The organism is Algoriphagus sp. AGSA1, assembly GCF_021390545.1.
Taxonomy (GTDB): Bacteria; Bacteroidota; Bacteroidia; order Cytophagales; family Cyclobacteriaceae; genus Algoriphagus.
The window spans coordinates 57,672-102,095 of record NZ_JAJUWR010000024.1; the positions used below are offsets into that span (position 1 = coordinate 57,672).

The window sequence follows — 44,424 nt, forward strand, 5'->3', positions numbered from 1 at the left end:
CCTGGCCAACCAGCATGGAGGCCTTCCAACGCAAACGGCAAGTTCACCTATGAAAAAATGACCATTAGGCATGCAATGGCCGAATCAGTCAACTCCATCACCGCTTATATGATGAAGAAGCTTAGTCCCAGGATAGTAGTGGAAACTGCCAGAAGACTGGGAATCACAAGCGATCTGCAAGAGGTTCCCGCATTGGCTTTGGGCGTTAATGATGTTTCAATTTTTGAAATGGTTGGGGCCTTTGGGACTTTTGTCAACAAGGGTGAACATACCACGCCATTCTATATTGACAGAATTGAGGATAAAAACGGAAATGTAATCGAACAGTTCACTGCGAAGAAGAGACCTGCAATGAGTGAAGAGCATGCTTATTTAATGACTTATATGTTGAGAGGGGGGTTTGAGGAGCGTGGCGGCACCAGCCAGGGAGTCAATTGGGAATTAAGAAATGGCATGGAGCTAGGTGGAAAGACAGGAACAACCCAAAATGCATCTGATGGCTGGTATATGGGGATCAGCAAGGATTTAGTGAGTGGTGTATGGGTAGGAGGAGATGACCGGGCTATCCACTTTAGAAGCTGGACAGCTGGACAAGGAGGTAGGACGGCAAGGCCTATCTGGCAAAATTATATGATGAAAGTATATGCAGACGAAAGCCTAGGATATACAAAAGGACCCTTCCCAAGACCTGAACGACCGCTAAGCATAGAAATAGACTGTGATACCTATGAAAGGGAAAGCCAGCGCTACAGTGATTTTGATTATGATGCCACCAAAAACGATTTCTAGAAAAAGATTATATCCCCTTTCAAAAACAGCCTTACTACTAGGCTGTTTTTTTTAATTTTAGGACATGCAATCATCCTCTTTCTCTCCAAATGATCACGCCACCCTACCCGATCATCCAGGTGTATATAAATATTTCAATGAGGACGGTGAGCTCATCTATGTAGGCAAGGCCAAAAGCCTGAAAAAAAGAGTCGGAAGTTATTTCAACAAAAGCGTAGGATTCAATCTTAAAACCAGAAAGATGGTAAAAGAGATCCGGAGAATTGAAATCACCCTCGTGAATAGTGAGTTTGACGCATTGCTTCTGGAGAATAATCTGATAAAAAAGTCCCAGCCCAAGTACAATATCCTGCTGCGGGACGACAAGACTTATCCATACCTGCTCTTAACAAAAGAACATTTCCCCCGGATATTCCCAACCCGAAATCTAATTGCCAAAAAAGGCACCTATTTTGGCCCCTTTGCAAGTGTGAAGGCCATGAACAATGTGCTAGATCTGATCCGCGAACTCTTTACGATCAGGACCTGCAACCTGGATCTCTCCCCCTACAAAATAGCTGAGGACAAATACAAAGTCTGTCTGGAATATCATATCGGAAATTGCCAGGGACCCTGCGTAGGCCTTCAAAATGAAGGGGATTACCTGAAAGATCTTGAACATGCAAAACATATTCTGAAAGGGAATCTGGGCTTAGCAAAGTCTTATTTCAAACAAGAGATGCAAACACTTGCTGAAAATCTGGAATTTGAAAAAGCGCAAAAGCTGAAAGAAAAGCTTGACTTGCTTGAAAAATATCAAGCCAAATCACTGGTGGCAAGTCCATCTATTAATAACCTCGATGTATGCACTATAGTCTCGGATGAGAAAAACGCCTACGTGAACTATATGCGGGTGAAGAATGGCTCTCTCATCACCTCAAAAAACGTAGAGCTCAAAAAGAAACTGGACGAATCAGATGAGCAATTACTGCTCACGGCGCTTATACAGCTTCAAGATCAATTCCAAAGCGATGCGGAAGAAGTGCTGCTGAACATAGAACTCACAGAAGCTATTGAAGGTCTAAATGTGTTCATGCCCAAAATCGGCGACAAGAAGAAACTAATAGAACTTTCACTCAAGAATGCTCTCTACTATAAAAAGGAAAAAGCGCTTCTGCTGGGCCTTAACCAAGATAAAAAAGACCGGGTTATCCGCCAACTGCAGCAAGACCTGACTCTTCCTGAAATACCCGACCATATTGAATGTTTTGACAACTCAAATATCCAAGGGACCAATCCGGTGGCCAGCATGGTTTGTTTTCTAAACGGCAAACCTGCAGTCAAAGAATACAGACACTATCACATCAAAACGGTAACTGGCCCGGATGATTTTGCCAGTATGAAAGAAGTGGTGGGAAGAAGATACAAGCGTCTTTTAGAGGAAGGAAAGCCAATGCCCAAACTCGTGGTAATCGATGGAGGAAAAGGCCAGTTATCTTCTGCAGTAGAGGCATTGAAGGAGCTGGGAGTGTATGGACAAATGCCTATTATAGGAATCGCAAAACGCCTGGAAGAAATCTATTTCCCGGGAGATTCCTATCCTATACATATTGACAAAAAATCTGAGAGTCTGCGTCTATTGCAACGAATCAGGGACGAGGCACATAGGTTCGCAATCACATTTCATAGAAACGTAAGAAGCAAAAATGCTTTTGGCACCCAACTTACTGCGATCCCTGGGATTGGAAAGAATACTGCCGTCGCACTATTAAGCCATTTCAAATCCGTCAAAAAGATCAGCTTAGCCAGCGAGGAAGAAATAGCAAATGTGATTGGCGCTAGCAGGGCCAAAGCCCTTGTAGAATGGAGAGATAAAAATAAAGGGGCTTAAAAAGCCCCTGCATTATTTACCACTCCCAAAGGGAGTTCTCATATTCCAACAATTTGTACTCGAATTCCAGGGCGTTTATGTATGCCTGCATCTCCGGATTGGGATGATCTACTTTCACCAAATCAGCTATCAAAGCATCCTCAGAGTTAGTAAACTTTCTCACCACAGACCTGAAAAGCCTGGTTTCAAAAGCCTCATCATAGGTCAGACTTTTTGAAAGGTTCTGGAAGTTAATCCATCTTGCTTCAGGATGGTCTTTGAAGTAATTGTAGAAGTCCTTGTATCGGATGAATGCAATGGTTTTTTGCCCAGCATTGGAGTTTGTCTCAGAAGGCATGACCAATTCCAGATATTTGATATCAAACACCATGTCAGAGTGGTGCTTATCAAATACAAAATCCTCTCTAAAATCCAGGTAGTAGAGCTGCTTGGAGAAGATACTGTCTCCTGTAGCGTTTATCCAGAAATTATCCTGGAACTCCGCAATGGATAATGGCTGCGTAAAATCCTCGTCTCCAAAAACCTCCAACGCATTTTCTTCTACAACAGCCTTATAAATCTGATTTACAATTCCATTCGATTTAGTGTCCCCTGCCCCATATAGTGGCTTATTGTACTTCTCACGAAGGTCTATCCTTCTCCATACACCGACCTGATACATTTTATCATCCTCACGGATTCTCTTTGCAGAGTAAATGGTATCCATATCAAACTGACGGTCTCCATAGCCCGAAGGGGACACACTTGTAGCAGGGATCTGTGCCACACTTGACAGCGGAGCAAATCCCGCTGCTATCAGCAGGGACAAGATTAATTTTGGAAGAAACTTTTTCATAATCGTTCGTTTATCTTAATCCCCAATTACGCCTTACTTAACGCGAATAGGAACAACTTGTCTTAGTTCTGAAGGAATTTTATTTCCTCTGAAGTTCGTTCTGGTCACTTGTCTGATTTCAAAGACGACAACATCACCGGCTCTCGCACTTTCCAATAACGAACGCATGGCGAGATTATTACCGCTAGAGATCTGGACTGTCTGTCGAGGCACTTCATTTCTAAGCAACCTCATCTCTCCACCAGTGACCTCAAAGTTGGCATCCTTAGCCATAGTTCTGGCAAAGGTAGGCTCAGCTTTGGCAAGAAGCTTAAGCCCCATCAAGGAACTGATAGCTTGGGCCTGGCTCAAATCGAGTTCAGTACCATTTGCCGTTGCCGGTACTAAGGATGGAGTTGGGACTGGTCTGATATCATAATCAACCGTCCCGATTTTATTCCCACCACTACTTACACCTATATTTACTTTTCCTGATGCACCGGGAATCACCGTTAGCTGGCCAGGTTTATTTCCCTTGATAGACTGGCCATTGGTGACAGCAAACTCAGGAGAGTAGGTGTTCCCCAATGCAGGTACCTCGATCAGCAATTCATTCGCACAATCAGCATAGAGTTGTTGAACTACTTCAGAAGATACTTTAATCACCGGCTGAGCCACGAAGTAATCATAGGCTACTGGAAGAACTTTGTCCTCACCTCCAATATTTGTAATGATCTCCCCGTTTATAGTTCTTTTCGCCAATCCCCGCTCATCGTATTGTCCTGCGGGAGTTACGGTAAATTCAATCTTACCAAAACCACTGGCATCCACAGGAACCGAACGGCCATCAATCGTCATAGTAGGCACTGCAGACGTGGAACTGGAAGCGATAAACATATCCGCTTCAAATTTGGTCCCGGCGGCAACCACATTGGATAGGGCTGCTATTCTAGCTTCGGTCACATCCGCTTTGAAAAAGAAAGATCCAATTGTATTCTGCACAGCGGTCAATGATTCACTTTCAATATTCAGTACCTCATTTTGGTACTGAGAAATCAATGCGATCACCGCACCAACTGGAGACTTTATGAAATTCAAGGCAACAAAGTCTTTATTCCTTGCTTCTCTATCATTGGCAAACAACTCTATTTCAGACGCATCCTTTGCGATATCCCCAAATTTCAGATCGGAAAGCCCTACAGAAGTAAGTATTTCAGAAATTCTGGCCGGATATGCGTTTAGGGTTTGTTTCATCTCTTCGCCCTTACCTTTATTGGCGAAAATATTACCTGTAATCTCGGTGTTTTTAAGCTGTGCATTAACAAAGTTTCCTTCGTCATTCTTCGCATTGGATTCGATAATCAAATCCTGCTTAAGCTGCTCTAAATAATCAAAGGTTTCTTTAGTAGCCTCCCTGATTTGATTGGCAGCGGTTACCTTTGGCACATCTACTTCTTTATTTCCCTGTTGATCTACAGTATAGGCGATAGATTCAACTGTCTTTTGATTTTTGTTGATAAAGTTTCGGGAGGTTCTTTCCATCCCATCGTTAATCAACACAAATTTCTGGAGGATTTGGTTGCTTACCTGGAGGGCCAAAAGGGCCGTTAATACCAGATACATCATACCAATCATCCGCTGCCTAGGTGTCTCTTTAGCTCCTGCCATTTTTAAGTTTTAATGGATTTTAAATGAATTGAAGAGAAATTAACCTTTCATAGCGGATAGCATTCCACCATAGATTTTATTCAAAGAACTGACGTTCTGGTTCAATTTTGACAATTCTGTTTTAAATGCCTGGGTTTCTTTGCCTGCTTCAGTAAGACCTTCCATCGCAGCGGTCATATTCGCATAGAATTTATTGAGTGTCTTCACATGGCTGTTTGCGTCCTGAAGTTCCATCTCATAAACAGAATTCAGCGCGGATAGATTTTTAGTCACATTCACTACCTGGGTATGGTAGGCTTTTGCGTCCTGCGAAGCTGAAGACATTTCAGTCAGTGCAGCCGCGGTCTTGCTGTAAGAAGCGTTCATATCCACCAAAGTTTTGGCAGCGGTTTTTACATTGGTCGCATATTCATTTGTTGCTACCGCAGCATCAGATAAGTTGCCCATTTTCTCGGCAGAGGTTGCAAGGTTTTGCATTCCTTTCCCTAGGCTTTCGATCAATTCAGGCCCTACTTTGGCATTGGCCAACATTTCGTCAAGCTTTTGGGAAACCTGATCTCCTCCTCCGGCAACAACTCTTTGTGCTCTTGGGGCAGCCGGTGCATCACCAGCCAGCTCAGGATAAACTTTAGACCAATCCACTTCTTCATTTCGTGGCTCGAATGCAGAAAGAAAAAATATAAATGCCTCAGTACTTAGTCCGATACCAATCATCCAATTAGCCCCTGCCCAATCCAGGATCTTGAACATCGCACCGAGAATAACGACAGCAGCACCAATACCATAAATCTTCGGCATTATGCTGGAATAAAATTTTGCTGAGAACGAGTTGCTGTTGCTAGCCATTTGAGAAATTGAAATTAAAGATTTAAGGTATTTTTTATTTGTGGGAGTGTTTTCGTTTTTTTATCGTCTTCTTCTTGTAGAACTGTTCACGTCCATTGATCCAGAGCGGCCAATGAATGTCATTTTTGTTCTGAAACCTATGTGCGCCTGGGCCACATCTTCGTACTCATAAGTCCTGGTACTGGTTTCCAAAAAGTGGGCTATATCTTTCCAACTTCCGCCTCTTACGACTTTCCTAGGTTCATTAGGATCATCATAGACGGGGTTCAAATCCCAAGTAATGGAACTCGAAGTAGTGGAATAAGCATCCAGTACCCATTCAGCCACATTACCGGACATATTGTACAATCCATACCCATTAGGAGCGAAAACATCAACAGGTGCAGTATAAGCAAAACCATCATCAATATAATTACCTCTGCCGGGCTTGAAGTTTGCCATCAAACACCCTCTCTTATTTTTCAGATATGGGCCGCCCCATGGATATTTCGCGACTTCCTTGCCTCCTTTGGCGGCATACTCCCACTCAGCTTCTGAAGGAAGTTCAAATGCAGGGCCATCAAAATCGCTATCATCGTTTGCTCTCTGGTGGTAGGTTCTCCACTCACAATATTTTTTTGCCTGATCCCATGAAACCCCCACAACCGGATAATTATCAAAAGCGGGATGATCAAAGTAAAACTCCATCAATGGATCTCCATAGTGATACGCGAAACTTGTTGACCAAACGGTAGTATCAGGTCTAAGCTCATCATAATTCAGCTGGGGAGGATCTTTGAGTGTAGTCGGGGTGCCTGTTTCATAAGTCCCGCTTTTCACGGCTTCCAAAAATTGTCGGTACTTGTTGTTGGACACTTCGTATTTGTCCATAAAAAATTCAGATATCGTGATCTGCTTGTTCAATGAGGACTGGGTAAACGCGATATCCTCATCAGCCTGTCCCATCCAAAACGTCCCTGCTTTCACCGGAACCATATCGTAAGGCAGGTTCTGCTGCCAGCTAGATCGTTTCGGAACACCCGTCACCTCTCCTCTTCTATTCATCTTTTCGCTAGCTGAACCCTTCTTATTGAAAAGACCACAACTCGGCAAAAGCGTCACTAATGCCAAACCTAGGGTAATGGGCACAAAGCGAACATTCATTTTTTTATACATAAATGACGTTTTTTCGTTCATCAATTAATTGCGGTGTGTAAAGTATTTTCAAGATTCGAAATTTAGCTGAATTTGGCACAATAATGCAAATAACCTGCCAAATAATAGTTTAATATAACGCTGGGGTAAACTGCCGTCAACGATTCTTAAAGGAAAATCAGATCTTTTCAAAACCTAAATCTCGGTGTTCTTTGAATCACTCGCTGAACTTCCCTAGTAGCTGTGGTCAATCTATACCTAAGCATCAACTCATGACTTGTAGGTGATTTAGCTTCCACACCACTGAATACTAAATCAAAGGCATAGCCCAAATTCAGTGAGTTATTCGCCAATAAGCTATATCCAAGGATTAAAGAAACTGCTTCCTCACCTCTAAAGCCAATCCCTCCACTTATCTTATTCTGATGCGTAGCAATAACGCTCACTTCATAAGAAAAATTATTAAAAGACACTGATTTTAAAAGCAAACTGGGTTCTATCGCCAACTGCCCCACCGGTCTAAGCCTATAACCAAGCAAAAGGTAGGAATGGTTTTTCAGTTGATTTTCATACGATCCATCTCCAAAATCAAAATTAGGTTCGTTCAGATGCCTACTACTTAGCCCAATATAATAGTTACGTGTATCATATAGCAACCCCGCCCCTACATTAAAGTTTAACTGGCTTTCCCTGCCCGAACTAGGCAGGTTGGGCTCTGGATTCACTACAATCAGCTCCCCATAATCCAAAGAACTAGAATACATACCTATATACGCACCCAAACTCAAAGTAGATCTATTGAGTTTTTTATGATAGGCGCCTTGAAGATTAATTTCCAAGTTCCCGGTGGCACCTATTTGATCATTGACTACAGTAAGGCCATAACCGATATCTTTCCCTTCAAGCCTGCCCTGAGCAGTCAACAACTGAGTGACCGGCGCACCACCTTGTCCCGAATTCGTTGTGTAATTCAGCCATTGGGATCTATGCAAAGCCGAGAATCTAAACCCTCCATCTTTACCCGCAAAGGCAGGGTTATAGTACATACCATTGTACATGTACTGGGTGAATTGGGGATCCTGCTGGGCCATGACCAACGAAATCCCAAAAAAGAAGAATAGAAGAAGTGAATACCTTAAAAAGTATATTCCATGGCCTTTTCGGATCATTTTAAAGTGGTTTCGTCAAACATAGTAGCTAGTGTAAGAATTTATACTGAAAAACCACAGTTTTAGGTTTTATGTTTTACAAATTATTCGCCTTTTTAATATAAAGTTCCAATGCTCCCGTCATACTAGGAGCATTCGGCATAGGCGCTTCAATATCCAAAATCAGATCCAAATCCCTTACCGCCTGCGCCGTAGTCGGGCCAAAAGCGGCTATCCTGGTATTTCCCTGTTCAAAATCCGGGAAATTGATTTTCAATGATTTGATCCCTGAAGGGCTAAAAAACGCCAACACATCGTATTTCACATCCGCCAGATCAGATAAATCCGCCTCTAAGGTATGATAAATGATCGCTTCTGTAAACGCAATTCCGTTTTTTTCCATATAATCAGGAATATCATCTTTACGGATATCAGAACAAGGGAATAAATACTTTTCGGATTTATGTTTCTTGAAGTAATCAAATAAATCCTGGGCAGTCTTCTGGCCTACAAACAATTTGCGCTTACGGATTACTATGTACTTCTGCAGGTAATGGGCCGTCTGATCAGAAATACAGAAATACTTCATGTCAGCGGGCATTTCGATCTTGAAATCCTTACAGATCGCAAAGAAATGGTCAATTGCGTTGCGGCTGGTAAAAATCACCGCGGTATGCTTCAGAATATCGATCTTCTGCTTACGAAATTCCTTGGGCACAACGGGCTCGACTTTAATGAATTGCCGGAAATCAATCTTCAGGTTATATTTCTCTGCCAACTGCACATAGGGAGAATTAGCTCCTGCCGGGGCTGGTTGAGATACTAGGATACTTTTTACTGGTCTAAACCTGTCTTTGGTAACTGCGCTCATGCTTCTTTATTCCTTTTGGTGATTTACAAAATCAATATCCCAAATCGAGAACCAATTTGGCCAAGATTAAAAAGGGCACTAATTCTGCGATGCAAAGGTAAGTAAATAAATGATATTTCTTAAAGCCCAGCCTATTCACCATTATTACAAACAGTCCCACTATTCCCAGAATATAAATCCAGAAAAAGCCTGCGAAAGAAAGTTCCAACGCCGTTTTGAGTAATGAAAACCCGTTCAGCAAATAAAAGGCGCTGATGAAAATAAGACCCATGGTAGTTATGACTACCAGCCTTAATAAGTAAAAAAAGTGGGCAAACTCCAACTTCCCCAAATCAAACAAATAAGACAAAACACGTATTGCCGTAAACTTCAAAACCGTAAGGATCAGAAGTAAAAAAGCACCCACAGCCCAGATCAACATCATGCTGGTAAAAGCCAGTTCTATCCTAGCCTCCAGCCATTCCTGACGAAAAACCACCAGACCGGTCACCATCTCCAAGGACAATAGCAGATTCACGATAAACAGATAAAAAAGAATATCTGCGGAAAAGAACTTCTGAAGACTCCCCGATTCCGAAAAATCCTCCGCATTGAGCAATGAAACAGGCTTGATCATCATCTCAAAAATAAAAGGGTAAGCCAGCTTGTACAGAGCAATAAACAACAAGCAAATCAAGAGGGCCACTACAAAAAAATCACGCATATCCTGACGGTCAAAGTCTCTTGCCACGATTGATACCCCATCATTGCCCACACGCTCTGGAGTAGATGCTGGGCTCAAAACTTTTTTCGCAGTGGCATCCCCTAAGGAAATGCCGTTTTTGAAAACAGTGAGATGTGGCTGATCTCCGGAAAATTCTTTTTTAAAGTCCTCTACTTTCATTTTGAAAGCCGTATCCTGATCTGTAAAAAACCACAGCTTATCTCCCACAAATACCACCGAATGATCAGGGAAATCGAAAGACAAATATGCCAAAGGAAAAGTCTGTAGATCCAATTCAAGTAACAAACGGTCATTGGAACTGAACCAAGTCTCTCGCTCTCCTTCTTCCCACTTTAGGCTGTAATCCTCTAAAACCTGAGTGAAAGCCTGACCCATCAGTGCAAAGAGCAAAACGAATAGCAGAAAAATCTTAGTGATTGGTGTTTTCATACTCAAAATCTGGCCAGGTAGCCAAAATGTATCCTAGAATAGGAGAATTGTAAAGGTTGTTCATTCGATTTTCCGACTCCATATATAAACCGAAAAATACCGGATCCAGTATCTAGATTGATCCCTGCTCCAAATGAAACAGGTCTGTCAATTGAAGGTGCAAAGTACGGGTTTTCTAGAATCCCCAAGTCAGCAAAAATCAAGAGAAATGAGTTTTCTCCAAAAAAAAGCCGCTGTTCCATGTTTAGGTACCCATAAGTGCGGGCAAAGAAGAAGTTTTCATTGAACCCTCTTATGCTCTTCAGCCCACCAAGACGGAAAAGGTCATTCATAAGCAGATTTTGATTTTGAGTGAATCCTCCACTCCCTCTCCACCACATACCCCAGCCCCTTTTGATGAAAACATGTTGCTCCATTTCCCCCTTTACCACGTATTGCGGGCTATTCATATCAAGCCCTTCATACACCTCGGGTGGAAAACCGGTATTCTCCAATATCTTTTTATTCCCGACTGCGAATTCCCCATTTACCAAAAACCCTCTCCTAGGGAAAAACGGACTATCCAACCTGTTCCACACCCCGCCAAGGCCATATTGGTTCCAGCGATAATCAGCTATTTCCGGAAGCTCGGTGATATTCCCATACCTCTCCGTATCCAGAATATCACTTGCTTGTCTGCGGGTGAAAAAGCGTAGGTAGCTATCCTGCCCCAGATGATAGCCAAATTCCACACTTAAATACCGGGTTAGAAAGGTGGAATCCTGTTTGAGCAGATTGAACCCCACCCGCAAATCTAATGGCGAGTTGAACAAAAACGACTCTTTTGCAGAAATATCCAAGGACTGCGTCCCAACATTCAGACGCTGCCAGTGAAGGGCCACATCTCTTCCTCTACCTCCCAGATGATACAGTTCCAGATCCAACTGGCCTGTTAAAAGCATTTTGCCTGGCTCATTTTCATTGGGAAGCAATCCTACTATCCCATCCAACATATTGGTGTTCCTATCTTGAAGTGTAAAAGTAGGCTGTGCTTTTTTTAGCTTAAAATCGACGATTGGAGGCTGCAGCAGCCTGAAATAGGAAGATCTATTAAGGGACCGCCCTGCTTCGTCCAGCTGCTTTTGGGAAAAAGGCATCCCCGGGCGTATTCCTGTGATATTCTCTACAAACCCCTTTTGCGTCTTAGTATCACCATTCACTAGAAGGCTATCCCACAAAATCAGCGGCCCTGGATCAAAATCAACTACGGCTGTCAGTTTATTTCCTTTTCGATGGATACTGTCAAGTTTAATTTGAGCAAAGGGATATCCCTTGTTCTCTGCTTCCCGGATTACCCCTTGCATCCATCGTAACCCAGAGATGTAATCTGAACCTACGGGATCCACCTTCTGCGAGAACTCCCCAGGCACATTTCCTACAGCAATAGATTCCCAGAAATACTGCTCTCCAAGAAACACAGTGACTTCTAACGAATCCGCTGAAATTTCCCGCCGCTGTATCACTGCGCCGAGGTATCCCTCATCATGGAGTGATCGCTGGATGGAATCCAGGTACCCCTCCCCTGCCTGGGAGGTCAAAAAAGCTTCCCAATCATACGATCTCTGGGGGGAATCACTTGACCACTTTACCCAAAACCCATGTTGTGCGTGACAGAAGCCTCCCGCAATAAAAAAAAGGGTGAACGCCAAAATGAAGATCTTCAAAGGACTAGCTGGGATTGGTTATATTCGCAAATTAAAAGAATTCAAGTTGGCGGGCATATACATACACATTCCTTTTTGCAGGCAAGCCTGCCATTATTGCGATTTTCATTTCAGCACCAATCTTGACAGCATGAGCCGTATGGCAGAGATGATTTGTCGTGAGCTTGAACTACGCAAAGGTTATCTTCGGGGCCAAGACATCAAAACTGTCTATTTTGGAGGGGGCACTCCCTCACTTTTACCTGTTGCGCTCATTGAAATGATCCTTGGGCAAATTGCCAAAACCTATAACGCCGGATGGGAGGAAGTAACACTGGAGGCCAATCCGGATGATCTCAGCTCAGAAAAGCTGGCTACCTGGAAATATCTGGGAGTAGATCGGTTAAGTTTGGGGATTCAAAGCTTTGATGAAGAAGTACTGAAGTTTTACAACAGAGCACATACTGCCGAAGAATCCAAATCGGCTATAGAAAAAGCAAGGAAAGTAGGCTTTGAAAAATTCAGTCTAGACCTGATCTATGGATTTCCTCAGCCCAATCATGACCTATGGAAACGTGACCTGGCTACCGCAATAGCCCAGAATCCCGGTCATATTTCAAGCTATGCGCTTACTGTAGAAGAGAAAACCGCGCTTGGAATGTGGAGCAAAAGGGGGAGATTTACCCCGGCCGATGAGGATTTTGTGGCGGAGCAGTTTGAAATCCTTCAAGAGCAAAGCTCCAAATCCGGCTATATCCAATACGAAGTCTCTAATTTTGGCAAGCCCGGCCAATTTGCTTTGCATAACAGGAACTATTGGCAAGGTGTTCCTTATCTGGGAGTAGGCCCCAGCGCCCATTCATTTGATGGGAAAAACAGAGGTGCCAATTCCGCTAGCAATGCCCGATATCTGAAAGTTCTAGGACAGGAAAACACCCCGTTCACAGAGGACAATCTATCTGAAGATGAACGATTAAACGAATATATACTTACCGGACTGAGAACATTGTGGGGGATTGATTTTGATGTGATCCATAGTGATTTTGGAGTGGATCTTTTAAGTTCCCGGCAGGCGGTTATAAGGCAAATGGAAGCAGAAGGGTGGCTTATTTGGAAAGATAAAAACCTATCTTTGAGCAAAAAAGGAAAACTATTGGCGGATAGTATTGCCGCTGCTCTTTTCATTTGATCATCCTTAACCTTTCAATGGTCTTATTTCCATTGACTTCGGAGAAGGACAATCGCCCTCGGCACATCATCATCCAAAGGTGTTTTGCTCATGCCTGCAAGGACGAGCCTACCTATTGTAGCCTGGTTTTATATTATTATTTCTAAAAAGTTATGAGTAAGGACGGATATTTCAGCAGAAAGAAGGAAGTGGCTCCCCTGGAGTCGGCCTTCAATGACCTACTGAAGGCCTACAGACTGGAGGGCAAGTACAGAGAGAAGTCCCTGGTACACGATTGGCCGGACCTGGTGGGCAAAACCATTGCAGATAGAACCTCATCAGTTTTTATCCGGGACAAAAAACTAATCGTGAAATTAAGTTCCGGCCCGATTAAGAAGGAATTGCTAATGAACAAAAGTAAAGTACTCAATCTGATAGAGCAGAGATATGGTCTTGGGGTCATTGACGATTTGGTGTGTTTATAGCTCCCCTAAAACAGCTTCATTGATCTCAATTTACTCTTTTTAACATGAAGGTAATTCTCATTCCCTTACCTGTTCACAATTTTCCAATACGAATGAGTATTATTGTGGTCGCACATCCATGATCAAACTACCACAGATCCATATCGGAAAACTAAGCCTTTTACTTGCCATACTGGTCTGGCTTGCGCTGCTTTTTGTGAATTTGGTAAGACTTGTCGGGATTCTCAATCAGATGGATTCCGGTATAGCAGTGGAGTTCATCTGGATTTTGCAGACCCTCTTTTTCATTACAGTCTATAGTTTCTACAAATATTCCATTACCAAAAGCACCCAAAGTGACTTCCTGAATCTGATCTGGCGGGGAGCATCCACAGGAATATTCGCTGTTGGGGTTTACCTGATTATAGAATTGTTTTATAGCTCCTTAGGAGAAAGCAAACTGGCCACTGAACCTTTCCTGAGAACGTTTTTCTATCATGTGAGATTTGGATTGGTGACAGTTTTTCTGATTTCCACATCTCTTCTTTGGCAGCATCTCATTCTTTACCAGAAAACCAAACGCGTGGTAAAACAATGGCAAGCATATGAGATAGCGATGCTCGTTGCCATGTTTTTGGTCTTTTTTGACAGAGGGGCAAACGAATACAGCTTCTTTTTTGGACTGGTGCTGTTAGGAATATTGGCCGTGATCATTTCCACAAACCTCAAATGGATCCCATACCTGACCTTTAAGGAAAAATGGAAGTCTCTACTTTTTATGGCAATCATAATTCTAACGATCGGATATTTTTTATGGTACACCTTCTCAGGGGAGAGAGACTACGAATACCCGGTAAATCTCACCTGGAACCTATTTCTGATTTCATTGTTTTGGTTTGTGCTGGTATATGCTGTCCTCAGCTTTCTGGTCACCTTATTCAATCTCCCTACATCGTCGGTGTTTGAACAAAAGCTCACAGAAGCTATCAATTTCCAACGTCTAAGCCAATCTATTCAGCCTGGAGAAAATGAGGAGCAAGTGCTGGATATACTGTTGGATTCGTGTATGAGTGCCGCGTATGCCGACGCTGCCTGGCTTGAAATGTCCAGTTCTGATTCTTCAAATGGATGTTTTAAAGAGAGATTTATAGACCAAAAAACCCGGGAAGAAATCACGGAACTGGTGCAGAAGCAGAAGGCTGCGCAGGAATGGATAAGTGAAAAACGTCCTGATACACTCAGTCCTATTCAAATAAGGATAGATCACCCTAAATATGAGTCAGTTCTTCTGGTCGCATTGGTTATAAATAAAGCTGTAATAGGCAAAATGGTGCTGTGCAAGGAAGTACGTGATGGTTTCAACAAAGAGATGCTGAATATCATCAGCACATTTGGGAGGCAGGCATGTATAGCCGTAGAAAATCACCGCTTACTCAACCAGGCCATCCTTAATGAACGTTACCAAGAGGAACTCAAAATAGCCCAGCGAGTCCAAAAATCCTTACTCCCTACCCAGTTAGATCATAATCAAGCTTTTGATATCTGTGCATTTTCCAATGCGGCAGATGAAGTGGGGGGTGATTACTATGATACCTTCCAGCTGGACGAGGATAGGTTTGTGTTGATTATAGGAGACGTATCCGGAAAGGGGACATCGGCGGCATTTCACATGTCCCAGATGAAGGGGGTTTTCCAAAGTCTCATTCAGCTGAACCTCAGCCCCTCTGATTTTATGGTCAAGGCCAATGCGGCACTCAGCAAATGTCTGGAACGCAATCACTTCATCACTGCCTCCATATTTATTATCGACACCGCAAAACAAAGTATCTGTCATTCACGTGCAGGCCATGTACCCACTCTTTTCCATGAAAAAAAACTGGGGACATCTGCCTATTTGGAAATTGACGGACTGGGTTTAGGGATTTTAAGAAACATGCAGTATCAAAAACACGTTGTGGAAAAGACCTTCACCTATCAGGCAGGGGATGTATTAGTCTTGTTCACAGATGGCATAGTGGAAGCAAAGAATGAAAAATCCGATCAGTTCGGATATGAACGAATGAGAACCTTATTGGAAGTCTATCACGACCTCCCGCCCAAGGATATCCAGGCAAAAGTCATCGATTCTCTCCATGAATTCGTAGGCAGAGACCGACTGATTGACGATGACTATTCTATGATGGTCGTGAAATTCACTTAACAAGATAAAGAAGCCAAACAAATGCTAACTATAGATACCCAGAAAGAAAACGGCCATGACATATTGCTATTGAGCGGGGAAGTAGATGCCAGCAACTCAGTCATTTTGGATGAAGCTATCACAAAACTAGTCACTGATGGGAGCAAAGCAATTCTGGTAGATGCCTCAGGCCTGGATTATATTTCATCTGCAGGGCTGGGAGTGTTCATGTCTTACTTGGAGGATTTTCAGGAAAAAGGCATCAAGTTGAAAATTCACTCCCTTTCAGAACGGGTCTTTGAGGTTTTTAAGATCTTAGGCTTAGACCAGTTGATGCATATTTATCCTGACAAAAAATCAGCCCTCCTTAGCTGAAATGAAACATCAGATGAAAATATCGTGTCAAACGACAGCGTTGTCTGATTTACGGGGCTTTTTGAAAGAAAGCCTGAAAGACTTCCGCCTGTCTGAAATAGACCAGCTTCAGATCACCCTGGCCGTGGAAGAGGTATGTGCCAATCTGATAATCCATTCGCACAAGTGCAACGCACTGGATTACATTATCCTGAATATCAAACGAAATCCCGGGAAATTGATCTTTGAAATAACCGATGAAGGCAAAGCATTCAATATGCTTGACTATGAAGTTCCAGATTTAAATAAAGTAAAGGGGGAAAAGCGAAAAGGAGGTTTAGGCATAATTTTGGTCAAGAAGATTATGGATGAAATCGAGTTTGAATCAAGTGAAGGCAAGAACACCTGTCGCCTCATCAAATGGTTTCATTCCTAATTCATGTTAAAACCTGAGTATTCGGGACTTTTGGCTTGAAATCCTAATAAATTTGTAAAATTGCATTCCAATTCTGCCATTTCACACATGATAAACCGAACGATTTCGGCATATATATTCTTAATCCTCTTGGCATTCGAGTCTTCACTGGCCGCAAAGACCATTCAGGCGCAGCAGCAGCAAGATCCTTTATTGACCATTGGAGGCAAGGCCGTGGACAAAGATGAGCTAATATACCTGCTTTCCAAAGGAAAAAAATCCGAACCCGGAACCCCCGGCATGTCAAGAGAGGAATTTGACGAGAATCTTGACCTTTTCGTGAATTATAAGCTTAAAGTGAGAGAAGCCGAAGAAATTGGGCTTGCCGAGACGGAGGATTTCATCCGGGAGTTTGAGTCATTCCGTGAAACACTGAAGACTCCTTTTCTAATCCGCAATTCCCTAGAGGAAGGCGAACTTAGAAAAGCCTATTCCAGGATGCAGGAAATTATACGCGCCAGCCATATCCTTCTCCAATTCCCTCCCAATGCATCCCAGGAAGACAGTCTTATTGTTCTCCGCATGGCGTTGAAAATAGAAGATGAAATCAAAAACGGGGGGGATATTAACGAACTAGCGCTTGAATATTCGGATGACCCATCCGCCCAGGTAAACAAAGGGGATTTGGGCTATTTCACTGCTTTACAGATGGTACAGCCCTTCGAAGATGCGGCTTATTCACTCCAGCCGGGACAGGTTTCTTCTCCAGTGTTGACCGATTTTGGATATCATATCATCAAGGTGAAAGATCGACAAACCAACCCTGGCCAGGTGAAAGTATCACATATTCTTGTCAGAATAGATGAACAAGCCCCTGATTCAGACGACCTGGCAAAGCGGAAAGTGGCAGATATCTATAAAGAAATCCAGAAAGAAAACACCATATGGGAGGACATTGTAAAAACCTACTCTGAAGATCCCGCCAACAGCAAAAAAGGTGGGACTTTACCTTGGTTTAGCATAGGGTCTATGATCCCTGAGTTTGAAATGGCCGCATTTTCTTTATCAGAAATCGGGGAAGTTTCCCCACCGGTCAAGACACGATATGGCTATCATATACTTAGGCTGGAGGATAAAAAGCCTGTGGACAGCTTTGAAGCTATGGAAGACAACATTCGCTCCAGGATTCTGAGAGACTCCCGCTCCACTATGATCCAGTCGCAAGTGATGGCTATTCAGAAGTCCCGCTATGCCTTTAAAGAAAATGAGGCGAACATTACCAAGGTACGTTCGGAAGTAAAAGCAACAACCAAAAGTGCCTGGATACAGGAAGCTATCGAAAAAGACCTGGAAAGCGACCAGCTTTTCTCCCTTCAGGGTAAAAGCTACGCCATGAAAGACCTCCTTGGTTTTATGAAGGAGGAGGAGATTGCCCTTACAAACAACGGGGATGTTTTCGAAACCTGGTATGAACGGTTCGTCGCAGAGGAGCTCAATCATACCGAAGAGGCTGATTTGCGGGCAAACAATAAGGAATACCGTATGCTTTTGAAAGAGTATAGAGATGGCATTTTACTATTCTCCCTCATGAATGAACAAGTCTGGCAAAAAGGGCTGCTTGACTCTGTGGCACAAAGAGCTTTTTATGAGCAAAACATTCAAAACTACCAATGGAAAAGTAGAGTGAATGCCTACATCGTCAAGGTGCTTGACATGACCCAATTGGAAACAGCAAGGAAGCAACTTCAATCCGGCCCATTTTCCCAGGAATTGATGGAAACATTTGAAAATAGTTATGAAAACACGAAACCTTTAGCTTTCCAAACCGAATCAGGGAATATAGAATACGAAGAACATCCTGTCCTATCAAAAGCAGATCTTAATGCCAAATACCAGGAACTGGAAGTGAACGGACATTTGCACCTTCTAGTCCTAGGGGACAGGAGTGGGCCAGGTCCCAAGGAGTTTAACGAAACACGCGGCGTGGTGATCAGGGACTACCAAGAATCCCTGGACAAAACCCTAGTCGAATACTTACGGAAAAAATACCCCATCAAGATAAATCCTAAAACGAAGGAGGAAGCCTTTGTAGCCTTGAATCAATAGTTACCTGTTAAAATGAATACCGTCCCTTTACTTCTCGGCGGATAAACACCCATGAAATTGCTAAAACGACTTACATTAATTCTAATTGCCAGTCTGCTGATCACAGCATCACTCGCCCAAGAAGGCACTCCCACGGGCCAGGTTCTTGATAAAATCGTGGCTAAGGTGGATAACCATATCTTGCTGGAGTCGGATGTGCAGAAAGCATACCTGGAGGCTATCTCCCAAAATTACCAAGGCCAGGAGGCCCCGACCCGATGCCAGGTTTTTGAGTCTCTGATGATCAATAAGCTCATGGTAGCCAAAGCTGAGGTCGATTCAGTAATAGTCACCGACGCAGAAGTCATGCTCCAGACAGAGCAGCGTTTTAGTATGGTGATGCAGCAGTTCGGTGGAGATGAGAATACACTTGTAGAGGCCTATGGAAAGACCTCGGATCAACTTAAGGCAGAAATTGAAGATGTGATCCGGGAACAATTGATCGTACAGCGAATGCGGAGTCAGATCACTGCCGGATTAACGGTCTCCCCCAATGATGTGAGACAGTTTTTCAAAAGTATCCCTACGGATTCCCTGCCACTCTTTACATCGGAAGCCACTGTGGGACAGATAGTACTTAAGCCTAAAGTGAACCCACAAACCAAGCAAGATGTCTATGAACAAATGGTCCAGTTCAAAAAAGACATTGGTGAAGGCAAAGCTGATTTTGCAGAACTGGCAAAGAGGTATTCAGAAGATCCAGGCTCTGCATCTAACGGAGGGAATCTAGGTTTTTCCTCAAAAGGGCAAATGGTCCCTGAATATGAAGGTGCTGCAATGGCATTGAGGCAAGGTGAAATCTCCGATCCGGTAGAGTCAGATTACGGCTTTCACCTCATTCAACTATTAGAAAAGAAAGGCACCACTTATAATACTAGACACATCCTTATTTCCCCTAAGGCCACGGAGGCGGATATAAAAAGCTCCGAGCGCTTGCTGGATAGTCTAAGAACCGAAATTCTGGCGGGAAGAATGGAGTTTGCCAAAGCCGCTAAAGACTTCTCCGATGACAGAAGCACTTCAGACAATGGCGGCTACTTTACCGATCCTGCCACTAATTCCAACAGGCTTTCCCTGCGGACATTGGAAGACCCTCTCCTCTTCTTTATGATAGACACCATGCAGGTAGGGGATATCACCAAGCCTATGCAATTTGATGATCCCAGGGAAGGGAAAAAAGTACGCATTCTGTACTATAAGGCTAAATATCCTGCCCACAGGGCAAATATGGAAGATGACTACGAAAAGTTAAAGGCGGCCACACTTCGAAAAAAAGAAGAAGATATTCTGAGCAGCTGGTTTATCACGGCCAAAGAGGATATTTTCATAGATTTAGACCCTGCCTATGATCGATGTAATGTATTGACAGCTGAAAAATAACACCACGGCCCGGGGATTTCCCGGGCTGTGATGTTATATGCTAATGGAGGTCATTTCTACTCCTGTCCACCCTCATGTGGTTGCTCAATATGACGATTAGGAGTTATGAGCCACCTCTTGTAAGAATAGCGATCACCCCGGGTGTGCCATTGGCCTTGCCGGACTGTACTGTCGGCAAGGCTGCTTGTAATCAATTTCATACTGTAGGGCAATCCCACTTGACTGAGACTGTTATTTTTTCGAAAAAAGCGTCTTGAATGCCAGACCGATCTGTTTCAACCCCTCTTTGAATAAACCCTTCGACTCTTCTAGTTTAGGCTTCAGATCTTCTGACCGTTCCCTAAGCTCCCGTTCTAGCAATTCTTTGCCCTTTTTAAACTCCGCTTCCAGTGTAGTTTTATTGTCCCTTAGTTCCTGGATTTTCTTCTCTATATCCTCCTTGGCATCCATACCAGCATCAGCGCCTTTCTTGACCAGCTCTTCGATTTTTTCACCGATTTCCCTGAGTACCTGCTCTATGTCCTGTGTTGTTGATTTTTTTTCTTCCATGACTAAAAATAGTTAGACCTACCGATATCCTTCAAGATAGATATTTTTCATTTCAATGCTTATAATTTAACACAAAAACGAATCAAAAAGCCTAATTATCAACAGATTCACTAGTAGTCTGTTTCTCATAAAGCTCAGCATATACTCCCTTCTGCTCCATCAGCGAGCGGTGGTCTCCACGCTCCACTACCCTTCCGTCATCCAGAACAATAATCTGATCGGCAAGCTTGGCAGAGGAGACGCGGTGGGAGATGATAATGGACGTACGGTTTTGCATTATGCTCTTAAGCGCAGTCAGGATCACATTTTCTGTTTTGGTATCCACAGCAGAGAGACAATCATCCAGTATAAGGATTTTTGGTTCCTTGGCTATCGCGCGCGCTATGGACACTCGTTGCTTTTGACCTCCCGAAAGTGTAATGCCCCGCTCCCCTAACATAGTTTCAAATCCCTTCGGAAACTCCACAATATTCTGGTAAACATCAGCATCTTTGGCTGCTTTTTCTATGATAGCCGAATCCGGCTTCTCTATCCCAAAAGCAATGTTATTGCCGATGGTGTCAGAAAACAAAAAGACATCCTGGGGCACATACCCTATCTGCCTTCTAAGGTCAGCTATGGCAAGGGATGTTATCGATTTACCGTCAACTTTAATCTCCCCAGCACTAGGATCATACATGCGCATCAGTAGATTGGCGATGGTAGATTTACCCGAACCCGTCGTTCCTATAATTCCAAGCGTTTGGCCTTCTTCAATCTTGAAACTAACATCTTGCAATGCCATAATTCCAGAATCAGGATAAACGAAGGATACATTTTCCATCTGTACAGTACCTTGGATTTCAGCTTTTATTTCCCCAGTACTTTGAATATCATTTTTCTCATCCAAAAACTCATTGATCCTGGTCTGAGAAGCAGCCGCACGCTGCACAATACTTGTCACCCAACCCAAAGATGTCACCGGCCATGTAAGAATATTTACGTAAAGTATAAATTCAGCAATGACCCCATAGCCGATTTCCCCGCTGATGACCTGAAGACCGCCTGCATATACGGTAATGATTGTAGAGATGCCCACAAGTGCCATGATGATCGGAAAAAACAAAGCATTCACTTTGGTCAGACGGATAGATTTTACCTTATAGTCCTCACTTGCAATAGCAAAATCATTGGCGCTGTCCTTTTCTCTGACGAAAGCCTTCAACACCCGGATTCCTGAAAATGCCTCTTGTACAAACGTGCTAAGCCCACTCAGGCTACGCTGAATCTTCTCAGACCGTTCGTTGATCATATTATTCACATAATAGATGCTCAAAGAAAGCACTGGAAGAGGCAGGAGCGTGTAAAGCGTCAACATAGGGTTGACCGTGATCATGTAAGTGATCACCAGGGGAAAAAGGATCAGCAGATTCAAACCATACATAATAGCCGGGCCAAGGTACATTCTCACTCGGCTTACATCCTCGGTAATCCTCGCCATCAAGTCTCCCGTACTGTTTTTCCTGTAAAAACTCAAAGGAAGTTTCTGGTAGTGATCGTAGATATCATTCTTCATATCATACTCCACTTTTCTGGACATAATTATGATTGTCTGTCGGATAAAGAAAAGAAAAATCCCTCTCAGCAACGCCATTACTAAGATCAAAACACCAAAGACAACAACGAACTTTAAAAAAACATCCTGCGCCTGACCACCCATTCCGCTCCTTGCCAATGGCTGATAAATAGAAAAACTCTCTACCACATAATCTATTGCCAGTCTGACCAACTGAGCAGGTATAATTACGAATATATTCGATATAACCGTAAAAACTATCCCTAAAAGGATCAATCCCTTGTACCTGTATAGATACTTATTGAGTCGCCAAAGTGGTTTCACCAAATAAAAATTTTAAAAACGTGGAATAAGTTTAATAAAACTGTATATATTAATTCCTTGAACGCCAATAAAAGTATTTAATTTTGTATTGGCGAATTTCATAAAGGAATACCCAAATATAACACATTCTAAAAAGCTAAGTTCACATGTTAGAGATTAAAGCTACCGAAACAGTAAGTGAAGGTTCAATCTTTGGCCAAATCACAACGATGGATCATGAACAACTCGTGATCTGTAATGATGAAGCTACCGGTCTAAAAGCATTGATCGGAATTCACAATACTACACTGGGGCCTGCGTTGGGCGGCACCCGTATGTGGCCTTATGCTTCTGAAGAGGAGGCTATCACAGATGTTTTACGTCTTTCCAGAGGCATGACCTTTAAAAACGCGCTTGCCGGACTGAATCTAGGCGGTGGCAAAGCGGTGATCCTAGGTGACCCTAAGTTAAAAAGCGAAGCGTTCCTTAGACGTTTTGGGAGGTTCGTGCAGAGCCTGGGCGGCAGATATGTGACTGCCGAAGATGTGAACATGAACACCTCCGACATGGAGTACATTGGAATGGAAACCCGTCATGTCACCGGCCTTCCTGAGATCAAAGGCGGTGGGGGGGATCCATCACCGGTGACTGCCTATGGGGTCTATATGGGAATGAAGGCAGCTGCCAAAAAAGCATTTGGATCAGAATCGCTGGCTGGTAAAAGAATAGCTGTACAGGGTGTGGGACAGGTAGGCAAATACCTGATTGAGCATTTGGTCAAAGAAGGGGCAAATGTACTGATCACCGATATCTTCGAAGACAAGCTACTTGCAGTGGCAAAAGCCACGGGTGCCCAAGTAGTGGATCCGGCGGTAATTTATGACCTGGAGATGGACATCTACTCCCCTTGTGCGCTTGGTGCCACCATTAACGACCGAACCATTGACCGTTTGAAATGCGCGGTAATCGCTGGTGGCGCAAACAACCAATTGCAGGATGAAGCCAAACATGGACGTATATTGATAGAAAGGGGAATCGTCTATGCACCGGATTTCCTGATCAACGCCGGAGGAGTGATCAATGTAGGAGCGGAATACTTCGGAGGACACAACAGAGACACCGTATATAAACAAACAGAAAAAATATACGATACCTGCCTGGCCATTTTGCATAAATCCGAAAAAGAAAACATCCCTGCTCAACAAGCAGCCATAGAGACTGCCAAAGCAAGGATCGATGCCATAGGCAAGGTAAAGCTATCATACTAACAAAAGCACCTATCGAATTCAAAAACCACCGGGAATCACATCCGGTGTTTTTTTTGTCCCTTTTGACTAGGTGATAGCCACCTCAAATTGCCTATATTTGCAACTCACTCCTAAGACATGCTAAACAGAAGAATATTAAGAGTAAAGGCATTTCAAAACCTCTATGCTTACGAGCAGTGCAAAGGTTCCAATCTTAACCTGGCCAAAGATTTTATCAGAACCTCATTTTTGCCTGATCTGAACAGCATGGAAGTTCAAGATAAAACAGCACTCAACAAGGAAGCTGAGGAAGCGATTACCCTTTTTGAACAAAATCTCTCAACTACCGGCCTCATCAAATCAAACGAAGCAAGCCGTAAGGTTAAGCAGGTGGTTTTAGATGCAATGAAAAAATACCATGACGCAAATGCGAAAGACCGTGATTTTCTGCTTAAAAACATGGTGGTGTCGGCAGAACGCATCCCACAACTATATCTACTGGCAATAGAATTGTTGCAGGCTTTTGCCAACCATGTGGAAAAGGAGATCGAAAAGAAAAAGAAATTCACCGGTAACAACAGCCCTATGGTATTCGGGAATGAGCTCAATTTCCCCAATAATAAGGTCCTGGCGACGCTCCGAGAATCAGATTCCTATCGGGCCGCAGTAGCTAGATACAATGCCAATTTGGACGATATAGAACTTGAAATCAGAGAATGGTTCAGGGATTATATTAAGCCATCTGAGCAATATCAGGATTACCTGCTATTGGACTCGCCAACGTTGGAAGAAGACTTTGAACTAGTGGACAGTTTGCTAAAGAAGGTCCTTTTCAAAAATGAGGTGGTATTGAATTTCTTCGCCGAAAAAGACCTCAACTGGACTGAAGACAAATCCGTGGTCAGGAGTCTCGCTTCCAAAGTCTTGAAAAATGCGGCCAACCTCCAGGAGGAAAATGAAAGTGAAATGCCCGAGATTGCGATGAACTGGGATGAGGATAAGGAGTTTTTTCAAAATATCTTTAACTTCACCATTGAAAATGACGCAGCCAGTAAGGCACTTATCACTCAAAAAACCAAAAACTGGGATATAGAAAGACTCGCTTTCACAGATAAGGTAATTATTTCGATGGCGATAGCAGAGATGAAAAACTTCCCTAGTATCCCTGTCAAAGTGAGTATAAACGAGTATATCGATATCTCAAAAACATACAGTACACCTAAAAGCAAACAATTTGTCAATGGGCTGCTGGATGTGATGTCGAAAGAGTTAACCGAAAGCGGGGAAATCCGTAAGAGCGGTAGAGGACTTTTGGATAATAAATAATATAACTATGAGCAAGAGCAGTAATTCACTCATCGCATTTCTAATCGGTGCAGGCGCGGGAGCGGCACTTGGAGTACTTTTTGCCCCTGATACGGGCACAAATACCCGTGACCGTCTTTCATTCCAACTTTCAAAATACAAGAAAGAGCTGGAAGGGCTGATAGATGAATTGGTGGACGGCAAAGAAATTCACCTTAACGAGGCAAAAACCGAAGGCAAGCGAGTAATCTCAGAAGCGAAAAACAAAGCAGAGAATCTGCTGAGCGATGTCAACAAATTAATAGATCAAATCAATCAGGAAAAAAATCAATAAGTATGAAATCGAGCATGACGAGAAGGTCATACGAAGGAATGATTATCTGTGATGCGAGATTCCATATGGCCATCAAGAAAAAATTATAATTATATGAAATCGAACATAATGAATGTGGCGGTTTTCTCCGTCATCCTCGCAGTGGGAGTTTCTTGCGATCAAAAAAGTGATCAGGATGCGAAGATCAAAGCACTGGAGGATAAAATAGCCCAGCTAGAGACCAGCAACACATCTGTCACCCCGGTGAATGCCCAGACCAGCTCTGTGGCAGATCCTTCTACTTTAGGAGCATTTCAATTCCCGGAAATGGAACATGACTTTGGCACCATCAATGAAGGTAAGGTAGTAGAACATATCTTCAAATTCACCAATAACGGCCAGGCTCCCCTAGTAATCTCCAATATCACCGCTTCATGTGGATGCACCAGTCCTGATTGGACTAAAGCACCGGTAAAACCAGGCGAAGAGGGCTTTGTTAAAGTAGTTTTTGACTCAAACAACAAATCAGGCGCTCAGGCCCCTACGGTAAGCATACAGGCAAACACCAATCCTAATGTGACCCGATTGAGATTGAAAGGAACAGTAACACCAAAAAACGCAGGTACGACGGCTCCCGTAGGGCCGGTTAAACGATAATTATGATCTCTACAATATTAGCACAAGCTGCGGCAGGTGGCAGTGGGATTTTAGGGCAGGTTTTCCTGTTCGGTTCTATTATTCTGATTATGTACTTCTTCATGATCAGACCACAGCAGAAGAAACAGAAGGAAAGCAAAAAGTTTATTGAAGAAATCAAAAAAGGGGATGAAGTGGTGACGATAGGTGGACTCCATGGCAAGGTAAATGCAGTAGAAGGGGACACGGTAATCCTGGAGCTAGACAGAGGGTTGAAAGTAAAAGTGGAAAAATCCGCTATTTCCCTGGATTTCTCCAGAAAACCAGAACAAAAAAAATAAATTGAATTTTGCCGGAAACTAATAAATCCTCCAAAAGGATCAGTCCCCGAAAAGTATCGAATCTAAAAGTGGTAGTCCTCTGCATAGCAGCAGCTACCACTTTTTGGATTTTAAACGCCCTGAATAAGGACGATTATACTACTGTGGTCGATTTTCCGGTGGAAATATCCTTTGATCAAGACCAGTACATAGCCGTATCAGCTCTCCCAAAAACATTGGAGATTGAAATTTCCGGGGACGGCTGGGATTTGCTCAGAAAATACTTCAATTTCAACAGCGATGCCTTCCCGATAGAGCTCAATAATCCCGCAGCTAAAAATTTTATTCTCACCTCTGACCTAAAGCGGTCCTTGGGAGAATTCCTCTCTCCTACCCAACTGGTTTCAGTACTGGATGATTCTCTTAAATTCCAAGTGGACAGAATCAAAACACTGAAAGTAAAACCGGTTCTTGATTCCGCAGGTTTTACCATGGCCAAGAACTTCAGGATAATGGGGCAAATCGCTTTCAGCCCCGAAACCATCACCCTCAAAGGTCCCGGATCCATGCTTGATAGCCTGAGCAGGACTTTTCCGATAACACTCAACGAAAACAGACTCAACAAGTCAGTCGATAAATTAATCGAGCTGGAAGTACCGGACTCGATGGGTGAACTGGTGCAGATAGATGAAGAGCAAATCAATGTCAAGTTTGAGGTAGTGGAATTTCTTGAAGGCAACAAACGACTTAAAATCAATAAAACCCACTTCCCCCCAAATGTGGCACTGGCAGATGAAGATGTGGTGATTATGATTTCCTATCTGGTGGATGAGCGAAAAGTGGGAGCGCTGAAAGACATAGAATTCGAAGCGGTAGTGGATTATTATAAGCGCAATAAAGAAGACAGCACCATCAGCGTTCAGGTAAGACCACAGCCAGATTATTTAGATCAAATCGTCATTTCTCCTGCCATTTTAAGACTCAAATATGAATAAGAATTCGCCCACATTGGTCGGAATTACCGGGGGGATAGGCTCAGGAAAAACCACTGTAACCAGGATTTTTTCTATTCTTGGCATTCCCGTTTATTCCGCAGATGACCGGGCTAAGTGGCTTATGCAAAATGATGCACAGTTACAAACCAAAATCAAAGATGCATTTGGAGATGAGTCGTATTTACCCAATGGTAGTCTGAATCGGGATTTTTTGGCAAAAACAGTATTTGCTGATCCTGAAAAAGTAAAAAGAATAAATTCCTTGGTACATCCGGCAGTGGGAAGTGATTTTTCTGACTGGGCATCAAACCACACCTCCCCGTACGTGTTAAAAGAAGCGGCACTGATCTTTGAGACAGGTAGTAATGGTTCCCTGGACTTTGTGATCAATGTAAGCTCCCCCCTTAAAGTCCGTCTGGCGAGAACCTTGATGAGAGATCCATTTCGCTCGGAAGAACAAGTACATCAAATCATCAACCAGCAGCTTCCCGATGAACAGAAAAACGAAATGGCCGACTTCGTAATAAAAAACACAGACAATAAACTGTTAATTCCCCAGGTCTTAAAGATTCATGAGAAGCTTATTTCATTGAATTAAAAGTATATCATCTGCGGGAAAAGCAGGTCAACTCTTATTTCCCTTCTCGCTACACCATCCTACTTTTCAAAACTTTATGAAAGGATACAATCCCAAAGACTGGTTTAAAACTTTGTTTTTAGTCCAAAAATCAGACACCCTTGTCAAGCTTAGCCCCTTCATGGCCCTCATTTTCCTTTACTCGATAGGAATAGCGTGGCTGGAGATGGACTACTTCAAGATTGGTAAAAACAGCTGGGTTCAGAATATCCCCATCATGCATAGCCTATTGAGCTTTGTCATTTCCCTGCTGCTTGTTTTCAGGACAAATACAGCTTACGATAGATGGTGGGAAGGCAGGAAGCTTTGGGGCCAGTTGGTAAACAACAGCAGAAATTTGACCCTGAAGCTGGCGGGAATATTGGAAATCTCCGATGAAGATTCGAGACGGTTTTTCAGAAGAACAATCCCAATGTATGCTTATTCCCTTAGAGAGCACCTACAGAACAAAGTCACGATGTATATGCTGGATGACAAAAAGGGCGAAGAAATCACTTCTGCCATCGACCCGGATAAACATGTCCCAAATCAAGTGGCTAAATTGATGTTCGGCAAAGTAAATGACCTTTATAAAGCAAGAAAAATCACCGGAGATCAATTGATCATTCTGAACCAGGAGCTCATGTGCTTTACGGATATCTGCGGAGCCTGTGAACGTATTAAAAACACACCCATACCCTATTCCTACAGTTCATTTATCAAGAAATTTATACTGGCCTATGTGCTTACGTTACCATTGGGATATGTTTTTTCCCTAGGATACTATGCGGCACCTATTGTCACATTTATATTTTATGTTCTGGCTAGTCTGGAGTTAGTCGCGGAAGAAATCGAAGAACCTTTTGGGACAGATCCCAATGATCTGCCCATGGCCAAACTAGCATCAAACATCCAAAAGCATGTAGAAGAGCTGATCTAAAACAGTTTTCTTAACTTTAAGCCCGGACTATGCATTAGGATTCGTAGCAACCTGTCCCGATCTTTTTCGGGAAGGGTTCAAAACTGTAAGAGAATCAGTCACTTTGGAGATCGAGCCGTAGCATCGCTACGTTGAGAGCGAAAAGTGAAGCGTAGCGACTGATTTTGTCCGCCGCGGCAGATGAAGGCGCAATAGACGTACCAATGCATAATGCGGGTTAAACAATCAGATCCGCTTTATTAGCCTTATATGAATGACAAGTTGCTACTCAGAACAGTAAATGTAACCCGGTATATCCTGCCCTTAAGAGAGGGTGGCTCACTTCCTGCCCTGGCGGATGCCGATGACGGATTCAAGTATGTGTTGAAATTCCGGGGAGCCGGACAGCGGGAAAAAGCACTGATAGCGGAGCTGTTGGGAGGTGAAATCGCAAGAGAATTAGGCTTAAAAGTCCCTGAATTGGTATTTGCAAACCTCGCTCCGTCCTTTGGCAGATCTGAGGGGGACGAAGAAATACAAGATTTGCTAAAGGGAAGCCAAGGGTTGAACCTCGCTCTGCATTTCCTTTCCGGAGCTATTAATTACGATCCTATTGCCATGCCTATTGATCCCATATTGGCATCCAAGATTGTGTGGCTGGACTTGTTTATCACTAATGTGGACCGCACCTTCAGAAACTCCAATATGCTGATGTGGAACAGAGAACTTTGGCTGATAGACCATGGCGCATCTTTTCTGTTTCAACATGCCTGGATCAATTGGGAGAAGAATGCCACAGGGTCATTTCCAACCATCAGTAACCATGTACTGCTTCCTTCAGCCTCAGAACTGGAGCAAGTAAACGAAGAATTCCAAAATATCCTGTCAACTGAAAAACTACAAAAAATAGTCGATCTGCTTCCGGAAGAATGGTTACTCGCAGGAGGAGATGCCGAAGACCCCACAGAGATCCGAAACGTTTATCGTGACTTTCTTTCCCTACGACTATCCTATTCAGACCAATTTACTAAAGAAGCCCAAGATGCAAGAAGAGCACTTATATGAATATGCGATCATCCGAGTAGTACCACGGGTTGAGCGGGAGGAATTCATCAATGTAGGAGTAGTAATCTGTCATTGGAAGAGAGGTTTTCTGGGTTGCAGAATCCAGCTGGATTCAAAGAAACTTCTGGCTCTAGACCCTTTGGCTGATACAGAAATGATCCAGAAGAATCTGGAATCCTTTGAGAAAATATGTGCCGGGACTATCAATGGAGGTAATATTGCCGCTATGGACATAGCTTCGAGATTTCGATGGCTCACAGCTGTACGAAGTTCAATCATCCAGACTTCCAGACCCCACTCCGGCTATGCTGAAGACCTGGAGCAGACGCTGCAAAGGCTCTTCGAGGAGAATGTGGCATAAAAAAAGGAACTCCAACATGAAGTTCCTTTTCTGTTAACAATAAACCCAAAATATCTTTTATCGATCAATCGATCCCAAGACCTTTTTCATAAAGGTATTTCCGGCGTCTCTTTCAGCCATACCGCTGGCTACCAGTTCATGCACTTCCAAAGCTCCACAGAGATTGGAGATCAGCTCTCCGATCACGTCTATCTCAGGTTCCTTCAGCGAGGGTGCCTCTGAGATATTTTCCAGTACTTCCAGAGCTGTTTCGATCTGTTCGGGAGTACATGTTCTTTGGATAGTTTTAATTACTGGCAACTTCATGGATCAGTGCTTTTAATTGATCTTCTTTATTTGTCTGGATTTGATTTACCAACTGACCTCCTTTGAAAGAAGCGAAAGTCGGCAAATTGTTCACCTGTGCCAATTTCCTGGAATTTGGGAATTTCTCTGCATCCACAATCACAAAAACCTTGTCCTCATTTTCGCCCGCAAGTCTTCTGAACTTAGGTTTCATGATGCGGCAATTACCACACCAGCTGGCAGAGAATTGCACGATCACCTGATCATTGTCTGCCACCAGCTCCTGCAAAGTATCTTCAGTCAGTTCAATCATGATTAATTATTTGATAGATAGTTAGCAACTCCCTCGTTGGTTGCCTGCATTGCCTGTTTTCCTTCTTCCCAGTTGGCAGGACATACCTCACCGAATTTCTCCACATGGATCTGTGCATCCAGAAGTCTCAAGTACTCATCAATGTTTCTTCCCAATGGTAGGTCATTGATAGATTCGTGACGCACCACACCTTCTTTGTCAATCAAGAATGTACCTCTGTATGCTACGGGAGCTCCAGCGAAAGACCACAACCTGGTCTCAGCGTCGAAAGAATACTCTCCAGCCAATACACCATAATTCAAGGCAACAGTCTTAGAAGCATCTGCCACGATAGGGTAGGTCACACCTTCGATTCCTCCCTCAGCTTTAGGAGTCATCAACCATGCCAGGTGAGTCTCTTCAGTATCCGTTGAGCATCCTATCACTACAGTGTCTCTTTTCTCAAACTCAGCCAACTTAGATTGAAAAGCATGAAGTTCAGTTGGACATACAAAAGTAAAATCCTTTGGATAGAAGAAAAGAACAACATTTTTCTTACCTAGATATTGATCCAAGCTGAAATTCTCTATTATCTCTTCTCCGTTTATTACCGCTCCTACTGAAAACGCTGGAGCCTTTTTTCCTACTAATGCCATATTAATGTTGTTTTGTTGAAAATCTGTTAACACAAAGCTACTCGAGTAATCAATATTATAAAAAAAATAGACAAACGTTAAGCATAACGCAAAACCTCTTATGCCAAATAAAATTTCTATAAATCGATTTTTCCCGAATCATTACTAAACAACTCTCTTTCTTTATAACTGAAAAAACAACCCGCTACCGATTGCGCACAAAATCAAAAAATCACGATTGAAATAACCTATCGTCAATAGGAAAAGCTTATGGCCACTAACTAAAAGGATAAGCAGCTATTCTCTACTGAAATCAAGACCTGCCAGGGTTTGAAACCAGGCAGGTCATTGGTATATAATTCGGAAATCAGATCTTATCAAATCCCAAATAGGGCTGTAATACTTTAGGCATATAGATGCCATCAGGCTTCTGGTTGTTTTCCAAAATAGAAGCTACGATTCTTGGCAAAGCCAAAGCACTACCATTTAAGGAATGTGCCAGCTGCGTCTTTTTGTCCTCTCCTTTGAAGCGCAGTTTCAGCCGGTTAGTCTGATAAGTATCAAAATTGGAAACAGAACTCACTTCCAACCACCGCTCCTGCGCAGCAGAGAATACCTCCATATCATACGTCAGGGCAGAAGTAAAGCCCATATCCCCTCCACAAAGTCTCAAGACTCTATAAGGTAGCTCCAGTTTTTTCAAAAGTCCCTGGACATAAGAGCTCATCTCTTCCAGCGTTTCGTAGGACTTATCCGGATGGGTGATCTGCACGATCTCCACTTTATCAAATTGATGTAATCTATTCAATCCTCTTACGTGTGCTCCCCAGCTACCGGCTTCTCTCCGGAAACACGGGGAATGCCCCACATTTTTTATAGGCAGGTCACTTTCTGACAGAATCACATCCCGGTAAATATTAGTGATGGGGACCTCTCCTGTCGGGATCAGGTACAGGTTATCCGCATCCGCATAGTACATCTGTCCTTCTTTGTCAGGCAACTGGCCTGTACCATAGCCCGAGTCTTCATTTACCAATATCGGAGGTTGAATCTCATCGTATCCTGCAGCCAACGCCTCATCCAAAAAGAAATTGATCAGGGCTCGCTGGAGTCTCGCTCCTTTTCCTTTATATACAGGAAATCCGGCTCCGGTGATTTTTGACCCCAGATCAAAATCTATGATATCATGTATTTTGATCAGTTCCCAGTGCGGCTGTTTACCCTCGTAGAGCTCAGGGATTGCGCCGTTTTCCAGTACCACCTCATTGTCCTCAGCTGTTTTGCCTGCCGGTACAGAAGAATGGGGAACATTAGGAATCGTATATAACAAGGCCTTAAGCTCCTCTTCAGCTTTGGAATTTTGCTCTTCTAGATCCTTGATCTGAATCTTCAGTTCCGCGGTTTTATCTTTGATTTTAACTGCCTCTTCAGCCTTACCCTCCCGCATCAAGGATCCTATCCGCTTCGAAATGGCATTGGACTCGCCCTGTAACTGATCACGCTCTGCCTGAGTGGATTTTCTTAACTCATCCAACTCAACTGCCTGGTTCAGTACAGCTTCCGCATTTGGGAAATTTCTTTTTTGAAGTCCGGCCAGCACGCCGGCATAGTTTTCTCGAATCTGATTGACTAAAAGCATCTTAAAATCTTTGAAATTGAAGCCCCAAAGATAAGCATGTTAGCGAACAATGATCGATTTACTCACACTTGAAAATGGCCCATCCAGCTCTTTTCCACCAGAGTGGAGCAATCTTACTTTGACTGTATAGTTGCCTTCCGGCAGATTCTCCACTCTTACCGGAGCCATGTGGTCGATCTCGTACTTCATCTCATTTAGTTCAATAGACACTTTGAGACCATCCAACTTCATGTCGCCCCCTACAACCAAAAAATCTATGATCACTTCGCTACCAGCCTCATAAACCTGATCAGACCTGGGATAATTCACCGCTAAATAAGGCTCTCCAGAATAGGGAAAAGGTCTGGAATTACCGACCTGAAAATCCCTATCTACATAATTGCCAAAGTTTTTCAACGCCAGACCTTCCTCATCAACCAAATATGCGACAACCCGGTAACTGCCTTCAGTCAGGTCTCTCTGGAATATGGGAGAATAAAACCCCACAGGATCTCCACCATTCAGAATATTGAATAGCTTAAACTCCCTGGTCTCGTTCAGGTCAAAAGGGAAATTCTTTACATTAAACTCGAAAGGGATCTTGCCTGCCTTGAAGGATTGGTTCCCCAGAGGGGTATATAACTCAAGAATAGCATCAGGGTAGGCCGCTTGGTCTTCATACTGAAAAAATTTCACTTGAGGAGAGACAGGCTCCACAGCCACCTCTGGGGGTGGAGCAGTTACCACTTCCTCATTAATGCGTTCTTTTTCTGAGGAACATGCCGACAAAAGCCAAATCAATGTGAGGAATGTCAGGTTTTTATTCATACAGCGTGTAAATTGAAATTAAAGATATCTAATTTTAAACATAAATTAGACCTTGAACTATTATACGTAATCATATGGAAATCCTATTTGATGAGATCCCAAGTTTAGATTTAGCCGACTTCACTTCCGGCAATCCTGAAAAAAAAGCGGCATTTGTACAGAAGTTAGGAGAAGCGTACCAGAATATTGGTTTTGTTGCCATTAAAAACCATGGTTTATCCCAAGACCTACAAGATAGGTTATACGGGTCAATAAAAGACTTTTTCAGACTACCGGATGAGATCAAGGCCAAATACGAGAAGCCTGAAATAGGATTTCAAAGAGGCTACACGGGTAAAGGTAAAGAACATGCCAAAGGCCGTAATACCGGTGATTTAAAGGAATTTTATCACGTAGGGCAAGAGCTCAGCAGAATCCCGGACACAGACCCCATCAAAGCGGAGTACCCACCAAACATCTGGCCTTCAGAGCTTCCTGAGTTCCAAAAGGATGCCAATGAAGCATATAGAACCCTTGAAAACGCCGGGAAAGCAATGCTCCAGGCGATCGCGCTCTCTCTGGACTTGGAGGAAAATTATTTTGAGGAAAAGGTTGCCCATGGAAATTCAATTTTAAGGCAAATCCATTATTTCCCTATAGAAAAACCTGATGAGGTGCCGGCAGATGCAGTGAGAGCTGCGGAGCATGGGGATATCAACCTGATCACGCTACTAATGGGAGCAAGTGCAGACGGACTTCAGGTGCTAAGAAGAGACGGCAAATGGATCCCTATAACGGCACTCCCTGATCAGTTGGTGGTCAATGTGGGTGACATGCTGGAGCGACTCACAAATAAAAAACTGAAATCCACCATTCATAGAGTAGTGAATCCGCCCCGGGACAAGATGAACACCAGCAGGTATTCCATTCCTTTCTTTATGCATCCTCGATCAGAAATGGACCTCACCTGTCTGGACAGTTGTGTGGACTCAGAACATCCCAAGCAATTTGAGGATGCCACTGCCGGTGAGTTTTTGGAAGAGCGTCTCCGAGAGCTGGGGCTAAGAAAATAAGGCATGTCGGTTAAGCAAGTCCGATACTACCTGTTTCTGAAAGATACCATTATGCTTTCTATAACCGCTTTTGGCGGCCCACAGGCATTTCTTGCAATGCTACTTGACCGTATGGTGAAAATGAAAGCCTATATCTTGGAAGAGGAGCTTTGGGAACTTAACGCACTCTGCAATATGCTCCCAGGCCCCTCCTCCACACAGCTGATCTGTGCTATTGCTTTCCGGGTGGGCGGTCCCAATCTGGCTTATTTAGCATTGCTTGCCTGGATTCTACCTGCCACATTGCTTATGATCCTAGCGGCAATGCTGATCAATTTCCTTCAGGAAAGCACACCCGGGGCACTGGATTTCGCCCGTTTTATCCAGCCCATGGCGATTGGGTTTATCATCTTTGCCGCTCAAAAAATAATCGGGAAAACAATAAAGACCACTGAAGCAATGGTGTTGGTGTTGATTTCTGCCTTTATATCCTTTTTCTACAATTCTCCCTATATCTTCCCTGTATTACTGGTGATAGGTGGGTTAATCACCTCCTTCAAATACAAGCAGCAACCCAAGCTCGAAAAAGACACCCCTCTTAAAATCGAATGGGCCAACTTCTATCTCTGGGGCGGAGTGCTTGTCCTGGCCGCGGCACTGGGCGCAATTACAAAATATCAACCCATCTTGCTTTTCGAGAACTTCTATAGAAACGGAAGCTTGATTTTCGGAGGCGGGCAGGTGTTGGTCCCCTATTTATATACTGAATTTGTGGATTTTAAGCATTTTCTGAGCTCAGAGGAATTTCTTACCGGATATGCCATTTCCCAAGGGATTCCAGGCCCTACGTTCACAATCTCCTCCTATGTAGGTGCCTTATCCATGAGGGAATTCGGAACAGTAGGCTTTATTATCGGGGGATTAATAGCCGCTGCGGGAATTTTCCTGCCGGGGATTTTTCTTATTTTCTTTGTGATCAGATTTTGGGACCAGCTGAAAAAATACAGACCAATAAGGGCTGCTCTGGAAGGAATCAATGCTGTTTCCTGTGGGATGTTGATTGCCGCTGCCTACTTGCTTTTTGAGCCCTTAGAGGCAAATAGCATAAATATTGTGTTTATTCTTGCAACGTATATGTTGCTGCAGTTTACTAAGGTGTCCTCCCCGGTAATCATTGCCGGAGGGGTGATACTCGGCATTATTTACAACAATTTTTTCCTTTAGGACAAGTAAAACATCGCTATTTTCTGCCAAAAGAAACAAGAAGAGGTGTACTCACGTTTTAAAATTTAAATTCATTCCCTATCTTTCTTCTATGCACGCATACGAATACATCAATAATCTGATCCCACCGCTCAAGCTTTCCGACAAAACCGGAATGGCATTGGCGTGGATGGAGGAAATCAGAACTGACGTACTCCCGGTGATAGACAAAGGCACGTTTCTAGGCTTGATCAAGGAGGATAAGATTTTTGAAAAAAACGATCCAGACACACTGATTGCGGACATCGAACCGGAAAACATTGATTGCTGGGTGTTCTCGGACAAGCATATCTACGATGTATTGAGAGTGAGTTCTGAACAACATTCCAATCTGGTAGCAGTACTGGACAGAGAGTCAAACTATCTTGGCATAGTCACGATGGAAGATTCTATAGCTGCCTTTGCGGACAGCCTTTCTATCAAATCCCAAGGCAGCGTGGTGATCCTATCCCTGGCTATGACAGATTATAGCCTTTCGGAGATTTCCAGAATTATAGAATCAGAAAACTCCAAGGTGCTCAGTTCCTTTATCACAACGGATCCCTTGGACGACACCAAGATCAAGCTCACCTTAAAACTGGACCAGACTGAGCTTCGCCATATCAAAGCTACTCTGGAACGGTTCGGGTATAAGGTCATTGATCATTATCAGGAAGAATCAGGAGTCAGCAGTGAAGAAGACAGAATCGGTAACCTTTTAAGATTTTTAGACATTTAGGGCATGAAAGTCGCACTTCATGGCTTAGCGCTGAAAGCAGAATTGCTCCCGGATGTTAAGTCACTTTTTGATGCGCTTAGTAGGCATCATTTTGAAATATTCGCCACAGAGCAATTTGACCGACAGCTGCGCAAGCTTGGGAGAAATGCCCTTAGCTATTGGGCACTGGAAAACAAAGAGGAAATGGCATCTATGGATTTTGTGATTTCCATAGGAGGGGACGGCACCTTGCTGGACGCAGTGTGCCTTGTGGGTGAACTAGAAATCCCGATTTTAGGCCTCAATACGGGAAGGCTGGGCTTTTTGGCCACAGTGGCAACAGAGAGAATTTCTGAAGCCATATCCGAACTCGCAACGGACAATTACCAAATAGAATCAAGAACACTTGTTTCCTTGGATAGCCATAAAAAATTATTCAATGGCTTGAACTTCGGGCTGAATGAATTCACTATCCATAAGCGTGATACCTCTTCGATGATCACGGTCCACACCTATATAGACGGAAAATACCTAAACAGCTATTGGGCGGATGGCTTGATTGTTTCCACACCTACGGGCTCCACTGGATATTCCTTAAGCTGTGGCGGCCCATTGATATCCCCAGAGGCGAAAAACTTCGTCATCACGCCCGTTAGCCCTCACAATCTGAATGTTCGTCCTATCATTGTTTCGGATGAAAGTGAGATCAGTTTTGAAATAGAAGGGCGGGCAGAGAAATTCTTAATATCTTTGGACTCTCGATCTACGTCGATTTCCTCCGAGATGAAACTGAGTGTGAAGAAGGAAAACTTTTCCGCAAAATTGGTAAAGTTGCCTCATTATCATTTCTTTGATACTTTAAGACAAAAGCTAAACTGGGGTTTTGACATGAGAAACTAAATTTGAGTACTGAAGACCTACCCGATTTGAGCTTAACAATTATTAACCCGCTAAATACTTTCATGCGTTTTTTAAACGTTAGGTACTTCATATCTTGCATCGTCTTGAAAAAGGTCAATTTTCAGATTACCAACTACTTACTCCTATTTCCGCTGCTTTTCTTAGGTATTACCGGAGAAATTCAGGCGCAGAAATACGAAATAGGCGGCGGCATAGGAGTCGCGGCTTATTCAGGTGATATAATCAGGAAGATTGATCCGGGTCAATTAGGACCTCAAGGCACGTTGTTTGGCAGGAGAAATTTTGACAATGTGTGGTCACTGCGGGTGGGCATTTCCGGTGGTGGCCTTAATGCGGCTGACAGCATCAAGCCCATAGACCAACTGGCAAAGGCCAGAGATGGCAGGTTTAGAGCTGGGGTACTGGAAGGTTCTGCTGTGATGGAGTTCAACTTTCTGGACTACCTCACGCAAAATTCCGAATTCCGGTTCTCACCATATGCTTTCTTTGGGGTAGGCTATACGCTAGTCTTTGCAAAGGGAAACACGCACCAATACAATGTCTCCACTAGGTATAATCTGGCGACGCTGGTTATTCCCTTTGGTGGAGGAGTGAAATTCCAACTTGACGATCGCTGGACTTTAGCCGCTGAACTCGGCTTTAGACCAACCTTTACAGATTACCTGGATAAAATAGACAGTAAAGAACCGGTCATTCCCAGATTCCAGGATCCAAACAATCCTGACCAACCCTACGGGATCAATTTCGGGAATGCATATGACAAGGATTGGTACTACTTCTTCGGGGTAACAATCAGCTATACTATCATGACTACCAAATGCTACGCATATTAATAAATCGGGCCCTAGGGCAAATATTTGGAAAAGAAATGGCATTTTTGTACCTCCAAAAAAGTAAGGGACCGGAGACGGCTGGAATGAAGGAAGTATCAGACAACATCAACATCCCAAAGCATATTGCCATCATCATGGACGGCAATGGACGCTGGGCCACAAAGAAAGGCGCTATGCGCATATTTGGGCATAAAAACGCCACAAAGGCAGTCCGGGAGGCTATAGAAGGAGCAGACAGCCTAGGTGTTAAATACCTGACCTTGTTCTCCTTTTCCACCGAGAACTGGTCTAGACCCAAAGCAGAAGTTGACGGACTAATGGAACTGCTCGTAAAGACTATGTCTGATGAGATCCCCATGTTGATGAACGGCAACTTCAGATTAGAAAGCATAGGGGATGTGGAAAGCCTCCCTCCATCAGCCTATAAGACGCTGATGAAGGTGAAGGAAATAACATCCAAAAACACCGGTCTCAAAGTGATCCTGGCACTTAGCTACAGCGGTCACTGGGAGCTCACTCACGCAGCTAAACACATTGCTCAAAAAGTCTCAGAAGGAAAATTGAATGTGGAGGACATTACAGAAAAAGTAATGGCCGAACACCTGCAAACCGCCAACTATCCTGATCCTGAATTGATGATCAGAACTAGTGGTGAATACAGGATAAGCAATTTTCTACTATGGCAACTGGCCTACACAGAGATGTATTTCACCCCTGTGCTATGGCCGGATTTTAGAAGAGAGCACCTCTTTGCTGCGGTTTCCGATTTCCAATCAAGGGAAAGGAGATTCGGCAAAACGGGTGAGCAAGTTAAATCTTAAGTAATTAATGAAAAAAAGTTTACTGATTCTGTTTTGTCTGGTATGGGCAAGTTCAGCAATGGCGCAAATACGTTTGGGTCAAAGTCGCTATGCCACAAGCAAGCCAATCGATATTTTGGAGATGAATTATGCCCAGCCTAAAACATATAGGATCGCAGAAATAAAAGCCGTAGGCCTCACCACCCTGGATGAAATCGCCATACTTTCCCTCTCCGGACTGAAAGTGGATGATCAGATCGAGGTGCCGGGAGATGCTATTTCCAATGCCCTCAAAAAGCTATGGGGACAGGGAATTATCGGAGACGTAAAGATCTTGGTGACAAAGATTGAAGGGGATGATATCTCCTTGTTACTCGACCTTACCGAACGGCCAAGGTTCTCCCGTGTGGAATTTACCGGAATGAACAAAACCCAGGAAAGTGAACTTCGCGACAAAGTCAACATCAGAGGGCGTGTGGTCAGAGACGATGTGTTGAATAATGCCAAGCGGACTATCGAGCGGTACTACCTGGACAAGGGATTTATGAACGCGGATGTCAAAATCAAGCAGGAAAGAGACACCACACTTCCGAACTCGGTCAAGTTGATTTTCGACGTAACCCAAAATTCAAAGGTGAGAATCAATGAGATCAAGTTCTATGGCAATGAAGAGCTGAATGACACCAAACTTAAAAAGAAGCTTAAAAAGACTAAGGAGCATGCCAGAGTAAGTGTGTTCAAGGACGGTTTTTCCAGACTGACGGATGCCAGTGCAGAAGACATCAAAAATACCATCCTATACACTGATTCTGCCTCGCATGAAGATGTGAAAGACTACATCAACAAAAACTTCAAGCTCAATTTCTTCAACGGCTCCAAGTACATTCCTAAAGAATATAGAAATGACAAGGATAATGTGATCAATTTCTACCAAAGTAGGGGGTTCCGAGATGCGAAAATCACTGCAGACTCTGTTTACGACTTTAGTGAGGACAAGATCAACATTGATATCGCCTTGGAGGAAGGACGTAAGTATTATTATAGAAATATCACCTTCAACGGAAATTTCATCCACCCGGACCAAGTCTTGCTTGCGAAGCTCGGTATTCAGCGAGGGGATGTTTATGATAAAGAAAAACTGGACAAAAGACTCAACTATGATCCTACCAGAGGGGATGATGTAAGTTCCCTTTACCAGAATGACGGGTACCTGTTCTTTGATATAGATCCGGTAGAAATAAATGTAGCAGGAGATTCCATAGACCTGGAAATGAGGATCGTGGAAGGGCCGCAAGTGACGGTGAACTCTGTCAACATCAAAGGAAATGAACGGACTTCCGACCACGTAGTCATGCGGGAAATCCGTATCCTGCCCGGTCAGAAATTCAACAGAGAGCTTCTGGTTCGTACTATCCGGGAACTTTCCACTTTGGGTTACTTTGACCCCGAAAAAATCGAACCTGATCTTCGACCAAACTTCGAAGCCGCTACAGTGGATATCACATTCAACCTGGAAGAGCGTCCTAATGACCAGATAGAACTTTCAGGAGGATGGGGCGGATTTTACGGATTCGTAGGTACAGTAGGACTTTCATTCAACAATTTCTCCATCCGCAATATTGGTGATTTTTCCAAGTGGGATCCCCTACCTGTAGGAGATGGGCAAAAGCTCTCACTTCGAGTACAGGCTAACGGACGTACTTTCCAAAACTATTCCGTATCCCTGACGGAACCTTGGTTTGGTGGGAAGAAACCAAATGCGTTAAGCTTCTCATTCAACCACTCTGTGCAACGGCAGGTTGATTTCTTTAACCAATCAAGTTTTGGGGATGAACTAGGCTATTTCAAAATCACCGGCTTGACACTGGGACTGGCCAAAAGAGTAACCTGGCCGGATGATAACTTCAGCATCAGAAACTCCCTGCAGTTTCAGATCTACGAGTTTGACCGTTTTGGAACCTCATTTGGGCTAAGTTATCCTACAGGAACTTCAAACAGTTTGGCATGGAATACCACAATTGCAAGATATAATATTGACAATCCCACCTATCCTAGATTCGGATCAAACATCATTCTATCCGGTACATTCACTCCTCCTTATACTTCCATAAACAAGAGCATCAATGATGAATCCCCTGATCAGGAAAAGTATAAATGGCTGGAATACCATAAGTGGATGTTTGATGCCTCCGTCTATACTCCTTTATTTGGCTCCACCAAGTTAGTAGGAAGTGCCAGAGCACATATGGGATTCTTGGGCTCCTACGGCAATAAGCTGGGCATCATCCCATTGGAAAGGTTCGTAATGGGTGGTGACGGGATGACCATGAACAATTTCGCATTAGGTCAAGAGATCATTGGCCTACGTGGGTACGAAAACCAGTCCATCACCCCAGGCAGAGACACCAGAGGCCAGGAAGGTGCAGATCCTTATGGAGGGGTGGTCTATAACAAATATGTAATGGAGGTGAGGTATCTGGTATCTCCCAATCCCTCCGCCACCATCTTTTTGCTCGCGTTTGCCGAGGCAGGTAATAACTGGGGGTCATACAAGGACTTCAATCCTTATGATCTGAAAAAATCCGCAGGAGCAGGAGCCAGGATATTTATGCCTGCATTTGGATTGCTCGGTATTGACTGGGGCTATGGTTTCGATCCTATCCCCGGAGGAAGAACTAGAAGTGGTTCACAGTTCCACTTTACCATAGGGCAACAATTACGATAAGTCTGGCTTTTACAGGCAGGAATAGTTAATTTATGCAAAAATTGCCATTCATGGAATGTGCCAAAATATAGCAAGTGTTAATTTTCAAAACGCATGAATAAATCATTGAAAATTGTATTTTTGCTGCTCTTTGTCCTCCAGTCAGTATCTTTAACGGCACAGAAGATAGGATATGTTGATTCGGAGTACATCTTAAACAAGCATCCGGACTATAAGGTTATCCAAGAAGAGCTGGAAAAGATAAGTTCGGAATGGAAGAAAGAGGCACAAAATTTGGATAAAGAGATCAAAGAACTTACCATACAGCTCAAAGCAGAAGAAGTTCTTCTCACAGAAGAAATGTACCAGCAAAGGCTGGAACAGATTAAATTAAAACAAAAGGAATCCCAAGAATTCAATAATAGGATTTTCGGCATAGACGGGCAGTATTTCCAAAAGCAGGCTGAACTGATGCAACCCCTACAGTCAAAAATCTACGATGCTATGGAGCGGGTAAGCAGACGGAACAATCTGGGAATGTTATTTGATAAGGCCGCCGCACCCTCAGCGATTATCTACACAGATCCCAGGCATGACTATTCGGAGTTTATATTGGAGGAATTGGGAATAGAAGACAACAAATAAACAGAAACACAGAAATGATCAAAGTAAAAGTTATCCTTTCCGCAGTAGCCTTGCTTTGCGTAGGATTCGCAGCTCAGGCTCAAGATGTAAAGATTGGTTATACCAACGTGGAATTTATCATGGATTTGATGCCGGAAATGGAGCAGATAGCTGCTGACATCAAGGATTATGAAACACAATTGCAGACTACCATGCAACTGAAAGGCGAAGATTTTCAGCGCCAGGTAAGAACGTTTGAGCAATCATCCCAGTCTATGACCGAAGATGCAAGAGCTGCTAAAGTAAAAGAATTGACTGAACTTCAGAATAGCTTACAGAAAATGGAAAATGATTCTCAAATCAGCTACCAAAGAAAGCTTGGCGAGCTTCTTTCTCCTGTACAGAATAAAGTAATCAATGCGATCAATGCTGTGGCAGCAGAAAACAACTACACACATATCTTTGCTGAGTCTGCAGGACAGGCTCCTATCCTTCTTTACACCAAAGAGGAAGATAAATTCACTGAATTGGTATTGGCGAAGCTAGGACTGGAAATGCCAGCTGCTCCGGCAGGGAATTAATTCAAAAAGAAATTAAAGGAAAACCGTTGGTTCAGGATTGAACCAGCGGTTTTTTTTGTTCCTTTCCTTACCGTTAAGTCCACAGAGGACGCAGATTTTTCCTAATCATTTCCGTCTGCGACGCTTGGAGAGGAGCATGTATTCTCCTTTCCTTTGTTATCCTGCTTCTCCTCCACTATCCTGCTTCTCCAGAAGCAGGATCCAATTTGGACTTTCATTTACAGTTGCCCCTTCCTAATTTTAGGACAGTTTATTTTAAATACCATGCCCAAGCGGAATCCAAAAGACGTAATGCTTAAAAGCCAAGAGCCCATCTTGGTGGATTTTTATGCGGAGTGGTGTGGCCCATGCCAGACTATGGACCCCATAATCGATGAAGTCCTGGCTGAGCTTGGAGAAAAAATCAAGCTCCTAAAGATCAACATCGATAAAAACCCTCAACTCGTACAACATTTTGCCGTACGCTCCATCCCCAATTACATTTTGTTTAAAAAAGGAAAAATCCTTTGGAGAAAAGGGGGCTTGATTACCAAAAGGGATTTGATACATGCGCTCAAAGGCTTTATTTGAAATTGGCAAATGTGGAGAAATACTCCATGTGGAATCCATACTTAGGGCTTGCTGAAAAAGTCTCAGCTATGCCAGGTTCAAGGCGGCCGAGTGAAGATGTATGCTTATACTTCGAATGAGGCCAACGTAGAAGATGGTATGGCTGAGGCTAGCTTGAAAATCTTGGTTTTATAATTTTCTGATGCATGGATAAAGGCCTTTTATCCTTAAAAAGCTTGCACTTGCTGAAAAACTATTCTCCCAAAAAAATGTGCTAATCATTCAAAATTATAGTTTTTGATATATTAAAAGCGTTTTTCAGCAGGCCCTACTTAGTTTCCCTATGTTCATTGATACTATAAGCACATAATAAAAAGAGGCTGTCTCAAAAGTAGCTAGTTTAAAAGGCTAGTCGATTTCTCGGCTAGCCTTTCCTGTTTTAACTCAAAACATGTATTTTGAGGTGTGCAAAAACAAGACTTAAATGTAGCCTTTAAGG

Annotated in this window: 44 protein-coding genes (1 of these 44 cut by a window edge); 29 read left to right on the forward strand and 15 right to left on the reverse strand. The window is 43.3% G+C overall.

Annotated elements, in window-relative coordinates:
• Both LZF95_RS18230 and uvrC read left to right on the forward strand, forming a co-directional pair.
• Positions 1–789 carry the final stretch of a penicillin-binding protein 1A gene (locus LZF95_RS18230; RefSeq protein ID WP_233756462.1) on the forward strand. 1,518 nt of this gene lie to the left of the window's left edge, so 789 of the gene's 2,307 nt are visible here — the last part of the coding sequence; the start codon falls outside the window, past its left edge; its stop codon occupies positions 787–789.
• Positions 790–853: 64 nt separating this feature from the next.
• Positions 854–2,659, forward strand: a complete 1,806-nt coding sequence (gene uvrC, locus LZF95_RS18235) for an excinuclease ABC subunit UvrC (RefSeq protein WP_233756463.1) — start codon at positions 854–856, stop codon at positions 2,657–2,659.
• 16 nt (positions 2,660–2,675) lie between these two features.
• On the opposite strand, the gene gldN is transcribed toward uvrC, so the two are convergent.
• From gldN to LZF95_RS18275, 8 genes are all read right to left on the reverse strand, one after another.
• Positions 2,676–3,494: a gliding motility protein GldN gene (gene gldN, locus LZF95_RS18240; protein WP_233756464.1), complete on the reverse strand. Its 819-nt coding sequence runs from the start codon at positions 3,492–3,494 to the stop codon at positions 2,676–2,678.
• Between the two features lie 33 nt (positions 3,495–3,527).
• Positions 3,528–5,141 carry a gliding motility protein GldM gene (gene gldM / locus LZF95_RS18245; RefSeq protein WP_233756465.1) on the reverse strand — a complete coding sequence of 538 codons (1,614 nt, stop codon included), beginning with the start codon at positions 5,139–5,141 and terminating at the stop codon, positions 3,528–3,530.
• A 39-nt stretch (positions 5,142–5,180) separates the two neighbouring features.
• Positions 5,181–5,939, reverse strand: coding sequence for a gliding motility protein GldL (gldL, locus tag LZF95_RS18250; RefSeq protein ID WP_233756466.1), 759 nt, complete (start codon positions 5,937–5,939; stop codon positions 5,181–5,183).
• A 108-nt stretch (positions 5,940–6,047) separates the two neighbouring features.
• Positions 6,048–7,142, reverse strand: a complete 1,095-nt coding sequence (gene gldK, locus LZF95_RS18255; protein WP_233756467.1) for a gliding motility lipoprotein GldK — start codon at positions 7,140–7,142, stop codon at positions 6,048–6,050.
• Between the two features lie 167 nt (positions 7,143–7,309).
• Positions 7,310–8,290 carry a type IX secretion system membrane protein PorP/SprF gene (locus LZF95_RS18260; RefSeq protein WP_233756468.1) on the reverse strand — a complete coding sequence of 327 codons (981 nt, stop codon included), beginning with the start codon at positions 8,288–8,290 and terminating at the stop codon, positions 7,310–7,312.
• 76 nt (positions 8,291–8,366) lie between these two features.
• Positions 8,367–9,140: a uroporphyrinogen-III synthase gene (locus LZF95_RS18265; RefSeq protein ID WP_233756469.1), complete on the reverse strand. Its 774-nt coding sequence runs from the start codon at positions 9,138–9,140 to the stop codon at positions 8,367–8,369.
• Positions 9,141–9,171: 31 nt separating this feature from the next.
• On the reverse strand, positions 9,172–10,293 hold the full coding sequence (locus tag LZF95_RS18270) for a DUF4271 domain-containing protein (protein WP_233756470.1): 1,122 nt from the start codon (positions 10,291–10,293) through the stop codon (positions 9,172–9,174).
• Between the two features lie 2 nt (positions 10,294–10,295).
• Positions 10,296–11,996, reverse strand: a complete 1,701-nt coding sequence (locus LZF95_RS18275) for a BamA/TamA family outer membrane protein (RefSeq protein WP_233756471.1) — start codon at positions 11,994–11,996, stop codon at positions 10,296–10,298.
• Between LZF95_RS18275 and hemW the strand changes: the two genes are divergently transcribed.
• The 7 genes from hemW (at position 11,983) to LZF95_RS18310 (ending at position 20,080) form a co-directional block, all read left to right on the forward strand.
• Positions 11,983–13,164 carry a radical SAM family heme chaperone HemW gene (hemW, locus tag LZF95_RS18280; protein WP_233756472.1) on the forward strand — a complete coding sequence of 394 codons (1,182 nt, stop codon included), beginning with the start codon at positions 11,983–11,985 and terminating at the stop codon, positions 13,162–13,164. The two genes, LZF95_RS18275 and hemW, sit on opposite strands and share 14 nt — an antisense overlap.
• A 152-nt stretch (positions 13,165–13,316) precedes the next feature.
• Positions 13,317–13,628, forward strand: a complete 312-nt coding sequence (locus LZF95_RS18285; RefSeq protein WP_233756473.1) for a DUF721 domain-containing protein — start codon at positions 13,317–13,319, stop codon at positions 13,626–13,628.
• Positions 13,629–13,746: 118 nt separating this feature from the next.
• Positions 13,747–15,807, forward strand: a complete 2,061-nt coding sequence (locus LZF95_RS18290) for a GAF domain-containing SpoIIE family protein phosphatase (RefSeq protein ID WP_233756474.1) — start codon at positions 13,747–13,749, stop codon at positions 15,805–15,807.
• 21 nt (positions 15,808–15,828) lie between these two features.
• Positions 15,829–16,161 (forward strand): STAS domain-containing protein, encoded by a 333-nt coding sequence (locus LZF95_RS18295; protein WP_233756475.1) that lies wholly within the window; start codon positions 15,829–15,831, stop codon positions 16,159–16,161.
• A 13-nt stretch (positions 16,162–16,174) separates the two neighbouring features.
• A complete protein-coding gene (locus LZF95_RS18300; RefSeq protein WP_233756476.1) occupies positions 16,175–16,576 on the forward strand; it encodes an ATP-binding protein in 402 nt (133 codons plus the stop codon).
• 87 nt (positions 16,577–16,663) lie between these two features.
• A complete protein-coding gene (locus LZF95_RS18305; RefSeq protein WP_233756477.1) occupies positions 16,664–18,661 on the forward strand; it encodes a peptidylprolyl isomerase in 1,998 nt (665 codons plus the stop codon).
• A gap of 51 nt (positions 18,662–18,712) precedes the next feature.
• The gene (locus tag LZF95_RS18310; protein WP_233756478.1) at positions 18,713–20,080 is read left to right on the forward strand and encodes a peptidylprolyl isomerase; all 1,368 of its coding nucleotides are present in this window, start codon (positions 18,713–18,715) and stop codon (positions 20,078–20,080) included.
• A gap of 231 nt (positions 20,081–20,311) precedes the next feature.
• Here the strand turns inward: LZF95_RS18310 and LZF95_RS18315 are convergent, their stop codons facing one another.
• Entirely contained in the window at positions 20,312–20,629 is a 318-nt protein-coding gene (locus LZF95_RS18315) for a hypothetical protein (RefSeq protein WP_233756479.1), read from the reverse strand.
• 91 nt (positions 20,630–20,720) lie between these two features.
• On the reverse strand, positions 20,721–22,508 hold the full coding sequence (locus tag LZF95_RS18320; RefSeq protein WP_233756480.1) for an ABC transporter ATP-binding protein: 1,788 nt from the start codon (positions 22,506–22,508) through the stop codon (positions 20,721–20,723).
• Between the two features lie 146 nt (positions 22,509–22,654).
• Here LZF95_RS18320 and LZF95_RS18325 point away from each other — a divergent pair, with 146 nt between their 5' ends.
• The 10 genes from LZF95_RS18325 to LZF95_RS18370 all read left to right on the forward strand — a co-directional run bounded on the left by LZF95_RS18325 (position 22,655) and on the right by LZF95_RS18370 (position 30,264).
• Positions 22,655–23,755: a Glu/Leu/Phe/Val dehydrogenase dimerization domain-containing protein gene (locus tag LZF95_RS18325; protein ID WP_306422367.1), complete on the forward strand. Its 1,101-nt coding sequence runs from the start codon at positions 22,655–22,657 to the stop codon at positions 23,753–23,755.
• A 117-nt stretch (positions 23,756–23,872) separates the two neighbouring features.
• A complete protein-coding gene (gene nusB / locus LZF95_RS18330; RefSeq protein ID WP_233756481.1) occupies positions 23,873–25,060 on the forward strand; it encodes a transcription antitermination factor NusB in 1,188 nt (395 codons plus the stop codon).
• 7 nt (positions 25,061–25,067) lie between these two features.
• Positions 25,068–25,373, forward strand: coding sequence for a YtxH domain-containing protein (locus LZF95_RS18335; protein WP_233756482.1), 306 nt, complete (start codon positions 25,068–25,070; stop codon positions 25,371–25,373).
• 93 nt (positions 25,374–25,466) lie between these two features.
• Positions 25,467–26,009, forward strand: coding sequence for a DUF1573 domain-containing protein (locus tag LZF95_RS18340; RefSeq protein WP_233756483.1), 543 nt, complete (start codon positions 25,467–25,469; stop codon positions 26,007–26,009).
• A gap of 2 nt (positions 26,010–26,011) precedes the next feature.
• The gene (yajC, locus tag LZF95_RS18345) at positions 26,012–26,329 is read left to right on the forward strand and encodes a preprotein translocase subunit YajC (protein WP_233756484.1); all 318 of its coding nucleotides are present in this window, start codon (positions 26,012–26,014) and stop codon (positions 26,327–26,329) included.
• An 8-nt stretch (positions 26,330–26,337) separates the two neighbouring features.
• Positions 26,338–27,303: a YbbR-like domain-containing protein gene (locus tag LZF95_RS18350; protein WP_233756485.1), complete on the forward strand. Its 966-nt coding sequence runs from the start codon at positions 26,338–26,340 to the stop codon at positions 27,301–27,303.
• Complete coding sequence (gene coaE, locus LZF95_RS18355) at positions 27,296–27,901, forward strand: dephospho-CoA kinase (protein WP_233756486.1); 606 nt, start codon at positions 27,296–27,298, stop codon at positions 27,899–27,901. The genes LZF95_RS18350 and coaE overlap by 8 nt, the downstream gene beginning before the upstream one ends.
• A gap of 76 nt (positions 27,902–27,977) precedes the next feature.
• A complete protein-coding gene (locus LZF95_RS18360) occupies positions 27,978–28,859 on the forward strand; it encodes a bestrophin family protein (RefSeq protein WP_233756487.1) in 882 nt (293 codons plus the stop codon).
• 249 nt (positions 28,860–29,108) lie between these two features.
• Entirely contained in the window at positions 29,109–29,903 is a 795-nt protein-coding gene (locus tag LZF95_RS18365; RefSeq protein WP_233756488.1) for a HipA family kinase, read from the forward strand.
• Positions 29,881–30,264, forward strand: a complete 384-nt coding sequence (locus LZF95_RS18370) for a DUF3037 domain-containing protein (RefSeq protein WP_233756489.1) — start codon at positions 29,881–29,883, stop codon at positions 30,262–30,264. The genes LZF95_RS18365 and LZF95_RS18370 overlap by 23 nt, the downstream gene beginning before the upstream one ends.
• A gap of 57 nt (positions 30,265–30,321) precedes the next feature.
• Here the strand turns inward: LZF95_RS18370 and LZF95_RS18375 are convergent, their stop codons facing one another.
• The 5 genes from LZF95_RS18375 to LZF95_RS18395 form a co-directional block, all read right to left on the reverse strand.
• Complete coding sequence (locus LZF95_RS18375) at positions 30,322–30,570, reverse strand: hypothetical protein (protein WP_233756490.1); 249 nt, start codon at positions 30,568–30,570, stop codon at positions 30,322–30,324.
• The gene (locus LZF95_RS18380; RefSeq protein WP_233756505.1) at positions 30,551–30,865 is read right to left on the reverse strand and encodes a thioredoxin family protein; all 315 of its coding nucleotides are present in this window, start codon (positions 30,863–30,865) and stop codon (positions 30,551–30,553) included. The genes LZF95_RS18375 and LZF95_RS18380 overlap by 20 nt, the downstream gene beginning before the upstream one ends.
• Positions 30,865–31,497, reverse strand: a complete 633-nt coding sequence (locus LZF95_RS18385; RefSeq protein ID WP_233756491.1) for a peroxiredoxin — start codon at positions 31,495–31,497, stop codon at positions 30,865–30,867. Before LZF95_RS18385 ends, LZF95_RS18380 begins: the two co-directional genes overlap by 1 nt.
• A gap of 346 nt (positions 31,498–31,843) precedes the next feature.
• Positions 31,844–33,115 carry a serine--tRNA ligase gene (gene serS / locus LZF95_RS18390; protein ID WP_233756492.1) on the reverse strand — a complete coding sequence of 424 codons (1,272 nt, stop codon included), beginning with the start codon at positions 33,113–33,115 and terminating at the stop codon, positions 31,844–31,846.
• Between the two features lie 39 nt (positions 33,116–33,154).
• The gene (locus tag LZF95_RS18395) at positions 33,155–33,922 is read right to left on the reverse strand and encodes a hypothetical protein (protein ID WP_233756493.1); all 768 of its coding nucleotides are present in this window, start codon (positions 33,920–33,922) and stop codon (positions 33,155–33,157) included.
• Positions 33,923–33,996: 74 nt separating this feature from the next.
• Between LZF95_RS18395 and LZF95_RS18400 the strand changes: the two genes are divergently transcribed.
• The 10 genes from LZF95_RS18400 (at position 33,997) to trxA (ending at position 43,946) form a co-directional block, all read left to right on the forward strand.
• On the forward strand, positions 33,997–34,974 hold the full coding sequence (locus LZF95_RS18400; protein WP_233756494.1) for an isopenicillin N synthase family oxygenase: 978 nt from the start codon (positions 33,997–33,999) through the stop codon (positions 34,972–34,974).
• A gap of 3 nt (positions 34,975–34,977) precedes the next feature.
• Positions 34,978–36,177: a chromate efflux transporter gene (gene chrA, locus LZF95_RS18405; RefSeq protein WP_233756495.1), complete on the forward strand. Its 1,200-nt coding sequence runs from the start codon at positions 34,978–34,980 to the stop codon at positions 36,175–36,177.
• Positions 36,178–36,268: 91 nt separating this feature from the next.
• On the forward strand, positions 36,269–36,934 hold the full coding sequence (locus tag LZF95_RS18410; RefSeq protein WP_233756496.1) for a CBS domain-containing protein: 666 nt from the start codon (positions 36,269–36,271) through the stop codon (positions 36,932–36,934).
• A 3-nt stretch (positions 36,935–36,937) separates the two neighbouring features.
• Positions 36,938–37,813: an NAD kinase gene (locus LZF95_RS18415; RefSeq protein ID WP_233756497.1), complete on the forward strand. Its 876-nt coding sequence runs from the start codon at positions 36,938–36,940 to the stop codon at positions 37,811–37,813.
• A 104-nt stretch (positions 37,814–37,917) separates the two neighbouring features.
• Positions 37,918–38,667, forward strand: a complete 750-nt coding sequence (locus tag LZF95_RS18420) for a DUF6089 family protein (protein WP_233756498.1) — start codon at positions 37,918–37,920, stop codon at positions 38,665–38,667.
• Positions 38,668–38,750: 83 nt separating this feature from the next.
• Positions 38,751–39,488: an isoprenyl transferase gene (locus tag LZF95_RS18425; protein ID WP_233756506.1), complete on the forward strand. Its 738-nt coding sequence runs from the start codon at positions 38,751–38,753 to the stop codon at positions 39,486–39,488.
• Between the two features lie 7 nt (positions 39,489–39,495).
• Positions 39,496–42,192: an outer membrane protein assembly factor gene (locus LZF95_RS18430; RefSeq protein WP_233756499.1), complete on the forward strand. Its 2,697-nt coding sequence runs from the start codon at positions 39,496–39,498 to the stop codon at positions 42,190–42,192.
• A gap of 93 nt (positions 42,193–42,285) precedes the next feature.
• Positions 42,286–42,816 (forward strand): OmpH family outer membrane protein, encoded by a 531-nt coding sequence (locus tag LZF95_RS18435; RefSeq protein ID WP_233756500.1) that lies wholly within the window; start codon positions 42,286–42,288, stop codon positions 42,814–42,816.
• Between the two features lie 14 nt (positions 42,817–42,830).
• Positions 42,831–43,376 carry an OmpH family outer membrane protein gene (locus LZF95_RS18440; RefSeq protein ID WP_233756501.1) on the forward strand — a complete coding sequence of 182 codons (546 nt, stop codon included), beginning with the start codon at positions 42,831–42,833 and terminating at the stop codon, positions 43,374–43,376.
• A 264-nt stretch (positions 43,377–43,640) separates the two neighbouring features.
• Positions 43,641–43,946, forward strand: coding sequence for a thioredoxin (gene trxA, locus LZF95_RS18445; RefSeq protein WP_233756502.1), 306 nt, complete (start codon positions 43,641–43,643; stop codon positions 43,944–43,946).
• Positions 43,947–44,424: the final 478 nt, after the last annotated feature.

Bases quoted from the DNA above. Each gene is read 5' to 3' on its own strand.
- uvrC (WP_233756463.1), top strand. From the start codon at position 854: ATGCAATCATCCTCTTTCTCTCCAAATGATCACGCCACCCTACCCGAT.
- gldN (WP_233756464.1), bottom strand. From the start codon at position 3,494: ATGAAAAAGTTTCTTCCAAAATTAATCTTGTCCCTGCTGATAGCAGCG.
- gldM (WP_233756465.1), bottom strand. From the start codon at position 5,141: ATGGCAGGAGCTAAAGAGACACCTAGGCAGCGGATGATTGGTATGATG.
- gldL (WP_233756466.1), bottom strand. From the start codon at position 5,939: ATGCCGAAGATTTATGGTATTGGTGCTGCTGTCGTTATTCTCGGTGCG.
- gldK (WP_233756467.1), bottom strand. From the start codon at position 7,142: ATGTATAAAAAAATGAATGTTCGCTTTGTGCCCATTACCCTAGGTTTG.
- LZF95_RS18260 (WP_233756468.1), bottom strand. From the start codon at position 8,290: ATGATCCGAAAAGGCCATGGAATATACTTTTTAAGGTATTCACTTCTT.
- LZF95_RS18265 (WP_233756469.1), bottom strand. From the start codon at position 9,140: ATGAGCGCAGTTACCAAAGACAGGTTTAGACCAGTAAAAAGTATCCTA.
- LZF95_RS18270 (WP_233756470.1), bottom strand. From the start codon at position 10,293: ATGAAAACACCAATCACTAAGATTTTTCTGCTATTCGTTTTGCTCTTT.
- hemW (WP_233756472.1), top strand. From the start codon at position 11,983: ATGAAGATCTTCAAAGGACTAGCTGGGATTGGTTATATTCGCAAATTA.
- LZF95_RS18285 (WP_233756473.1), top strand. From the start codon at position 13,317: ATGAGTAAGGACGGATATTTCAGCAGAAAGAAGGAAGTGGCTCCCCTG.
- LZF95_RS18290 (WP_233756474.1), top strand. From the start codon at position 13,747: ATGATCAAACTACCACAGATCCATATCGGAAAACTAAGCCTTTTACTT.
- LZF95_RS18295 (WP_233756475.1), top strand. From the start codon at position 15,829: ATGCTAACTATAGATACCCAGAAAGAAAACGGCCATGACATATTGCTA.
- LZF95_RS18300 (WP_233756476.1), top strand. From the start codon at position 16,175: ATGAAAATATCGTGTCAAACGACAGCGTTGTCTGATTTACGGGGCTTT.
- LZF95_RS18305 (WP_233756477.1), top strand. From the start codon at position 16,664: ATGATAAACCGAACGATTTCGGCATATATATTCTTAATCCTCTTGGCA.
- LZF95_RS18310 (WP_233756478.1), top strand. From the start codon at position 18,713: ATGAAATTGCTAAAACGACTTACATTAATTCTAATTGCCAGTCTGCTG.
- LZF95_RS18315 (WP_233756479.1), bottom strand. From the start codon at position 20,629: ATGGAAGAAAAAAAATCAACAACACAGGACATAGAGCAGGTACTCAGG.
- LZF95_RS18325 (WP_306422367.1), top strand. From the start codon at position 22,655: ATGTTAGAGATTAAAGCTACCGAAACAGTAAGTGAAGGTTCAATCTTT.
- nusB (WP_233756481.1), top strand. From the start codon at position 23,873: ATGCTAAACAGAAGAATATTAAGAGTAAAGGCATTTCAAAACCTCTAT.
- LZF95_RS18335 (WP_233756482.1), top strand. From the start codon at position 25,068: ATGAGCAAGAGCAGTAATTCACTCATCGCATTTCTAATCGGTGCAGGC.
- LZF95_RS18340 (WP_233756483.1), top strand. From the start codon at position 25,467: ATGAAATCGAACATAATGAATGTGGCGGTTTTCTCCGTCATCCTCGCA.
- yajC (WP_233756484.1), top strand. From the start codon at position 26,012: ATGATCTCTACAATATTAGCACAAGCTGCGGCAGGTGGCAGTGGGATT.
- coaE (WP_233756486.1), top strand. From the start codon at position 27,296: ATGAATAAGAATTCGCCCACATTGGTCGGAATTACCGGGGGGATAGGC.
- LZF95_RS18360 (WP_233756487.1), top strand. From the start codon at position 27,978: ATGAAAGGATACAATCCCAAAGACTGGTTTAAAACTTTGTTTTTAGTC.
- LZF95_RS18365 (WP_233756488.1), top strand. From the start codon at position 29,109: ATGAATGACAAGTTGCTACTCAGAACAGTAAATGTAACCCGGTATATC.
- LZF95_RS18370 (WP_233756489.1), top strand. From the start codon at position 29,881: ATGCAAGAAGAGCACTTATATGAATATGCGATCATCCGAGTAGTACCA.
- LZF95_RS18375 (WP_233756490.1), bottom strand. From the start codon at position 30,570: ATGAAGTTGCCAGTAATTAAAACTATCCAAAGAACATGTACTCCCGAA.
- LZF95_RS18385 (WP_233756491.1), bottom strand. From the start codon at position 31,497: ATGGCATTAGTAGGAAAAAAGGCTCCAGCGTTTTCAGTAGGAGCGGTA.
- serS (WP_233756492.1), bottom strand. From the start codon at position 33,115: ATGCTTTTAGTCAATCAGATTCGAGAAAACTATGCCGGCGTGCTGGCC.
- LZF95_RS18395 (WP_233756493.1), bottom strand. From the start codon at position 33,922: ATGAATAAAAACCTGACATTCCTCACATTGATTTGGCTTTTGTCGGCA.
- LZF95_RS18400 (WP_233756494.1), top strand. From the start codon at position 33,997: ATGGAAATCCTATTTGATGAGATCCCAAGTTTAGATTTAGCCGACTTC.
- chrA (WP_233756495.1), top strand. From the start codon at position 34,978: ATGTCGGTTAAGCAAGTCCGATACTACCTGTTTCTGAAAGATACCATT.
- LZF95_RS18410 (WP_233756496.1), top strand. From the start codon at position 36,269: ATGCACGCATACGAATACATCAATAATCTGATCCCACCGCTCAAGCTT.
- LZF95_RS18415 (WP_233756497.1), top strand. From the start codon at position 36,938: ATGAAAGTCGCACTTCATGGCTTAGCGCTGAAAGCAGAATTGCTCCCG.
- LZF95_RS18425 (WP_233756506.1), top strand. From the start codon at position 38,751: ATGAAGGAAGTATCAGACAACATCAACATCCCAAAGCATATTGCCATC.
- LZF95_RS18430 (WP_233756499.1), top strand. From the start codon at position 39,496: ATGAAAAAAAGTTTACTGATTCTGTTTTGTCTGGTATGGGCAAGTTCA.
- LZF95_RS18435 (WP_233756500.1), top strand. From the start codon at position 42,286: ATGAATAAATCATTGAAAATTGTATTTTTGCTGCTCTTTGTCCTCCAG.
- LZF95_RS18440 (WP_233756501.1), top strand. From the start codon at position 42,831: ATGATCAAAGTAAAAGTTATCCTTTCCGCAGTAGCCTTGCTTTGCGTA.
- trxA (WP_233756502.1), top strand. From the start codon at position 43,641: ATGCCCAAGCGGAATCCAAAAGACGTAATGCTTAAAAGCCAAGAGCCC.